Consider the following 57,671-nt stretch of genomic DNA (forward strand, 5'->3'; position numbering starts at 1 on the left):
CTTAGAAAAAAGTTCTTATGAAGCTCAAGTTGGCTTAATGTGTGAAGCTTTTTATGATAAAAATCTTGATTTTTCTTATAAGCTTTTTGTAGAAAAAGGGCAGGTTAATTTTAAAAATTTAATCCTAGGGGCTTTGCAAGATGAAAAAACTAAGGCGATTACAGGTATGTTTAATGCCTTGGCAAATTTTATCATAGATTTTAGCAAAGATTATGATTTAAAAGTGCTTTTAAGCGGAGGGGTTTTTCAAAACAAAACCTTGCTTGAAATTTTAAAAGCTAAAAATTTTGATTTTTTTATACCTTTAAAGTACCCTTGTAATGATAGCTCCATAGCCTTAGGACAAATGGTGCATTTTTTAAATTTAGAAAAATAAAGCAAATATTCTAAAAACTCATAATTTTTTAATGCTTTTAAGGTTAAAATGAAACAAAAAATATATAAGGAAAGAAAATGTGTAAAGATTGCGGCTGCTCTATAAATTCAAGCCATACGCATGGTCATCATCACGATCACCATCATGAAAATCCAAGCTTAAAAGAGGGTAAAACCATAGAAGTGATTTCTAAAATTTTAAGCAAAAATGATGAAGAAGCTAAGCATAATAGAGCGCATTTTAATGAAGCTAACACGCTTTGTATCAATTTAATGAGTTCTCCAGGTAGTGGAAAAACCACGCTTTTAGAAAGCACGATTAAGGCTTTGAAAAATGAACTTAAAATTGCTGTGATTGAAGGGGATTTAGAAACCAATAATGACGCTCTAAGGGTAAAAAATGCCGGAGCTTTGGCGTATCAAATCACTACAGGGCAAAGCTGTCATTTGGATGCTTTTATGGTGCATGAGGCTTTGCATCATTTAGCCATTGATGATGTGGATTTGCTTTTTATAGAAAATGTTGGAAATTTGGTTTGTCCTGCAAGTTATGATTTAGGAGAGCATTTAAATGTGGTTTTGCTTTCGGTAACTGAAGGAAGTGATAAACCGCAAAAATACCCTGTGATGTTTAAAAAGGCTGATATAGTTTTAATCACAAAGGTAGATTTGGCTCATCATTTTGATTTTGATCTTAAAGAGGCAACTAAGTTGATTAAAGAATTAAATCCTAGAGCAGATATTATCACTCTTGATGCAAAAAATGGCACTAATATGGAGCTTTGGTATAAGGTGCTTAAACTTAAAAAGGAGCTTTTTTAATGTGTTTATCTATACCTTCTGAAATTTTAGAAATCGATGAGTTAAATAATGCTTTAGTACAAACTTTAGGTGTGAAAAGAAAAGTTAATTTGGATTTGATTGATGAGCCTTTAAAACAAGGCGATTATGTCTTAATCCATGTAGGCGTTGCTATGGAAAAAATCGACAAAGAAGCTGCACTAGAAAGCATTAAAACCTATCAAGAAATAGTAGAAAAAATGAATAGTGGAGAGATAAAAAGTGATGAAGGAGATTTGGGTTTAAATGAATTTCATCGATGAATTTAGAGATAAAGAAAGCATTTTAGCTTTAAAAAAACTCATAGAACAAGAACTTAAAAATCCTATCAATATCATGGAAATTTGCGGTGGGCATACGCATAGTATCATGAAATATGCCCTACCTTCTATTTTGCCAAAGGAAATTAACTTTATCCATGGGCCAGGATGTCCTGTTTGTGTTATGCCAAGAGTTCGCATTGATACAGCTATCAAGTTAGCCTCCATGAAAGATACGATTTTTTGTACTTTAGGAGATCTTTTAAGGGTGCCTGGAAGTGAAATTTCTCTGCTTGATTTAAGAGCTAAAGGGGCTGATGTTAGAGCGCTTTATTCTCCGCTTGAGGTTTTAGAAATCGCTAAGCAAAATTTAAACAAAAATATCATCTTTTTTGCTATAGGTTTTGAAACTACTACGCCTATGAGTGCTTTGCTTCTTCAAAAGGTTATAGAAGAGAAAATAAATAATGTCTTTTTTCATATCAATCATATCACAGTTCCAGCACCTGTGGAAGCGATCATGAATGATGAAAATGTAAAAATCAATGCTTTTTTAGGCCCTTCCCATGTGAGTGTGATAACAGGTTATGGTATTTATGAGCCTTTGGCAGCAAAGTTTAAAACCCCTATAGCGGTGAGTGGTTTTGAACCAGTTGATATTTTAGAAAGTGTGTTAAATATCATAAAACAAAGCAATGAAGGCACTTTTAAAGTGTATAATCAATACAAAAGAGCCGTAAGCAAAGAAGGTAATGTTAAAGCACAAAATTTAGTAAAAAAATACTTTAGGGTGTGTGATTTTGAATTTCGTGGCTTAGGACTTATTAAAGATGGAGGCTTGGAGTTAAAAGAAGAATTTAGCGCTTACGATGCGAGTAAAAAATTTGATTGTACGGTGCAAAGTAAAAATGAAAGCAAAGCCTGTATTTGTGGGCAAATTTTAAGAGGTTTGGCCAAGCCTTATGATTGTAAAGTTTTTGGTAAGGCTTGTACGCCAAGAAGTCCTATAGGAAGTTGTATGGTTTCTGGCGAGGGTGCTTGTGCGGCGTATTATAAATACTCAAAGGTGAATGTATGAAAAATATTTCCTTAGCCCACGGAGGTGGCGGAGAAGAGATGAACGAGCTTTTAACTAAGCTTTTTAAGATCTTTGATAATGAAATTTTAAATGCAAATAATGATGCAGCGATTTTAGGAAATTTGGCTTTAAGCACGGATTCTTTTGTTTTAAGTCCGATTTTTTTAGATGAAGAGGTCAATATAGGCAAACTTTGTGTTTGTGGTTCTATTAACGATGTTTTGATGGTAGGCGCTAAGCCAAAATATCTAAGTTTAGGGCTTATCTTAGAAGAAGGTTTTGAGCTAGAAAAACTAGAACGCATTTTAAAAAGCATTAAAGAAGAATGTGAAAAATGCGGAGTTATGTTAGTTTGTGGCGATACTAAAGTTGTTCCTAAGGGCAAAGCAGATGAAATTTATATCAACACTACGGCCTTAGGTGAAATTATTTCTAAAAAAGAAAGTAAAAATATCAAAGCAGGGCTTAGCATACTTCTTTCAGGTGATATAGGAAGGCATGGAGCTAGTGTTTTAATCAAAAGAAATGAGTTAGAAGCTGATGTTAAAAGTGATTGTAAGGCTTTGGATAAAGAGGTTTTAGAGCTTTTAGAAAAAGATATAAAGGTTGTAGCAATGAGAGATGCTACTCGTGGGGGGCTTAGTGCGGTTTTAAATGAGTGGGCAAAGCAAAGCGGAAATGATCTTTTGATCTTTGAAGAAAAAATCATCGTTCAAGATGAGGTTTTAGGACTTTGCGAGCTTTTTGGTTATGAAGCTTATGAGCTTGCAAATGAAGGCACTTTCATACTTTGCGTGGAAAAAGAAGATGAGTTAAAAGCCTTAGAAATTCTAAAAAAATACAATGTAAATGCGAGTATTATAGGAGAAGTTTTAGAAGAGAAAAAAGCACGTGTGATCTTACAAAACGCTTATGGGGCAAAACGCTTTTTAGAAAGTCCTAAAGGCGAACTTTTACCAAGAATTTGCTAATGCACGAATTAAGTATAGTAGAATCTTTAATCGAACTTTGTGAAGAAAATGCCTTAAACAATAAGGCTTACAATGTGCAAGAAATTTATGTAAAAATCGGGCGTTTGAGTGGTATAGAAGTGGATCTTTTTAAGCGTTGTTTTGAAACTTTTAAAGAAAACTCAAATATTTGTAAAAATGCTAAACTTTTTATAGAACTTGCTCCACTTGAAATTTTATGCTTAAAATGTGATCAAGTAAGCATTTTAGAAGAAAATGTTTTTAAGTGTCCTAAATGTCAAAGTATAGAATATAAAATCACACAAGGTGAGGACTTACACCTTATGCGACTTGTGATGGAGTGAAAGTAAAATCAATAAATGATTTTACTTTCTGCTTTCAAATGCTTTGATAATATCTGCTTTATATTGATAAATATCTTCTAATTTTTCTATATTATAACTTGCTCCATCCGGAAAACTAATAGATTTTTTGCTTGTATTAAAATATAATCTACATATCCACTTAGTAACTTTGCCTTGATATAAAATACTAAAATAGCTTAAAGTATCTTTGTAACTTACATCTTCAAGATTGGCACTGACACTAGCAAGAATTGATTTTACTATATAGAAACCTTGTAATTCTTCTTCTGTTGTGACAATATCTTTACTTTCATCAATTTGCTCATCATTTTCATCATCGTTTATGTTTTGAAGATTGTTTTTAATACTTGTGATTTTTTCATAAGCTAAATCATTAATAATTTCTTTAAAAGATTTTTTAATGTAATTTTTGAATTCTTCTAAAACAGCACTAGTCATTCTTTTTTCTGTCATTTGTTTAGCAAAAAAACTTGTAAATTCATCGCTTGGATTTTCTATTTCGCTTTTAAAAATTTCTTGTATACTTCGGTAATATTTTTTCTCCATAGCAATGCTTAGAATTTCATCTAAGTTTAAGTCAGTGCAAATAAAACGTTTTAGATCTTTAATATCTCTAGGTTTAAGTTTTTCAAGATTAACAACTAAAAATGGTATTTTATCCATAAGATTTTGTTGTTCAATATCTGTAAAAAATCTATATTCAATACCATTGGTAAGAATGGCAAATTTAATACTAGGATTAGTGTTAAAATATCTTACAAGCTGATTGTTATGATTATCTAAATTTTCAGTATGATTTTTAGCTTCAATTAAAATAAAAGGTTTTGAATCTTTGAAAATAGCATAATCCACTTTTTCGCCTTTTTTAGTTCCTATATCTGCTGTATATTCTGGCACAACAATACTAGGATTAAAAACATCATAACCCAATGTTTTTAAAAAGGGCATTATAAAAGTCATTTTTGTAGCTTCTTCAGTATTGACAAGTGTTTTGCGTTCAGCTATTGTTTCAACGATAGCATTTAATTGATTTTCAAAATCTATTTTCATTCCTTTTGTTTTTATTAAAAGTATTATAGCAACATTTTTTAGTTTTATAATAAAAAAAGTGATTTTAATTTTTATAATTTTACTATTTAGCTTTTCAAAATCCTTGCAAGTTTAAGCAAATTTGAAATCAAAAATTCTTTTTTTACGAGCTTAGAATTGGTTTTAAGCTCGTATTCGCTTTTAAGCAAAAGAGTGAAAATTTCTTTATATTGTTCGATTTTTAAACTAAAGGCTTGAGAGCTTAAATTTTGTCCCACTTGAGGAGGTGGAGTATAGCCTAAAAGATCTTTAAAGTCAATTTTACCATTGACTTTAGCATAAAGTGCGATTTTAAACAAACGATAAAAAGAATTATACAAAGAGTTGGTTAAAGCAATTTCATTAAAATTATCTAAAATTTTTTCAAGTTCGCTTTTAAAGTCTTGTTTTTTTAAAATTTTCTCAAAAAAGCTTTCAAAACTTCCTGTATTCAAACTATAGCAGTATTGTTCTATGGTTTTTTCATCTACTCTTAAACCACTAAATTTATTAAGCTCACTCGCAGCAAGATATAAGTTTTCATCAAAACTTGTAAAAAGAGTAAATAAAGCATTTTGAGTGATTTCAACCCCTAGTTGTTTTGCTTTTATGCTTAAAAGTTCCACGCCTTCTTTAGCTCCGTTAGCTTTGAAAAATCTTACAAAATGAGGAGAGAAAATTTTTTCTATATCGCTTTGTTTAGAACTTTCATCATAAAGCTCTAAAAGAAAGAAATTGTCCGCATTGTTTTTACAAAGATCTACTAAAACTTTAAGATCTTTTGTTGGAATTTTTTTAGAAGTTTTGATTTCTAGTAATTTTTTTTCGCTAAAAAGCGATCCTGCGCTTAAAAAATCACTCGCACGAGTGAAGTTGTATTCTTCAAAAAAAAGTTTCAAAGTTTCATCGGGCTTATATTTTTCTTTTATAAATTCAGCATAAAGTTCGCTTTGAAAATTATCTGCTCCATAAAGAAAGAAAAAATTAGGTATTGAATCTTTAGAAAGTAAGATTTGAAGCTCTTTTCTATACATTTTCTTCCTTTATGAGTCTTTGGGTGATTTTAGCATAAATTTTTGCCATAACTATATCCGCTTCCATGATTTGCACTTCAACACTTTCTAGCAAATTTACACGCGTATCATAAAGGATTATATCCGCTCCTTTGATTTCATCATCTAGTTTAGCTATGCAAACTCCATCATTTTGCACAACTAAAGCTTTAAATTTTTTGCCTATATTTTTAGCCGCCCATCTAGCAAATTTTCTATCCATAAAATCAAAAGCAACCTTATCCGCCTCTCTTTCAAGTGTACTAAGATTCTCGCAAGTGCTTTCTATGTTTAAAAGTAGATAATTAAAAAGTTTTTCATCGTTTTTTTGTTTGGCTTTTAAAAGTCTGTGTAAAATAAGATCAGAATACCTTCTTATAGGGCTTGTAAAATGTGAGTATTTATCAAAACCTAAGCCAAAATGTCCCGCATTTACACTAGAATATTCCGCTTTTTTTTGTGCTTTGATGATGAGTTTATCTACTTCTGCTCTTAAATTTAACTCATCGGCTAAAGCTTGTATGTCGCGTATGAGTTCAGGAAGATTGGGTTTAAAATTTACATCGATGCCTAGTTCGCGTAATTCATTTAAAAGCTTATCGATTTTTCTTGCATCAGCACTTAAGTGATTCCTAAAAACACCTATATCTATGAGTTTTGCCGCGGCTTTATTGGCTAAAAGCATACAATCTTCGATTAAATTATGCGAAGGCGTGTCTTTTTCAAAAACTGTGCTTTTTAGACTTAAATTTTCATCTAAATTCATTCTTAATTCTTCAGTGCGAAATTCAAAGGCATTTTTAAGACGCATTTTGCGTAATTTTTTTGTGATTTCAAAAAGCTCATAAAGCCATGAAAGCTCTTTTAAATCAGGTTTTTGTATCAAAATTTCATCAACTTCATCGTAATTAAAACGGCGTTTTGAGTTGATAATACCTTCAAAAAGTTCTTCTTTTATGACCTTATTTTCATGATCGAGTGCGATTTTAAAACAATACGCTAAGCGATCTAAATGAGGTTTTAAAGAACAGATATTTTCACTTAAAGGACGCGGTAGCATAGGTATAGCAATATGTGGAAAATAAATAGAAAATCCACGATTTCTTGCTTCTTTATCTATAGCACTATAAGCATAAACATATTCGCTAACATCAGCAATAGCTACATAAATTTCTCGTTTTTGGATGTCAAAATAAATCGCATCATCAAAATCTTTTGCATGTATAGGATCTATGGTGCAAAAAGGCAAGGCTCTTAAATCCATGCGATTTTCATACATACTCGCATCAACGCTATCACCATTTGCTAGAGCTTCTTTGATACAAGCGTCGCTAAATTCGTTATTTTTATTAAAAAGAGCTAAGGAGATTTTTTCATCTACGCTTTCATCATCGATATGTCCTAAAACTTCTATGATATTGTTATTTTCATTTTCTATTTTTAAAATTGTCCCTAAAGGTAGTGCTTTTAAGGATTTTTGAGAAGCTTTTAAGGTGGTACTTAATCCTGTTTTGATATTCATTCCAAGCACGGCTTCGCCATACCTTTTGGTGATCACTAAAGAGGTTTCATTGGCTCTTTTTAGAACCAAAATCACCTTTGCACTGGGGCGTTTTTTCTTTAAAGGTAGAAGTTTTACTGCAACTATATCTTTATAGTTTGCGCCTTTTAGGTTTTTGTTTTCTATCAAAAGATCTTTTTTGAAACTTTCATCAAAGCATTGTAAAAAACCTGTGCCTTTACTCGAAATATCAAGTACTCCAAAGGCAAAACCATTGTTAAGATAGTATTTGTTTTTATGTTCTTTAATGATATGATTGGTTAAAAGTTCTCTTAAAATTTGTTTAAATTCATTGTTTACTTCGTGAGAGCTAATGCCATAACTAAGACTGTTTAAAAATTCTTTCACTTTTGATACTTTATGATTTTTTGTAAAATTCTTACATAAAGTTTATAAAAAAAATATGAATTTTATACTTTAATTGCTATAATAATACCTTTAATTTTTGAATTTTTAAGGAGTGAATATGGCTATTACAGTATATTATGATAAAGATTGTGATTTAAATTTAATCAAATCAAAAAAAGTAGCAATTATAGGCTTTGGCTCTCAAGGGCACGCTCATGCGATGAATTTAAGAGATAATGGCGTAAATGTAACTATCGGACTTCGTGAAGGTAGTGTAAGTGCTGTTAAAGCAAAAAATGCTGGTTTTGAAGTAATGAGTGTAAGCGAGGCTTCTAAGACAGCAGATGTGGTTATGATTTTAGCTCCTGATGAAATTCAAGCAGATATTTTCAATATCGAAATAAAACCAAATTTAAGTGAAGGCAAGGCTATAGCTTTTGCGCACGGTTTTAATATCCACTATGGTCAAATTGTTGCTCCAAAAGGTATAGATGTTATCATGATAGCACCTAAAGCACCAGGACACACAGTAAGAAATGAATTTACTTTAGGAGGTGGAACTCCTTGTTTAATAGCCATCCATCAAGATGAAAGTAAAAATGCTAAAAATTTAGCCTTAAGTTATGCAAGTGCGATTGGGGGCGGACGCACAGGTATTATAGAAACAACCTTTAAAGCCGAAACAGAAACAGATCTTTTTGGTGAACAAGCCGTGCTTTGTGGTGGGCTTAGTGCTTTGATTCAAGCAGGTTTTGAGACTTTGGTTGAAGCAGGTTATGAACCTGAAATGGCTTATTTTGAGTGTTTGCATGAAATGAAACTCATTGTGGATTTGATTTATCAAGGTGGTATTGCAGATATGCGTTATTCTATCTCAAATACTGCAGAATACGGCGATTATATTACAGGGCCAAAGATTATTACTGAAGAGACTAAAAAAGCGATGAAAGGTGTTTTAAAAGATATACAAAATGGTGTTTTTGCAAAAGATTTTATCTTAGAACGCCGTGCAGGTTTTGCTAGAATGCATGCAGAACGCAAAAATATGAATGATTCTTTGATAGAAAAAACAGGGCGCAATTTGCGTGCGATGATGCCTTGGATCAGTGCTAAAAAATTAGTAGATAAAGATAAGAACTAAACATTGTCAAAGAAAAAATTAGTTCAAATTCAGCGTTATTTAATCATAGCTATACTTTTTTTACTTTGTATAGCTTTAGCTTTGGGAATTTTAGTAAAATATCAAAATTCCCAAGATGTTTCTTCTGTTAAGCCGGATTATTTTATTGATAAACAAGAAGATTTAATTTCATCAAATAAAGATCATTATGAAATTGGTATTTTTCAAGAGAATGAGTTTGATAATAATAAATTTGTAAGTATTTTAGAGCAAAAAATTCAAGAAATCGATGATTTAAATACAAGTTTAAATGAGCAAAATTTAAGCAGTGTGGAGCAGAATTTAAGTTTAGAGCAAAATCAGAGTTTGGAACAAAATTTTATTCCAAAAGATACAAATTTAACCCAAGATCAAAATTTAACTTTTAATGAAGATATTCATTTAAATAAAATTTCTAAAAAACCAAAACTTGCTATTATTATCGATGATATGGCAAATGCAAGTCAGGTTAGAGGTTTAAAAGCTTTAAATTTAAAGTTAAATCCTTCTTTTTTTCCGCCAGATAAAAACCATAGCGAAACGCCAAAACTTGCTTTAAAATTTGATTTTTATATGGTGCATTTACCTTTAGCAGCGATTAATTACAATAAACCTGAGCTTGATACTTTAAATCCAAATGATAGCAAAGAAAGAATTTTTAAAAAAATCAAGCAAATTAAAAAAGATTTTAAGGATTTAAGATACATCAATAATCACACGGGAAGTTTATTTACAAGCAATGAAGAAGCTATGAGAAAGCTTTATGAGGTTTTAAAAAATCAAAATATATTTTTTGTAGATTCTAAAACTATAGGAAATTCTAAAGCAAATAAAATAGCCAAAGAGTTAAATGTTCCTTATATACAAAGAGATGTGTTTTTGGATAATGAAGATGATGTTAATTATGTTAAAAAACAAATTCAAAATGCAGTAAAACTTGCACAAAAAAAAGGTTTTGTTATAGCCATAGGACATCCTAGGAAAAATACTTTTAAAGCTTTAGAGCAAAGTAAAGATTTGTTAAAAAGCGTTGATCTTGTGTATTTGAGTGAAATTTATGGCAAGTGAAATTTTGCCTGATGAATTTTTAGAACTTTTTAAAGATTTAAAAAAGCCTCCTAAAAAATTACACTATAAAGGAAATTTATCTTTATTAAAACAAGATAAAATTGCTATTATAGGTTCAAGGCGTATGAGTGTTTATACGAAAAATTGTGTTTTTTCCTTAGCGAGTATGCTTAAAAATGCTCATCTTTGTGTGGTAAGTGGCGGTGCTTTGGGTGTGGATATCACCGCAAGTATGGCGGCTATGCCAAATACTATAGGTATTTTTGCTAATGGTTTGGATCAAATTTATCCAAGAACTAATGAAAAAATCATTAAACAAATTTATGAAAATGCTTTGGCTTTAAGCGAATACGAAGATGATTATTTGCCAAAAAATTATGACTTTTTACTAAGAAATCGTTTGGTTATTGCTTTAAGTAAGGCCGTTGTAGTTGCACAAGCAGATATAAAAAGTGGTTCTATGCAAAGTGCAAAACTTGCTTTAGAACTCAATAAACCTTTATATGTTTTACCGCAAAGACTAGGAGAAAGTACAGGGACTAATTTGCTTTTAAAGGAAAATAAAGCAAAATTGATTTGTGATTTCAAAGAATTTGTAAGTGAGTTTGCAAGTATAGATATAAATCAAGATGAGTTTTTAGAGTTTTGTAAAAAAGGTGTGAGTGTTGATGAGGCTTTAAAAATTTATGGACAAAAAGTTTATGAATATGAACTTGAGGGAAAAATTTCCATAGAAGGGCTTTTTATAAGGGTTTTAGCATGAGAGCTTTGGCTTTAGATGTAGGTTTAAAACGCATAGGTGTAGCGCTTTGCATAGATAAAAAGATCGCTTTGCCTTTAGATGCAGTTTTAAGAAAAAATCGCAATCAAGCCGCTAATGAAATTAAAAATTTACTTAAAATACATGAGATTTCTTTACTCATTGTTGGCATTCCTAAGGGTGGATCAAGTGAAGAAGAAATGACAAGACGCATTAAGCATTTTGTTTCTTTGCTTGAATTTGATAAAGAAATTTGCTTTGTAGATGAAAGCGGAACAAGCAAAGAAGCTTTAGGATACGGCGTAGCCAATACACGCAAAAAAGATGGTAAATTAGACTCTTTATCCGCTTTTATCATGATAAAGGATTATTTTGCTCTCTAGAATAGAAAAACTTTATACCAAAGATGAAATGCAAAATATTTTATCTTCTTTTACTCAAGAAAAAAATGTTTGTGTATTTGCAAATACTTTAAAAATTAGCATTGAAGAATTAGAAAAAGAATTTTTAAAACAAAAATTAAAATTTAAAAAGATCAATGCTTATTGTTATTTGTTTGATGCCAAAGATAAGGCTATCTTAAGTTCTATGAAAGCTTTTAATGAGGCGCACTTTTATATACAAAATTATTCTTCTTATTTGTGTGCTTTAAATTTAGAAGTCAAAGCAGGGCAAAGGGTTCTTGATATGTGTGCAGCTCCGGGTGGTAAAAGTATCAATCTTGCAAATTTTATGCAAAATACAGGTTATTTAGCTTGCAATGAGATGAGTAGGGATAGATTTTTTATTTTGCAAAAAAATCTTAAAAATTACGGCGTGAATGCTAAAGTTTTTATGAAAGATGGTAAAAATATAGGCAATTTATGTCCTTTAAAATTTGATAAAATCTTACTTGATGCACCTTGTTCGACTTTTGCTAAAATAGGTTTTGATTTGGAAAAAAGTTATAAAGAAATCAAAAATATTGCAAAAACTCAAAAAAAACTTCTACATTCTGCTTTAAAGGCATTAAAAATAGGTGGAGAGCTTGTATATAGTACTTGCACCTTTACCAAAGAAGAAAATGAAGAAGTGATAGAGAATGCTTTAAAAAGTGAGTTTAAATTAGAGCTTTTAGATATTGATTTGGAAAATGTTGAGGCTAAAGCAGGGCAAAGTGAAGAATTTGCTGAAATTTCAAAATGCAGACGGATTTTACCAAGCTTAGACTATGATGGATTTTTCATAGCTAAACTTAGGAAATTATGTTAATTGATAAAATTATTCACATTTAAATACAAATTCATAAAAAAACTTAAAAAACAATAAATAATTTTTTCTTTATTTTAAAGCTTAAAGTTCTATTTTTAAGTACTTTGAAAAGAAAATCACAGCGTGAAAAGGCTGTGAATAAAGTTGAATTTTTTTTAACCTTAAAAAGATGAAATTAGCCTGATTGTATTTTTTGCAGTTTTGGAGCTATTACAGCTTGACAATATCCTTGATTGGGATTATTTATAAAATAATGTTGATGATAGTTTTCAGCTTTGTAGTAAGTTTGCAATCTTGAAATTTTAGTAACTATTTTTTTGCTAAATATTTTTTGCTGTTCTTCGATGAAATTTTGAGCTAAAATTTTATCTTCTTCATTTTCGTAAAAGATTATTGAGCGATATTGTATACCAATATCTCCACCTTGTTTATCTATACTTGTTGGATCATGAATTTTAAAAAAGAGTGTTAAGATTTCAAGAAGAGAGATTTGTTTTTCATCGTAATTTATTTTGACAACTTCTATGTTACCATCACCATTACACACGCTTTCATAGCTAGGATTTGGATTTCCTCCGCTATATCCAACTTCAGTATCGATTACACCTTTTAGGCGTTCAAATACGGCTTCAACACACCAAAAACAACCACCACCTAAAACGATATTTTTCATTGCGAGTTTTCCTTGAGTTTAGCCCTTTGAAGGGCTAAGATTATTTGTAGTTTTTGATTGCTTTTTCTAAAATTTCAATTGCAGCTTTTTCATCTTTAAAATCTTGTACTTTAACCCATTTGTTTGGCTCTAAAATTTTATAAGTTTCAAAGAAATTTTTGATTTTATTTAAAGTTGCTTGTGGTAAATCCGTGTAAGTTTTTATATTGTCATATCTTGCATCTATTTTTGAATTTGGAACTGCAAGAAGTTTTTCATCCATTCCGCTTTCATCTTCCATGATTAAAACACCAATTAAGCGACAAGGAATCACGGCTCCAGCTTGGATAGGATATTCATTAAGCACTAAAATATCCACAGGATCACCATCATCAGCCAAAGTATTGGCAATAAAACCATAGTTTGCTGGGTAAAACATCGCACTAGCCATAACGCGATCTACCATGATAGCACCACTATCTTTATCGATTTCGTATTTGATGCTTGAGCCGTATGGAATTTCGATTACGGCATTGATTTTATTTGGAATATCTCCGATTTTGATTTTGCTTAAATCCATTTTTTCTCCTTATATACTTTGAATTTTTTTAATCAGTTCTTTCATGTCTGCAACGATAGGTTCGATAGTGCGTTCCCCATCGATAATAAAATGAAGTTTTTTCTTTTGATAAAAATCTAAAATTTCATTTAAAGGTTCTGTATAAACTTTCATTCTATTATAAAACACTTCTTCATTATCATCTGCACCACGATTTCTGCCTAAAACTCTTTCTTTGGCAACTTCTTCGCTTACTCTTACTTCTATGACACCTTTAAGACAAATTTCATTTTGCTCACTTAAAACCTTATCAAATTCCATCATTTGCTCTACACTTCTTGGATAACCATCGATGATAATAGTTTTAGTTGGAGCAGCTTTTAGAGCACAAACTATAGTATTTACAACAACATCTAAAGGAACAAGATTGCCTTTGGATATAAAACTATCTATAGTTTTTCCAAGCTCACTCCCGCTTGCTACTTCAGCTCTTAAAAGATCTCCTGTTGAATAGTGTGTGATATTTGTCGCATCTGCTTGTGCGATTAAACTAGCATCGGTAGTTTTTCCACTACCTGGTGCACCTATGATTAAAAACAATTCTTTCATTTTATATTCTCCCTTAATTTGATTCCTAATTCTCTCATTGCTTCATTGCTAGCAGGCGATGGTGCATCTGTCATTAAGCATTGCGCTCTTTGGGTTTTTGGAAAGGCTATAACCTCTCTTATACTGTTTGCTCCTGTAACTAGCATGATGAGTCTATCAAGTCCTATAGCGATACCTCCATGTGGTGGAGCACCAAAACTTAAAGCATCAAGCAAGAAGCCAAATTTTTCTTTTTGTTGTTCTTCATCGATATTTAAAAGTTTAAATACTTTTTGTTGAATATCGTTTTTATGGATTCTTATACTACCTCCACCTAGCTCAACGCCATTTAAAACTACATCATAAGCAATAGATGAAATTTCTTCTAAATCAGTCTCATCGATATTTTTTGGCATGGTAAAAGGATGGTGCATCGCAGAATAACTTCCATCATCATTTTGTTCAAACATAGGAAAATCAACAACCCATAAGAATTCTAAGGCATTTGGATCTATAAGATTTAACTCGTTGGCTAAGAAAATTCTAAATCTTCCCATATAATCAAGCACGGTTTTTTTAGCTCCTGCACCGAAAAATACCACATCTCCTACTTCAAGCTCACAGCGTTTGCTTAGCTCATTTAAATCTTCTTCGCTAAAGAATTTGCAAAGCGGACCTTTAAGCCCATCTTCTTTAACTTGTATAAAAGCTAAGCCTTGGGCACCAAATTTACGCACAAATTCTTCAAATCTTTGCATTTGTCTTTTTGAAAAAATAGTATCGCCTTTTGGAACGCGTATGGCTTTGATGCGATTTTTCTTTGTATCTTTGGCAATATTTGCAAAAATTTCATTATTTGACTTAGCAAAAATATCAATCACATCAATAAATTTAAGATCAAATCTTAAATCCGGCTTATCAGAGCCATAATTCTCCATAGCGTCTTTGTATTGCATTTGTCTAAAAGGGGTTTGAATTTCTTTGCCGCAAGCTTTGAAAATATCTTTTAAAAAAGTTTCAGCTACATTGATTACATCTTTTTGTTCGCAAAAACTCATTTCAACATCAATTTGTGTGAATTCAGGTTGGCGATCAGCTCTTAAATCTTCATCTCTAAAACATTTTGCGATTTGAAAATAACGATCAAAACCGCTACACATTAAAAGTTGTTTGAAAAGCTGAGGGCTTTGTGGAAGAGCATAAAATTCACCCTGATGCACACGAGAAGGCACGAGATAATCTCTTGCACCTTCGGGAGTAGCTTTAGTAAGAATAGGGGTTTCAACTTCTAAAAATCCCATATTTGCCAAAGAATTTCTAGCTGCTATACAAGCTTTAGAACGCAAGGCAAAATTTTCATAAAGTTTAGGATTTCTTAAATCTAAAAAGCGATATTTTAAGCGTAATTCTTCATTTACACTTTCATCAGCGATAGCAAAAGGAGGTACGGCACTTTCATTTTCTATGGTAAGTTTAGAAACAACTACTTCGATTTCTCCTGTTTTTAATTTAGGATTTACAAGTCCTTCGCCACGCGGACGAATAGTACCTTCTGCAATAAGTACAAATTCATTTCTTGCATTGGAAGCGATTTCATGAGCTTCTTTGCTATCATTTGGATCGCAAACAAGTTGGATAATACCACTTCTATCTCTTAAATCTATAAAAATAACTCCACCATGATCGCGGTAGCTATTTACCCAACCGCAAAGTTTAACGCTTTGACCAACATGGGAAATTCCCAAGTCTGTATTATAATGACTTCGCAAATTTATTCCTTGAAAAAGATTTTTTAAGATAATGAGCAAAATTATAGTATTTTTATTCTTTTGCTTTGCTAAGATTTGATATAATTTTTTATGCAAAATAAAATAGATTATAAAAATATTAAAAAAATCGGACTTGTTACACGACCCAATGTGAGTTTAGATAAGGAAATTTTAAAACTTCAATCGATTTTATCTATATATAAAGTTGAGCTTGTATTGTTTAAAGAAAGTTCTGAAATTTTAGATTTGCCAAAGTATGGATTGGATGATTTGTTTAAAATATCTGATTTTGTTATTTCTTTAGGTGGAGATGGAACTTTGATTTCTTTATGTCGTAAAGCTTGTGAATATGATAAAGCAGTTTTAGGAATTCATGCTGGACATTTAGGTTTTTTAACAGATTTTAAAGTTGATGAAGCTGAAAATTTTTTTCAAGCTTTTTTTCAAGGAGAATTTAGAATAGAAAAGCCTTATTTGTTAAGTGTTTTTTTAGAAGATAAGCAAGGAAAAATCTTAGAAAAATTGGCTTTTAATGATGTGGTTATCAGTAAAAACAATCAAGCTTCTATGGCTCATATAGAAGTTTTTAGAAAAGAAAAGAAATTTAATGAATATTTTGGAGATGGGCTTATTGTTGCAACTCCTGCGGGTTCAACAGCTTATAATTTAAGTGCAAATGGGCCCATAGTTTATACTTTAGCTCAAGCTTTTATCTTAACTCCTGTTTGTTCTCATTCTTTAACACAACGCCCTATTGTTTTGCCAAAAGGTTTTGAAATAGAGATTATGGCAAAGGATTGTATACTTTGTATTGATGGGCAAGAAAATTATAAAATGAATGATTTTAAAAGTATAAAAGTGGGTTTAAGTGATAAAAATGTGGCTTTAATTCACCCAAAAAATAGGGATTATTTTCAAATTTTAAAAGAAAAATTACACTGGGGAAATTGATGATAAATAGAATTTTTATGAAAGAAAATCTTGGTTTTAAAAAGGCTGAGCTTGAAATTTCTAAAGGGCTTACCGTTTTTACAGGCCTAAGTGGAGCTGGAAAATCGGTCTTGTTTAAAGGAATTTTATCCGCATTTTCTTTGAGTGAAAGTGAGGCTAAAATTGTCGAAATAGAACTAGATGATAAGTTGGATTTAGAAAGTTTTGGTATAGAAAGTGAAGAGGAGAATGTTTTTAAGCTTTTAAAAGAAAAAAACACAAAATATTTTATTAACAATCAAAGCATAGCGAAAAAAAGTTTGCAAAATTTAAGTAAAACTTTTATTAAGTATTTAAGTGCAAAGGAAAATAACGAATTTGGAAATGAAAAATTTTTAAATCTCTTAGATGCCTTGGAGATGCAAGAAAATACAAATTTTGTTTCCTTTTTAGAAGATTTTAAAAAAGATTTTAATGCTTATAGTCAAATTTCTAATGAGTTTAATGTAATTTTAGAAGAAGAAAAAAAAGTAGAAGAATTAAAAGAATTAGCTAGAGTACAAATTGAAAAAATTTCAAGCATTAATCCTAAAATAGGTGAGTATGAAGAGCTTTTAATACTTAAAAAAAAGCTTTCTAAAAAAGATAAATTAGAAGAAGCTTGGAGTAAGACAGAGCATATTTTTGAGCTTGAAAAAGTTGTTATTGAAGCTTTAAATTTAAGCGAAGTTGATCCGAGTTTTTTTAGTGAATGTTTAAATGAATTGCGTGTGATTTGCGAAAATCAAAAAATGGAAGATTTGGATTTTGATGTGGAGACACTTTTAGATCGCATTGAAAATTTATCCTATCTCATCAAGCGTTATGAAAGCATAGAAAATGCTTTAGAAGTTTTAAAACAAAAAAAACATGAACTAGAACATTATGAAAATTTAAGTTTTGAAAAAAAAGAACTTGAAAAAAAATTTCAAGAATTAAAACAAAAATTAGAAGAAAAAGCACAAATTTTAACTCAAGCAAGAAAGAAAAACCTTAAAAAATTAGAAAAATGTTTAAATAATTATCTTAAAGATCTTTATATGAAAGACGCAAGTTTGACACTTAAAGAAAATGAAAAAATTTCAATTTTAGGTAAAGATGAGATAATACTAGATATTAATTTAGCTCATTTAAAAAATTTAAGTTCGGGTGAATTAAATCGCTTAAGACTTGCTTTTATAGCCACAGAATGTAAAATTTTAAATGCAGGTAAAGGGATATTATTTTTAGATGAAATTGATGCAAATTTAAGCGGAAAAGAGGCTATGAGTATAGCCAAGGTTTTAGAGGAGCTTTCTAAGTTTTATCAAATTTTTGCTATTTCTCATTTGCCTCAACTTTCCTCTAAGGCGCATAATCATTTTTTAGTTGAAAAAAATGGCGAAGAAAGTAAGGTAAAAAAGCTTGATCAAGAAGAAAGAATTAAAGAGCTTGCTAGGATGGTAAGTGGAGAGCTTGTTAGTTATGAAGCAATCGAATTTGCTAAGACCTTGTTTAAGAATTAAGCGGATTTTTTATTTTGCTATGTTAAAATATACAACTATAAAATTTCCTTTCTTTTGAAACAAATATATTAAAAATTTTAGATATAAAGGTATTTTACACACTATGAATAAGAAAATTTTAATTATTGATGACAATAAAATGCTCGGCAAACTTTTAGCTAAAAAAATTCAAATGACTTTAGATTATGAGGTAGATATTGCTTTTGGTTTTGCCGAAGCTAAGGAATTAATGAATAATGATTATTTTTTAGCTTTTGTGGATTTATGTTTGCCAGATGCCCCAAATGGTGAAGTTGTGGATTATGTTATTGAAAAGAAAATTCCTGCTATTGTTCTTACAGCTAGTGGTGATAAGGCTACTAAAGAAAAATTTATGGATAAAGATATATTAGATTATATTTTTAAAGAAAGTGAAACTTGCATTGATGAGATTATTAGTTCTATTGTAAAACTTAATCAATATGCAAAAACTAAAGTGATTTTAGCTATGAGCAAGCTACCTGAACGTAATGAAATTAAAAAAATACTTACTCAAAGACAATTTAATGTTTTAGCTGCAGCTCATGGTGAAGAAGCAATGAGTTATTTAAATGATAATAATGATGTTAAGCTTATTATAGCAGATGTCAATATGCCAGTAATTAGCGGTTTTGAGCTTTTGATTCAAGTAAGAGAACGTTTTAGTGATGATGAATTAGGTGTGATTCTTTTGGGGGATCATAATGATTCATTTGAAGCGAATTCTTTTAAAAATGGAGTTAATGAGTATTTGTTTAAGCCTTTAAGCAAAGAAAGTTTTAATTGTCGCTTAGATCATTGTTTATCTTACATGGATGATAAAAAATTTTTAAGCACTTATAATGTTTTAGATCCTGTATCTGGGGTTAAAAATTATAATGCTTTAATCGATGGAATAGATGATTATTTTAACGAAATAGCAACAAAAGACGAGGAATTTGCTTTTGCTTTCTTAGATATAGATAATCTTCAAATGATTAACGATGAATACGGTCGTGAAGTTGGTGATGAAGTAATTAAAATCTGTGCTAATGAAATAGTCAATGAAACTAAAGGAAGAGATCTTGTAGGTAGATATAGTGCAGAAAAAATTTGTATTTTACTTAAAAATATATCCCAAGAAAGAGCGATTAAAATCTTTTCTCGTATACGAGTAAATATAAAAAAGGCTGGTGTTTTAGTTAATTTAGATGAAGTCTTTTTTACAGCTTCTATAGGCGTGGTTTTTGGAAAAAGTGGAGATAAGATTGATTCTTTGGTTGATAAAGCAAGTAAAATATTGTCTCAAGCAAAAGATAATGGCAAGGATAGAGTTGAAGTATGTTCTTAAATCTTGATTTTCAAGATGGTTTAAGGATTGTTGATACACATTGCCATCTAGACAGTGAAGCATTTAAAGATGATTTAGATGAAACTTTAAATCGTGCTTTTAAAAATGGTATAGAGAAAATCATCATACCTGGTGCTGATATAAAAGATTTGCCCTATGCAGCTACAATTGCTCATAAATATAAAAATATTTTTTTTGCAGTAGGGGTGCATCCTTATGAAATTGATAATTATGATGAGAAAATTTTAAGGCAGTATTTATACGATGAAAAGTGTGTAGCTGTAGGTGAATGTGGGCTTGATTATTTCCGTTTTAAAAGTGATCTTGCTGAAGAAATTCAAAAAGAAAAAGAAAATCAAAAAAAGATTTTTATCGCACAGCTTGAACTTGCTATTGAATTTAAAAAACCTGTTATCATTCACTCAAGAGAAGCAAATCATGATACTTATGAGATTTTACATGGGTATTCTAAGGATCTTGTAGGAGGAGTTTTACACTGCTTTAATGCAAGCGAACATTTGCTAACTCTTTTTGAAGATGGATTTTATTTTGGTATTGGGGGAGTTTTAACTTTTAAAAATGCTAAGAAATTAGTTGAAATTTTACCTAAAATTCCAAAAGATAGACTACTACTTGAAACTGATGCTCCATATCTTACTCCAGAGCCTTATCGCGGTAAAAGAAATGAACCTTTGTTAACTCAATTTGTAGCAAACAAAATGTGTGAAGTATTGAATTTATCAAGAAAAGAGCTTCTAGAAATTTGTTTTGACAATTCTGAAAAATTATTTTTTAAAGGTTATTAATGAAAAAAAATTTATTGTGTTTTTTAATATGTTTTAATTTTCTTTTTGCACAAATTAATACTCCTGAATTTTATGAAAGACAAATGAATGTTTTAAGAAATTTAGATATTAATCCAAGTTTTATTAGTGATTTGATTTTTGTGCAAACTCAACAAGATATAAAATCAAAACATGCTCAAACTTTAATAGATAGTATGCAAAATTTTTCAAAAGTTACTCCTATGATAAGAAAAATTTTATCCCAGCAGGAAGTTCCTGATGAGATTTTGTATCTAGCTATGGTTGAATCAGGCTTGAAAACTCATAGTGTTTCTAATGCCAAGGCTGTAGGGGTTTGGCAATTTATGCAACCAACAGCTAGAAATTTGGGTTTAAGAATCGATGCTTATGTTGATGAAAGGCGTGATCCGGTCAAGTCAACTTATGCCGCTACAAATTATTTAAAAGAGTTAAAAGAAGAATTTGGCAAATGGTATTTGGCACTTTTAGCTTATAATTGCGGAAATGGCAAGCTAAGACAAGCTATCAAGCAAGCAGGAAGTGATGATTTAAGTGTTTTATTGAACCCTGATAAGAAATATCTTTCTTTAGAAACTAGAAATTTTATAAGAAAGATTTTAACGCTTGCTTTTCTAGCTAATGATAGGGATTTTTTACTAGATAAAGATGCGTCTTTAATGAATTATGCTTTAAGCAATGAATTTGCAAAAGTTGATGTGCCTTCTTCTGCATCTTTAAAAGAAATAGCTAAAAATTTAAATATGGATCTTGCAACTTTTAAGAAATATAATCCACAATTTAAACATAATTTTACGCCTCCTGGTAAAGGGTATTATATGTATATACCACTTAATAAAGTAGCATTTTTTGATAAAAATTTTAAAGCAGAAAAACTTGCAAAGGTTGATACAACTATACCTATGACAAGAACTTATACCGTTAAGTCTGGTGACTCTTTATATAAAATAGCAAAAAATTATAATATAAGTGTTGATGAAATTCGAGAATTCAATAAAATAGCAAAAAATCATCTTAGCATTAATCAAAAATTAATTATACCAATCAAGGAGAATAAAAATGCAAATAAAAACAATTACACTAAAGTTGTCAGCCGTTAGTCTAGGGGCTTTATTTTTTAGTGGTTGTTTAGGCACTAGTTTTTTTTCTAGCTTGGATAATGCTCAAGTGTATTATCCTTCAAATGATTTTAAAAGCAGTCCTAGTTCTTCAGGGACTAAAGGAACAATGAAGCCTTATACTATCAACGGTAAAACTTATTATCCTACTGTTGTAGCAGTAGGCGAAACTGCTGATGGTATTGCGAGTTGGTATGGGCCAGGCTTTCACGGCAAGAAAACCTCTAATGGCGAAACCTATAATCAAAATGCTTTAACCGCGGCTCATAAAACTTTACCTATGAATACCATCTTAAAAGTAACCAATCTAAATAACAATCGTCAAGTTACCGTTCGTGTGAATGATAGAGGTCCTTTTGTAAATAATCGTATTATAGATTTATCAAAAGGAGCTGCTAGTCAAATTGATATGATTGCTTCAGGAACAGCTCCAGTAAGGCTTGAGGTTATAGGGTTTGGATCAAGTAATTCGGGTAATAATATTGTACATTCTAATGTAAACTATGGAAATAGTGGAGAGATTGCAAATAATGGACAAATTTATGAAGGTGGAAATTTCATGGTTCAAATTGGAGCCTTTAAAAACCCAGCTGGAGCACAAACGATAGCAGCAAGATATAAAACTTATAGAACTTATAGCTCTACTATACGCACAAGCTCAGTGGATGGGTTAAATCGCGTTTTCTTAACAGGCTTTAGAAGTGAAGATGAAGCAAGAGATTTTGCTGCAAGTGGTGCATTTGCAGGTGCATTTGTTGTAAGAGAGTAGAAATTATGACAGAATTGATTTTTTTGGATGTAGATGGCTGTTTAACTGATGGGAAGATTATTTATACTTCTAATGGAGAATTTATTAAAGAATTTGATGTAAAAGATGGAGCGGCTATCGAGGCTTGGCTAAAGCTTGGTAAAAAAATTGCTATTATTACAGGTAGAAATTGTCCTTGTGTTGAAAAAAGAGCTAAAGATTTAAAAATAGAAATTTTATATCAAGGCATCAAGGATAAGTTAGCTTGTGCAAAAGAAATTTTACAAAAACTTAATTTAGATTTTTCTCAGTGTGCGGCTATTGGGGATTATTTTAACGATAAGGCTTTGCTTGAAAGTGTAGGACTTAGTTTTAAGCCAAAAGATGGTCATAAAGATTTAAATGTAGACATAGTGCTTAGCAAAAAAGGTGGTAAGGCTGCTGTAGCACAGATGATAGAAATTTTAGTAGAAAAAAATCATCTAGAAGAAGAATGGAATAAGCTTTGGCTATAAAAATTTTTGGAATTTTAATTGCTCTTTTTACAATTACTTTTACGATTTTAAGTTTGCAAGATCCATATTCTTTGAATTTGCAAACTAATGCTTTAAATTTTAAAAATATTGAGGCTAAAAATTTGAAAGCTTATGAGAGTAATACTAGTACAATTAAGGCATATTATAAGGCAAATTCTTGGGTGAGATATGCAGATAGAGATGAATTTAATGATTTTATTACTTTAAATTTAGATTTTAATCTTAGTGCAAATCGTTTAGAATTTTTTAATAAAGATATGAGCAAGGTTTTATTTGAAGGAAATGTTACTTATATAGGTGCTAATAATGTCAAAATTATTTCCCAAGAGGTAGAATACGAACCTAAGAATAAAGTTCTATATACAAATACTGATTTTAAAGCTCTAATTAATGGAAGTATTATTAACGGAAATACTTTAAACTATGATGTAAAAAACAAAATTTTAAATATCCAAGGAGTAAACGCGTGGTTGCAAGACAAATAATTTTATTGTTAGTTTGTGTAAGTGTAACTTGGGCAACTCAAATTGAAGTAAAAGCTTTAAATTTTTATTCAGATGAAAATAAGGGTGAAAGTATTCTTAGTGGAAATGTAGAAGTAATTAGGGGTGATGATATTTTAAATTCTGAAAAATTGATTATTTATACGGATAAAAATCGCAAACCTATTCGTTATGAAGCAATGCAAAACGCTAGGTTTAAGATTGTTTTAAAAGGTAAAACTTATAAAGGTAGTGGAGATAAATTTATTTATAATGTTATTAAAGATACTTACGAGATTAATGGCCATGCTTATATAAATGAGCTTGGAAGCAATCAAAAACTTTTTGGTGATAAAATAATAGTCGATAGAAAAGCTAATATTTATCGAGTAGAGAGCAAGGATCAAAAACCTGCTCGTTTTGTATTTGATCTTAAAGACAAATGATAATTAGTGCTAAATTTATCACTTCTTTAGTGAAATTTGATGAGAATTTGAGCTCAAATTTTAGTGAAGTAGCATTTTTGGGGCGTTCCAATGTCGGAAAAAGTTCTTTAATCAATTCTTTGTGTAAACAAAAAAATTTAGCCAAAAGTTCGGCAACTCCTGGAAAAACTCAGCTTATAAATTTTTTCGAAGTAACTTGTAAAAGAAATGAAGAAAAATTTAATATCAATTTTATCGATTTGCCAGGGTTTGGTTATGCAAAGGTTTCTAAAAATTTAAAAGAAATATGGAATCAAAACTTAGATGAATTTTTAAAATTAAGAACCTCGATAAAGTTATTTATACATTTAATCGACTCAAGACATACTCATTTAGAGATCGATGTAAATTTAAATGACTATTTGAAAAGATTTTTACGACCTGATCAAAAAATTTTAAAAGTTTTTACCAAATGCGATAAATTAAATCAAAGTGAAAAAGCTAAGTTAAAAAATGAATTTAAAGACTCTATTTTAGTTTCAAATTTGAATAAATTTGGCCTTGATTCTTTAGAAGATATTATTATCGATCAAACTTTAGGTCTTGGTAAATGAGAAGAAATTTAAGTGCTTATAAAGCAAAATTTAATGGAGCTTATGTCTTTTTAGGATTTTTTTTTCTAATCTATCAGATTCTTGGTTCGACTTTTGTATATGCTCCGTTACTTTATGGGATTTTTTTCTGTTATATGTTTTGCTTACTAGAAGAGAGAGAAAGAACTTTTTCAAAGCTTGATTTTAGATGGTATTTTTCTTTATTTTTTTTATTTTTTACTGATATAACTTATAATTTTTTTATTTTTTCATCTTGGTTGGCATTTTTTATTTTTTATTATCTTTGTGCAGATTGGATTAAGACAAATTTAAAAATTGGTAAATTTATCCCTGTTGTTTTTGTGCTTTGTGCTTACGGCATTATTTTGTTTTTGGATATGATATTGTCTTATATTGGAGATGAAAAAATTAAAATTTTAGGATGGGCGTATATTGTTTCAGTTTTTATAGAATGTTGTTTAGCTTATGTGTTTTTTAAAGGTAAAATTTAAATGAGAATGCGTTTAGTTGTTGGATTTATACTATTGTTTTTTATATTTTTATTAAGTCGTGTGTATTATTTGAGTATAAAATCAAATGTATATTATGAAGAGCTTGCTAAACAAAATGCCATAAAAACTGAATTTTTACCACCTGTTAGGGGTCAAATTACAGATAGAAATGGAACTTTATTGGCTATTAATGATTTGGGTTTTAGTATTTCTATTAAACCTTATTTGAGTATTAAAAAGTCAAATAAAGGAATTTTAGATAAAGAATTATCTGAACTTACAAATTTATTTCCCGATTTAAATGCTAGTAAATTAGCAGAAATTTATAAGAGAAATGATTCTTACTATAATCAAGATTTTATTAAAGTAGTAGATTTTATACCCTATGATGAGATTATTCCGCATTATTCAGAGTTAAATCTTAATAAAACAATAAAAATAGATCCTGTTGTAAAAAGAAAATATCCTTTTGGAAAATTGGCTTCGCATATTATTGGGTATGTAGGTAAGGCAAATTTGCAAGATGTTCAAGAAAATGAAATAGCAAAACTTTCTAACTATACGGGAAAAAGCGGTATAGAACGCTATTATAATGATATTTTACAAGGAGAAAAAGGAACTAGGGTTTATAAGGTTAATGCCTTAAATCAAGAAGTAGAACAGCTTTCTTACACTCCTGCTATGTCTAATGATATAGAACTTACGATAGATATAGAGCTTCAGTCTTATTTAACTTCATTGTTTGAAGGGAATGCTGGAGCTGCTATAATTATGAATGTAAATGATGGATCTATTTTAGCTGCAGGGAGTTTCCCTGAATATGATCTTAATCCTTTTGTAACAGGGATTTCTTTTAAGGATTGGGATGAGCTTTCAAATAGTCTTGATCATCCTTTTACAAATAAACTTATAAATGGATATTATCCTCCAGGTTCTGTTGTAAAAATGGGAGTAGGGCTTTCTTTTTTAAAATCTAAAAATATTAGCCCGTCGACTCAATATGTTTGCAATGGAAGCATTGAGCTTGGAGGCAGGTTTTTTAGATGTTGGAATCGATCGGGCCATGGACCTGTGGATTTAAAACATGCGATAAAATATAGTTGTGATGTTTATTTTTATAATGGCAGTTTGCAAGTTGGAATCGATCAAATAAGTGAAACTTTATCTCGCATTGGCTTTGGAGCGAAAACAGGGGTAGATTTACCTAGTGAATTTGTAGGAACTTTACCAAGCAAAGAATGGAAGATGCAAAGATATAGACAATCTTGGTTTCAAGGTGATACTTTAAATACAGCTATAGGTCAAGGTAATTTTCTTGCAACACCTATGCAAATTGCTAGATATACGGCTCAAATCGCAAAAGGTGGAGAGGTTATACCTCATTTTTTAAAAAGCATAGAAAATAATAATAATACAACTATAGAAAATCAAATGGATGAAAATAAAAAAGAAATTTTTACTTTATTTGAAAAGAGTCAATTGCCTTATATAAGAGATGCAATGTATGCTGTTGCTAATGAGCAAGGAGGAACTTCTTATCGTTATTTGCATAATCTTGATGTGAAAGTTGCAGCAAAAACAGGAACTGCTCAGGTTGTGGGATTTTCACAAACAGATAAAAATAGGGTCGATGAAAAACAATTTGAGTATTATACTAGATCTCATGCGTGGCTTACTTCTTATGCTCCTTATTCTAAGCCAAAATATGTAGTTACCGTTCTTTTGGAACATGGTGGGAGAAATATTACTTCAGGGGCAACTGTAGCTAAAATTTATCAAAAAATGATTGAACTTGGATATTTTAAATAATTTTTAGTTGTAAATTGAGTTTTTCAAAAAAAACTTTTTTAGCAATTGGTTTAAAAACCTTGTATTAAACAAATTATAAGTTTAATACAAGGAAAATTTATCTATGTTAACAAAAGTATCTTAAAAGATGGCTTTTGTTCTTTTTTCAAGCCAAACTAGAGCTTTTGGATAATCACCTAGCTTAGGAGAAAGTTTTTCAAATACTTCTTTGTGATAATTGTTTAACCATTCTTTTTCTTTTTCATCTAACATTTTTGTATCAATACAAGATATTTCAAAAGGACAAAGAGTAACAGGTTTAAAGTATAAAAACTCTCCAAAATCTTTATTTTTAGGATTTTCTACTTTGGTATGAATAACTAAATTTTCAAGTCTTATACCCCATTTACCTACTTTATAAATACCTGGTTCTATGGAGGTTAGCATACCTTCTTTGGCTTTTGTTTTTTCAAGCACAGGGGATAGATAAGATAAAACTTGTGGACCTTCATGGACATTTAAAAAATATCCCACGCCATGTCCTGTGCCGTGTATATAGTCAATTTGTTCTTTCCATAAAGGTGCGCGTGTGATTGCATCAAGTAAGGGCATAGCTATATCTTTTGGAAAAATTGCACTGGAAATGGCAATATGTGCTTTTAAAACCAAGGTATAGTCATGAATTTGTTCTGCATTAGCCTTTCCTATTGGTACAACGCGTGTAATATCTGTTGTGCCGTTTTTATATTGTCCACCAGAATCAATAAGTAAAAGCCCATCTTTTTTAAGATAAGCAAAACTCTCTTTTGTGGCTTTATAATGTGGATATGCTGCGTTTTCGTTAAAGCCTGCTATAGTGGCAAAACTATCACTTATGTAGTGCTTGCTTTGTGCTCTAAATTCGCTTGCTTTAGCATCTATGTCTAATTCGCTTATTAATTCTTTATTTTCTATCGCTTCTTCAAGCCATGCAAAAAATTTACATAAAGCCACTCCATCTTCTATCATAGCATCTTGTATATGCGCTATTTCTTTTGTATTTTTAACTGCTTTTAAGTGAGTGCTTGGATTAATTTCTTGAATGATTTTTACGCTTTTGTCTAAAGAATTTATGAGTAAAGCGGTCATTTTTGAAGGTTCAATAAGCAAATTTGTATTTGCAAGTTTTTCAAGCTCCATGATGATTTCATCATAATTTTTAAGCCAAAACCCATCTAAATTTAATTTTTTTTCAAGTTCTGAATTTACTTTTTTCTGATCAACAAAAAGCAAAGCTTTGTCTTCCAAGATTAGCAAATGACTTAAAAATACAGGATTATAATTTACATCATTCCCTCTTAAATTTGTAAGCCAAGCTATATCATCAAGGCTGGAGATTAAATGAGAGGTAACATTTAAATTTTTCATTTTTTGACGCACTAATGCTAATTTTTCTTTTCTTGAGTAAGAGCAGTATTCTAGTTCGTGTTCATAAATTTTTTCTTGTGGTAAAGTGGGACGATCTTTCCAAAGTGGACTTATCAAATCTATATGTTTTAAATTTGCCTTGCAATTAATCTGTAAATCTTTTTGCAAAGATAAAGGTAAAAGTGCAAAATCGATGCCTAAAATTTGATCTTCGCTTAAATTTTTTTCCAACCATTTGGTAAAAGTATTTTTAACATCTTGCTTTTGTAAAAGTATGCCACTACCTTCTAATTCCTTTTGTGCTTGAAGCCAATATCTTCCATCTACCCACAAAAAGCCCTCTTCTTGTGTGATAAGAACTGTTCCAACAGAACCCTTAAAGCCACTGATAAAGACTCTGTTTTTGTAATATTCTGGTAAATATTCGCTCAAATGAGGATCCGCGCTTAAGATGAGATAGGCGTCAATATTATTTTCTTTCATTAATCTTCTAAGTTCTAATACTCTTTGTTTGTAAATACTCATATTTTCTCCTTAATATTAATTTTTTAGTATTTTATTGATAGGTTTTTTGAGTATAAGTAAAATTATAACAGCACCAAGTAATATCCACATACATTGGTAAAATAAATTTGGCAAATAAGCTATATTTTCTTCACTTGCTTTACCACCTATGAATCCAGCTAAAGCATTGCCTAATGCACTTGCTACAAACCAAAGTCCCATGACTTGAGATTTAATTAAATTAGGTGCAATTTTTGTCATTATAGAAAGTCCCACAGGGGAAAGGCAAAGCTCTCCTAAAACCATAAGCAAAAAGCTACTGACAAGCCACCAAGGTGAAACTAAAATAATTTGTGATGAATTTTCTAAATTTTCTCTTAATGTATTAGCATCGCCATTTAAACTAATTGCATGATTTGAAGCTAAAGCCATTATTAAAAATGCCAAAGCTGCACCCAAAAGTCCTAATGCAAATTTAATAATAGATGAAATTTCTTTATTATTTTTGGCACATATAGTCCATATAAAAGCACTAAAAGGTGCAAAAAGTATAACAAATAAACCTCCAAGAGATTGAAACCATATTGTAGGAATTTCATAATTTAATATGGTTTTATCCGTTAATTTTTCTGCAAAAAAATTAAAAGAAGTGTATTGTTGCTCATATACTGACCAAAATAACGCAGCCGCTAAAAATAAAACAATAAAAATAATTAAATTTCTTTTTTCTTCTATTTTTAAAGAAGTAAAAGCGAAAAGATATAAAAAATAAATTCCAGCACAAGCTAAGATAGTTAGAATAATATTTTTATTAATAACTTGTGCATCTAATTTTATAAAACCACCAAGGATTAAAAATATTGCTCCAAGCAAAACAATACCTGATACAATGATGATGTAAAATGCGTTTTTGCTTTTTTTGCTTGGTCTATCCCAAGTAGAGTCTATGCCAACTTTTTCATCAAATTCTTTTAAATCAGGCATAGTTTTTAGGTAGAAAATAATTACCGCTAAAAGCATACCAATCCCACCTGCACCAAAACCAAAATGCCATCCGTATTCTTTTTGTAAAAAGCCGCAAATTAAAGGAGCTACAAAAGCACCAAAATTAAAGCACATATAAAAAAGAGTAAAACCAGAGTCACGCCTTGCATCATTTTTTTTATAAAGCATTCCAACCATTACAGAAGCACAAGTTTTAAAAAGTCCTGTACCTATAACCAAAAAAACCATACCAACAAAAATTATTTTATTGTTAAAATAAGAAAAGGCTATGCACAAATGTCCAAATGCTATAGTTAAAGCACCTAGTAAAATTGCTCTTTTTTGTCCTAAGTAATTATCCGCAAGCCATCCACCTGGCAAAGCAGCAAGATATAAACAACTTGCAAAAATTCCCATAATTGCACTTGCTTCTTCAGGTTTTAAGTTCATTCCACTTTTTTCAAAACTTGCTATCATAAAAAGGTAAAGCAAGGGACGAATTCCGTAAAAAGAAAATCTTTCCCAAAGCTCAGTGAGTGAAAGAGATAAAAGTGGTTTTGGATGTCCAAAAAATGAAGTATCTAAATTTTTTACATTTTTACTCAATTTATATCCTTTGTGTATTTTTATTTATAAATTATAGACAAGAAATTAAAAAATATGTATAACTTTGTAATATTTTTAAATGATTTATATCATAATGTTACTTTTTTGCAAATATAAAAAAAGAAATATTAAGATCAATTTTCAACTTTGGTGTATTTTGTATTTTAAGTTTAGTTAGATAATTGCTTATTTTTTTCGTTAAGAATTTTATAAATTGGTTTTTTAGCAATAAAAAGTAAAAGCGCTACAACAAAAAGCATCCACATGCATTGTCCAAAAATATTAGGAAGTTGATCGATGTTTTTAATATTGACATTTCCTCCTATAAGTCCTGCAACAAAATTTCCAAGTGCACTTGCTACAAACCAAAGTCCCATGATTTGATTTTTGATTAAATCAGGGGCAACCTTAGCCATTATAGAGAGTCCAACAGGAGACACGCATAATTCCCCAAGTGTTAAAAAGAATATACTTATGATAATCCAAACCATGGATATTGGCAAACCATTGTTGTTTATTAGATTTTGTGAAGCAAAGGTCATCATCATAAAACCAATGCCGGCAAATAATATTCCTAAAGTAAATTTTCCAATGGAAGAAAAATATATATTTTTTTTCTCTAAAAATATCCAAATATAACTTGCTATAGGAGCAAGTATGATGATAAAAATTGGATTAAAAGATTGAAACCAGTTTGTTGGAATTTTCCAATCAAAAATATTTCTATTTGTAAAATCTTGCGCAAAAAGATTATAAGCGGTAGGTTTTTGTTCAAAAGTGCTCCAAAAAAAAGTGGCTACAAAGAATAAAACAATTAAAATTGTTAATTGCTGTTTTTCTCTTTTATTTAAGGTTTTAAAAACAAAAAGATATATGAAATAAATTACCAAACATAGTAAAATTACAATTAGAAGTTTTTTTGATAGTATTATGGGATTAATATCTGCAAGATTAATAAAAATTAGAAAAAATCCAATAATACTTAACAAGCTTATACTTAGTATAAGAGTTAAATTTTTACTTTTTTTAAATGGTTGTTCCCAGTTTTGCTTTAAAGTACAATTTTTATGAAATTCTTCAAGTTCAGGGGTAGCTTTAAAATATAAAATAAGCAAAGAGATTAGCATACCTAAACCTCCTATGCCAAATCCTAAATGATAATTCCATTTTGCTTGAACAAAACCACATATAAGAGGAGCAATGAATGCTCCAATATTAATTCCTATATAAAAAATCGTATAGCCAGTATCGCATCTTGTATCATTTTGTTTATACAACATTCCAACTGTTACAGAAGCGCTAGTTTTAAAAAATCCAGTACCAATAACGATAAAAGTAAGTCCTAGGAAAAATATAGGTGTGCTTAAAATAGATAAGGCTATGCTAATATGTCCTAAAGCTATAATAAAAGAACCTAGAAATAAAGCCTTTTTTTGCCCTAAATAATTATCAGTAATCCAGCCTCCAGGAAGTGCTGCTAAATACAAGCATCCTGCAAAAATGCCATAAATTGCCGAGGCGTATTCAGTGCTTATTCCAAGTCCACCTTTGCTTATGGTTGTTGCCATGAAAAGCACAAGTAAAGATCGTATACCATAAAAAGCAAATCTTTCCCAAAGTTCTACCATTGATAGAGAGAATAAAGGCTTGGGATGACCTAGGAAATTTGTATCGAGTTTTTGTATTTCTTGTTTAGTCACTTCCCAATACCTTTCTTTTTTATGCTTAAAATATTTTAACTAATAGTAATAGAAAAATAATTAAATTACAATATTTTTAAATATTTTTTTTATAAAAATATTTAAAAATATAACATTTTAATATTATTATAAATTAACAAATTTAAACATTAAATCAAGCTTTAATTTTAAACCCTGTGTATTGTATAGTTTTATTTTATCAATTTTTAAAGCTATAGGAAGATTTTCTAAATTTTGTATAAAATTGAGCAAGTCTTTAAAGTCGCCATTTAAACTTAGAGAAACGTAATTATAGTGGATAAAATTTTTGTTTTCTTGGGAAAATTTTATTTCATTAATGGTTAAATTTTTGGATAAATTATTGATTTTTTTATTGAAAAAATCTTTATCATAAGAAAATAAATGCAATTTTTCTTTATAGTATTTTAATTTTTCTTCCTCTGTTTTTATCTGTTTTGTTAGTTTTATCCCTATTTCTTTAAGATGTGAATTTTCTATTTTTGCTTCATTTAATGCAAGGTAATTATGTTCTACTAATGTTTTTTGAAAAATATTTTCCAAAAAGTGATCGTGAATTTTAAAAGCTAAAAACAAAGCACAAAGGCAGATAAAAGAAATAAAAAGAAATTTTTCCCTAGGATTGAGATTTTGCAAAAATACTTCTATTTTATTCATGTATGACTTCTAATATGATATTAAATGTTTCTTCATTTTTATCAAGAATTTTAAAAGTTAAATTTAGATTTTCTAATGCTTTTTTAAAGTGGTTTTCATCGATAAAAGAAAGAATGATTTTTGTTTGTTTAAATTCAAGATTTGTAATTTTAAGTTCATTGGAATTAAGCCATGATATGATTTGATTTAGAATGATTGCTTTATTTTTGTCTAAATTGATTTCTTTTGTTATGGTGGATAAAATATGAAATTGTTGTTGTGTAGATGATATTTTATTAGAAAGAGTAAAGTTTAAATCTTGTATGTTTGTTAATAATTTTTGCTTATCTTGTTTTAGTTTAGAAATTTCTTCTTGTATGATAAAATTTTTATTTTGAATTTCCTTATTTTGTTTGTATTCTATAAAATCTTTAAATAATAAAATCATCATACTAAGACTAAAGCTAAAAATAAATATTAATATAATTTTAAAAGAAATAGATATTTTTATTTTATTATGCTTGATAAAATTACAATTTTGATCTAGATTTTTTATACTATATGAACTTAATTTCAATAAACTATTTTTATCAAGAATATCATTTAGATTTAAACATTTTATTTGAGATGAGAAGTAATGTTTGATTGTATCCAAATCCTGATAAAGTAGCAATTTGCTTTCATAGTGTTTTAAAAGTTCTATAAATCGATTTTGTTTAAAAAATAAATCCATATTACTTGGGTTGAAATTTTCGATTTTTTTAAGATTGATAAATTTTCCCTCTTGGTAAAAATATAAATATAAAGTTTGATCATATAAATTTAAAACACAATAATCACTTTCCTCAATAAATCTTTCATCAAACAAAGCTTGAAAAATTAAAGGCTCAGGAAAGCAAAAACGACTTTTTTTCAATTTGTAAACAGGCGCTAAAAAACAATGATAAATTTCATTATGTTTAAAAAAAGCTATTTGGTAGTCAAAGGGTTTGCTTAGCTTAAAATCTGCAGTTAAATTGTTAAAAAGTTCATCTTCTTTGGATATTCCTGTTCTTTGAGCATAAAGCAAATCTGTAGATTTTATAAAATTTATTTTATTTAATGAATTAATTTTCATCATTTAAAAGTTTTTTTAAAAATTCTTCATCTTTTTGCCAGTTTTTTTTCACTGTTACGAAAAGCTTTAAAAGTACCTTTTTTTGTGCAAGTTTTGAAATTTTAAAGCGTGCATCTTTGCCTATTCTTTTTAAAGTTGCCCCTTCTTTTCCTATAAGCATACCCTTGTGAGAGTTTGTATCGGTGATGATATTGGCTTCTAGGATTAAAAGATTAGGTGTGTCTTTGGTGCGATGGATAAGCACTTCGCTACTATAAGGAAGCTCATCACTTAAATTTTCATAAATACTTTCAAGTATGAAATCTCTATAAAGTTCTTTTTCGCTACTCGCACTTAAAAATTCAGGATCATAAAAATACTCATGTTTATCAAGGTATTTTACTATTTCATCTAATAAGCCTTTTTTATAGCTTTTTTTCTTAGAAGAATAAGGAATGATAGCTTTAAAATGTTGGCTAAATTTTGCATATTCGCTAAGTTTTTTTAAAAGTGTAGCATTGTCGGTTAAATCTACTTTATTTAAAGCGATGATATGTGGTACTTGTGGGTTTAGACTAAGAAAATTTTCATAGTCTTTTGTACTATCAAAAACACTCGCCACAAATAAAATCACATCACAATCCCCCATGGATTTAATAGCACTTTGGACAAGCAGTTGATTAAGCGTAGCACCGCTTTCGTGAAGTCCTGGGGTATCGATGAAAATGATTTGATTTTTTTCATGCATCACTATGGCTTTAATTTTACGTCTTGTGGCGTTTTGTTTGTGAGAAACTAGGGCGATTTTTTCTTCTAATAAGGAATTGATTAAAGTACTTTTTCCTGCATTAGTACGCCCTATGATGCTAACAAAGCCACTTTTCACAAAATATACCTTGCAAGATCTTTATTTTCTATGATATCTCCGAGTTTTTCTTCTACCATTTTTTTATCCACTACGAATTTTTTACCCGCATACTCATCAGCTTCAAAGCTTAGATCTTCAAGTAATTTTTCTATCACAGTATGTAAGCGTCTAGCACCTATATCTTGCATTTCTTCATTGGCTCTTGAAGCTATTTTCGCTATTTCTTTAATAGCTTCATCATCAAATTCAAGTTCTAAATTTTCAGTTTTTAAAAGCTGAGAGTATTGTTTTAAAAGTGAATTTTTAGGGCGTGTTAAAATTTCATAAAGAGCTTTATCATCAAGACTATCTAATTCCACTCTTAAAGGAAAGCGTCCTTGAAGTTCAGGGATAAGATCACTTGGTTTGCTAAGATGAAAAGCCCCTGCAGCGATAAAAAGAATATGATCGGTTTTTAAAGTACCTATTTTTGTTTGTATATTTGATCCCTCGACTATAGGAAGTAAGTCTCTTTGCACCCCTTCTTTACTTGGATCTTGGCGATTTGAATTTCCGCTTGAAACAGCGATTTTATCGATTTCATCAATAAAAATAATCCCTTCATTTTCCGCTCTTTTTAAGGCTTCGCTTTTGATACTTTCTTGATCTAGGATTTTTTCTCCTGCTTCGTTTTTTAAAGCATTTTTAGCGTCTTTGATTTTCATTTCTTTTTTGACTTTTTTACTGCCAACACCTATAACCTTAACTATATCTTGCATTGCACCCATTTCAGGAGGTAGGTTAGGATTGGTATCGAACATATTTTGCGAAATTTCTATCTCTATAGTGCTTTCATCAAGATCGCCATTTCTTAGTTTAGTTCTCATTTTTTCAAGACTGTTTTTATATTCTTCTTGTTTTTCATCGCTGATACCCTTTGGTAAAGGTGGCAAAAGTTTTTCTAAAATTTTATTTTCTATAAATTCATCGATTTTATCTTTGTTTTTTTCTCTTTGCTCATTTTTTACTAAATTTAAAGCCGCATTGGCAAGATCTCTTACCATACTTTCTACATCACGACCTACAAAACCTACTTCAGTATATTTGCTCGCTTCGATTTTGATAAAAGGAAAGCCCATCATTTTAGCTAAACGCCTAGCGATTTCTGTTTTTCCTACGCCTGTAGAACCTATCATCAAGATATTTTTTGGCACTATATCATCTTGCAACTCAGGGCTAAGTTGCATTCTGCGGTAGCGATTTCTTAAAGCTATAGCTATGATTTTTTTAGCTTTTTTTTGTCCTATGACATAATCATCTAAAAATTTAACAATTTCTTTTGGAGTTAGATTCATTTCTCATCCTCGATCACATAAGTTTTGATATTAGTATTGGTATAAATGCAAATTTCACCCGCGATTTGAAGGCTTGATTTTACAAGCTCTTCTTCATCTAAACTTGCATGTTTTGCTAAGGCTCTAGCAGCTGAAAGTGCATAGTTTCCACCACTTCCTATGGCTGCGATTTGTCCATCTTCGGGTTCGACCACATCGCCTGTACCAGAAAGTAAAAAAATGTGATTTCTATCAAGTACAAGCATCATGGCTTCAAGTTTTCTTAGGTATTTGTCCTTTCTCCATTCTTTAGAAAAGTCAATCGCTGCTTTTAAAAGATCGCCTTTAGAACTTTGAAGGAGATTTTCAAACATATCAAAAAGATTAAAAGCATCAGCTGTTGAGCCTGCAAAACCGGCTAAAACTTTACCATTATTAAGTTTTCTTATTTTTACGGCATTGCCTTTTAATACTGTGTTTCCAAAGCTTACTTGTCCATCTCCACCGATTACGGATTTGTTTTTGCCTTTGTAAGCTAAAATCGTTGTTGCGTGAAACATTATTCCGCCTTTATATTTATATTAAATTTAGCGTGGATTGCGTGTCCGAGCTTTACGCTTACTTCATGAAGTCCAAGACTTTTAAAAGTGTCACATTCTAAACTTTTTTTATCGATTTCTATGTGACTTTGCTCTTTTAGGGCGTGAGCGATTTCATCTTTGGTTACTCCACCAAACAAACTTCCATTTGCACCTACGGGTTTTGAAATTTCAAGAGTGATTTTGCTAAGTTCTTCTTTGAGTTTTTCTAAATTTGCGATTTCAAAGCGTAAATTTTCAGCCTCTTTTTTCTTGTCGCTTTCGTATTTTCTTAAAACTTCATTAGTAGCTGCTTTAGCAAAGCCTTTAGCGATTAAGAAATTTTGTCCGTAGCCGTCTTTTACTTCTTTTATTTCTCCTGCTTTTCCAAGTGCTTTTACATCTTTGATTAATAATACTTTCATTTTATTCCTTTATTAAAATTTTCTTCCATTTTTTCCTGCGATGATAAAACGCAAAGCATTAAGCTTGATAAAGCCTGCTGCGTCTTTTTGATTATACACTTCATCTTCTTCAAAAGTACAATAAGCTGCGTTAAACAAGCTATCATTTGCACTTTCGCGTCCTATAATCATCACATTGCCTTTGTAAAGCTCGAGTTTTACTCTGCCATTGGCATGAATTTGTGACTCGTCGATTAAGGCTTGAAGCATCATTCTTTCAGGCGAGAACCAATAGCCATTATAAATTAAACTTGCGTATTTTGGCATGAGTTCATCTTTTAAGTGCGCTGCTTCTCTATCAAGCGTGATGCTTTCAAGTGCTCTGTGTGCTTTTAAAAGTATAGTACCGCCTGGAGTTTCGTAACAACCACGGCTTTTCATGCCTACATAGCGATTTTCTACTATATCAAGGCGTCCTATACCGTGTTTGCAGCCTAGTTCGTTAAGTTTGGTTAAAAGTCCTGCGGGACTTAGTTTTTCTCCATTTATCGCTACTAAATCTCCTTTTTGGAAATCAAGTTCTATAATTTCACTTTCATTTGGAGCGTCTTTTGGGCTTTTACTCCATCTCCACATATCTTCTTCAGGTGCGTGTGCAGGATCTTCTAAAACAAGTCCTTCGTAAGAAATATGAAGTAAATTTGCGTCCATAGAATAAGGGGATTTTCCTTTTTTCTTAGAAATATCAATACCGTGTTTTTGCGCATAAGCAAGAAGTTTTTCACGACTGTTTAAATCCCACTCACGCCATGGAGCGATGATTTTTAAATCGGGATTAAAAGCAAGATAACCAAGTTCAAAACGCACTTGATCATTTCCTTTACCTGTGGCGCCATGGCTTACCGCATCAGCACCTGTTTGCAGGGCGATTTGTGCTTGAGTTTTTGCTATAAGTGGTCTTGCTATACTTGTTCCTAAAAGATATTCTCCTTCATAAATCGCATTGGCTCTAAACATAGGAAATACATAATCTTTAACAAATTCATCTCTTAAATCTTTAATGAAAATATTTTCTTCTTTTATGCCTAAAGAAAGGGCTTTTTTTCTTGCAGGTTCGAGTTCTTCACCTTGACCAATATCTGCTGTAAAAGTTACAACTTCACAATTATACTCATCTTGAAGCCATTTTAAAATGATGCTCGTATCAAGCCCTCCAGAATACGCTAAAACTACTTTTTTTACTTCATTTTTCATAAGATATCCTTTGTTAAAATAGATTTGAAAATTGTAAAATTGTATCCAAATTTCATTAAAGAAAAGTTTTTACTTGCTATTTTCTTAAAAAATAAAGCAAAGGCGTAAGCAAATTTTGTTCTAAAAATTGATTTTTTTTGCTAAAATTGCTTTTATGAGAGTAGATAAATTTTTAAATGTAGTTAATATCACGAAAAGAAGAGCTATTTCTGAGGATATGTGTAAAAGTGGTGTAGTGGGGATTAATGGCGTTATTGTTAAGGCGAGTAAAGAGGTTAAGGTGGGTGATATCATCACTTTGCATTTTACTGAATACACTCAAAAATATAAAGTCCTAGCTATACCTAGCACGAAAAGCATTCCTAAAAACGCACAAAATGAATATGTGGTAAAATTATGAAAGAATTTATTTTAGCAAAAGATGAGATCAAAACGATGCTTCAAATAATGCCTAAAGAAGGTGTTGTTTTGCTTCAAGGAGATTTGGCTAGCGGAAAAACAAGCTTAGTACAAGCTTGGGTTAAATTTCTTGGTCTTGATGCAAGGGTAGATTCTCCAACTTTTTCCACTATGCAAAAATATGAAAATCATGATATTTGCATTTATCATTATGATATTTATCAAGAAGGTTTAGAAGGACTTTTAGCGAATGGTTTATTTGAAAATTTTTTTGAAAAAGGTTTGCATTTGGTTGAATGGGGCGGTGAAAATTTGAAAAAAACTTTAATGAAATTTGGAATTTCTACTATCCAGATTAAAATTAGCATTAAAGACGACAAAAGAAAGTATGAAATTTATGAGTAAATTAGAAATTGTAAATTTAGAAAAAATTATTAAAAAAACTAAGATTATACATGGAATTTCTTTAGAGGTTAATAGCGGAGAAGTTGTAGGACTTTTAGGGCCAAATGGTGCAGGAAAAACGACAACTTTTTATATGATATGTGGACTTATTTCCCCAAGTAGTGGAAAAGTTCTTTTAGATGGTTTAGATGTGACAAAAGATCCTTTAAATAAAAGAGCTAGATCAGGGATAGGTTATTTACCTCAAGAAAGTAGTATTTTTAAGGATTTAAGCGTAGAAGATAACCTGCTTTTAGCGGCTCAGATTTTTTATAAAGATAAAAAAATTTTACATGATAAAGTTGAGCAAATGCTTGAACTCTTAAGTATAGAGCCTATTCGTTTAAGGAAAGGTTTAAGTTTAAGTGGAGGTGAAAGAAGGCGTTGCGAGATCGCTAGAAGCTTGATGTGCGAACCTAAGTTTTTACTTCTTGATGAGCCTTTTGCAGGTGTTGATCCTATAGCAGTGGCTGAAATTCAAACTTTAATTAAAGAGCTTAAAAGATTGGGGATTGGGGTTTTAATTACCGATCATAATGTGCGTGAGACTTTGGCTATTTGTGATAGAGCTTATGTTATAAGATCAGGTTCTTTGCTTGCTAGTGGGAATGCTGATGAAATTGCAACCAATAAAGACGTGAAAAAGTATTATTTAGGAGCGGAGTTTAAACTCCTTGATTGATGTTAAAGCAAAAAATCACCCAAGCGCCCAAGACTAAAATTTCTCAAACTTTACGCTCTTGGTTGCCGATTTTACAAGCAAATATAGAGGATTTAAAAGAAAATTTAGATAAATTTGCTGAGGATAATCCTTTCTTAAATGTTCAAGATTCGATACAAACTCATGATAAGGGTAAGAATTATTTTGATTCATTTTATAAACATAATATAAATTCGGCTTTTGTGGATAGTAAAGGACTTGCCAAAAAAAGTGTTTATGAGCTTTTAAATGAACAGATTCTTCCTCCTTTATTTCCTACAAACAAATCTCAAGAACTTGCAAAAAAAATTATAGAATGCTTAAATGAGGAAGGATATTTTGAATACGATGAAGAATTTTTAAAAGAGTATTCCTTAGAAGAAATTGAGCGAGTAAGAGCAAGATTTAAATTTTTAGATCCTGTAGGAGTGGGAGCTAAAGATTATAAAGAAGCATTTTTATTTGCTCTTGAAAATATGGAATTAGATGAAGATATTGATGAGTTTTGTAGAATGTTAATTATGGATTTTGAAAATATACAAAACTATACCAAAGAGCCTTTATATAAAGAAGCATTAGCTGTACTTAAGCGCTTTAGCACTCCCCCTTTTTTGGAATATTTTGAAGATTCTCGTATAATTGTTCCTGATATTTTTGTTTATAAAGAAAATGGTGAAATTAAAGTAAAAATCAATGATGATTATTATCCTGAAATTTCAATCCAAACTGATGGTTTAGAGCATGATTTTTTAAGTCATTACATCAAAGAAGCAAAAAATTTAGTTGATGCTTTAGCGATGAGAAAAGCTACTCTTTATAAAATAGGGCTTATGATAGTAGAATATCAATATGATTTTTTCATGGGAAAAGAGATAAAACCTATGACTTTTAAGGATTTAGCACTTGATTTAGAACGCAATGCTTCGACTATATCAAGAGCTGTGGCAAATAAATATTTAAGTTGTGAAAGAGGACTTATCCCCTTGCGTGATTTTTTTGCTTTTGCTCTTGATGAAGAGGGAGAGACTTCAAATGTAGGTGTTAAAGAATTTGTGGCAAATTTAGTAAAGAATGAAGATCGCAATAAACCTTTAAGCGATAGTAAAATTTTAGAATTAATCAAAGAAGAATTTAAAGTCGATATAGGGCGAAGAACTATTACAAAATATCGCAAACATCTTAATATAGCAAGCTCTACAGATAGAAAAAAATTATATGAACTTGAAGGATAAAATTCTATCAATCTATCAAACCCATTACACTTTTGTTTTATATTTAAATTTAATTTAAATAATATAAAAAATTATTGTTTTATTTTTAGAAATATTATTCTTTAATTTAAAAATGTGATACAATAATAACTGTTTTTAAATATCAATTTTCAAAGGAGTTAAAATGGACTTTTTAACAAGCCTTAGTGAGGGAGGGCAATTTGCAATCCAAATCATTATCGTTTTAATTTGTCTTTTTTACGGTGCAAAAAAAGGCGGCATAGCGCTTGGTTTACTTGGTGGTATAGGTATTTTAATGCTTGTATTTGCTTTTCATATAAAGCCTGGAAAACCAGCCATAGATGTTATGCTTACGATTTTAGCGGTAGTGGTTGCGAGTGCAACTTTGCAAGCAAGTGGTGGTTTGGATGTTATGCTTCAAATAGCAGAAAGAATTTTAAGACGCAATCCTAAGTTTTTGACAATATTAGCGCCTTTTGTAACCTGCTTTTTGACCATACTTTGCGGAACAGGACATGTGGTTTATACTATTATGCCTATTATTTATGATATAGCGATTAAAAACGGTATTCGTCCTGAGCGTCCAATGGCGGCAGCTTCTATATCATCACAAATGGGTATTATTGCATCTCCTGTATCTGTGGCTGTTGTGAGTTTGACTGCTTTGCTTTTAAATGCTAATCATAAATTAGCAGGTTTTGATGGTTATATTAATCTTCTTCAAATTACCATACCTAGTACATTATTTGGTGTATTGTGTATAGGAATTTTTTCTTGGTTTAGAGGAAAAGATTTGGATAAAGATGAAGTATTTCAAGAAAAACTTAAAGATCCTGAATTTAAAAAATATGTTTATGGGGATTCTAAAACACTTTTAGGTGTTAAACTTCCAAAAAGCAATTGGGTTGCAATGTGGATTTTCTTAGGAGCTATTGCTTTAGTGGCTTTATTAGGTGTATTTGATTTCTTGCGTCCAAACTGGGGGCAAGTTGTAAAAAATGGCATTCCTCAAGTAGATGCTTTAGGCAATCCTAAAATGGATGTTTTATCCATGGTTTCAGTTATTCAGATGTTTATGCTTTTAGCAGGTTCTTTGATTATCATCTTTACTAAAACAGATGCAAAGAAAATCGGCTCTAATGAAATTTTTAAATCAGGTATGATAGCACTTGTTGCGGTTTTTGGAATTTCTTGGATGGCTGATACTATGTTTGCAGTTCACACTCCTATGATGAAAGCAGCGCTTGGAGATATAGTAAAAGAGCATCCTTGGACTTATGCTGTAATGCTTCTTTTAATTTCAAAATTTGTAAACTCTCAAGCAGCGGCTATTTCAGCTTTTGTTCCTTTGGCTTTAGGAATTGGTGTTGAACCTGGTGTAATTGTTGCCTTTGCGGCTGCTTGTTATGGGTATTATATTTTACCAACTTATCCAAGCGATTTAGCTACTATACAATTTGATAGATCAGGTACTACTCACATCGGTAAATTTGTTATCAATCATAGTTTTATTTTACCAGGTCTTATAGGTGTAATCACTTCTTGTATAGCAGGATATTTTATTGCTATGGCAGCGGGTTATCTTTAACAATTTTTAGCAGGATTTTTCCTGCTAAATTTTTCATTTGTCTTTTTATTTAATATAGATAAAAATTATAAATAAATCATAAAATTAGTATTAATCAAAATATAAGCTTAACAAGGATAGAATAAATCCTATTTTGAATCAATGAGAAAGGGCTATCCTATGGATGTTATCTTTGCTTTGCTTCTGCTTTTAGCTTTTGGTAGTTTATGGTTTTTTATCCGTTTTTGTGAAGTTCAAACTAGGACACGCGGATGATATTTTTACTAGTTTTAAGCTTAATACTTGCTCTTTATTTATTTTATGCTCTATTATATCCTGAAAAATTTTAAAGGAAAAATATGCTAGAAATTTTAATAACACTGATTATAGCTTTTATATTGGCTTTAATTTTTGGAAATTATCTTTATAAAATTGCAAGCTGTAAAAAAACTATTTTTGATTTTATTTTTAATCCAATTGATAACTTAATTTATAAAATTTGTGCAATTGATAGAAAAAATATGACTTGGCAAAAATATTCTTTGCATTTAATTGCTTTTAATGCCTTAGTGGCTATTTTTTCTTTCGTGATTTTTTATTTGCAAGATAAACTTTTTTTAAATCCCAATTTGATAAATTCTATGAAAGGGGATTTGAATTTAAATACTGTAATTAGTTTTATTACAAATACAAACCTTCAGCATTATAGTGGAGAGAGTGCTTTAAGTTTGCTTTCCCAAAATACAGGCATTTTACTTGCTATGTTTGTTTCAAGTGCAAGTGGATATTCTGCTTGTATGGCTTTTTGTCGTGCTTTATGTGGTATGCAAATGGGAAATTTTTATGAAGATTTTACGCGTATTATTACGCGTTTGATGTTGCCTTTAAGTTTTATTTTGGCTGTAATTTTTATCTCTGAAGGCGTGGTGCAAAACTATCACGCAAATTTTAGCGTGCTTACTTTAGAAAATAAATTTCAAAGCATTGCCACAGGTCCTGTTGCAGCTCTTGAGTCTATAAAACATTTAGGGACAAATGGGGGTGGTTTTTTTGGTGCTAATTCAAGCATGCCTTTTGAAAATCCTACTTCACTTACAAATTTTTTACAAATTTTATCCATGATGCTTATTCCTAGTGCCTGTGTTGTAGCTTTTGGATTGATGGTTTATCATAGAAAAGAAAGACAAGGTTTTGCTCTTATGGGAAAAGAAGGGGGAGTTATTTTTGGTGCAATGGGGATTATTTTTATCATTTCTTTGCTTTTAATTTATTTTAGCGAAAAAATGTCAAATCCAAATTTGGATTCTTTGGGTTTAAATGCAAATTTGGGAAATTTAGAAGGTAAAGAAATAAGATTTGGCACAGATGGTTCGAGTTTATTTAGTGCTGTAACTACTGCTTTTACTACAGGAAGCGTCAATAATATGCACGATAGTTTAAATCCTTTAAGCATCAGTGCTACTTTGCTAAATATGATGTTAAATGTGGCTTTTGGTGGCGAAGGAGTAGGGCTTATGAATATGATTATTTATGTGCTTTTAACCGTGTTTATTTGTGCATTAATGATAGGCAGAACTCCAGAATTCTTGGGTAAAAAAATAGAAAGCGCACAAATGAAGCTTATAGCTTTGGTAATTCTTATCCATCCTTTATTAATCCTTGTTTTAAGTGCATTAGCTGTTGTTTTTGCAAAAGATAGTATAAGCAATCCTAGCTTTCATGGCTTGGCTCAAATTTTATATGAATTTAGTTCTTCGGCAGCAAATAATGGTTCAGGACTTGAAGGTTTAAAAGATGATAATTTATTTTGGAATTTAAGTACAGCTTTTGCTATGTTTTGTGGGCGTTATTTGGTTTTAATAGCTCAGCTTGCTATAGCTGGATCGCTTTTGGCTAAAAATACACAAGAAAATACTGCAAATTCTTTAAAAACGGATAATTTAACTTTTATGTTTGTGCTTGTTTGTATTATATATATTTTTACTGCACTTACTTTTTTTCCAGTGCTTACTTTATCAAGCGTTGCAGAATATTTATCTTTATGGCATTAAGGAGAGTCAATGTCTAAAAAACAAAATAAACTCATTACAAAAGAAATTTTAAATAATGCCATAAAAGGAGCATTTTTAAAATTTGATCCACGCTTTATGGTAAAAAATCCTGTTATGTTTATGGTGGAAGTTGGATTGATTCTTACTTTGATTTTAAGTATTTTTCCTACTTTGTTTAATGGAAATTCTGATGAAAGAATTTATAACATCTTAATCACTTTTATTTTATTTATAACCTTGCTTTTTGCAAATTTTGCAGAAAGTATTGCAGAAGGAAGGGGTAAAGCCCAAGCAGCTACCTTAAGACAAAGCAAAAAGGATTCTAAAGCTAGACGCATAAAAAGTGATGGCAGTGAAGAAATGCTTAATTCTAGCGAGTTAAAAATAGGTGATATAGTTTTAGTTAAAGCAGGTGAACTTATACCTAATGATGGAGAAATTATAGAAGGTGCTGCAAGTGTTGATGAATCAGCTATTACAGGTGAAAGTGCTCCTGTTATGCGTGAAGCGGGCGGTGATTTTTCTTCTGTTACAGGTGGGACTACGGTTTTAACTGATTTTTTAAAGATTAAAATTTTAGTTGGAGCTGGGGAAAGTTTTTTAGATAAAATGATCAATCTTGTAGAAGGTGCTGCGCGTCAAAAAACTCCAAATGAAATTGCTCTTAATACTCTTTTAATTGTTCTTAGTTTGAGTTTTTTGGTGGTGGTTGTAAGTTTATATCCTTTTATGCAATTTTTAGGCGTGAGTTTGCCTATTTCGTGGTTAGTAGCATTGCTTGTATGTCTTATTCCTACAACTATAGGGGGGCTTTTATCAGCTATAGGAATAGCAGGTATGGATAGGGTAACGCGTTTTAATGTGATCGCACTTTCAGGCAAGGCTGTTGAAAGTTGTGGTGATGTTGATACTATGATTTTGGATAAAACAGGAACGATTACTTTTGGAAACCGTTTGGCAAATGAATTTTATGAAGTCCAAGGTATAAGTAAAGAAGAAATGATTAAAGCTTGTGTTTTATCCTCTTTAAAAGATGAAACTCCAGAAGGTAAAAGCATAGTTGCATTGGCTCAAAAAATGGGTTATGAATTAGAAGGTAATGATATTAAAGAATTTATCGAATTTAGCGCTCAAAATAGAATGAGTGGTGTGGATTTACAAGATAATACAAAAATTCGCAAAGGTGCTTTTGATGCTATAAGAGCTTATATAAGCGAAATGAATGGAAAAATTCCTAGCGATTTAGAAACTAAGGTAATGGAAATTTCAAATCTTGGTGGCACTCCTTTGGTAGTGTGTAAAAATGAAAAAATTTTAGGAGTGATTTATCTAAAGGATACAGTAAAACCAGGACTTAAAGAGCGCTTTGATGAGCTTAGAAAAATGGGCATAAAAACTTTAATGTGTACTGGAGACAATCCTTTAACAGCAGCTACTATAGCTAAAGAAGCAGGGCTTGATGGATTTATAGCAGAATGCAAGCCTGAAGATAAAATAGAAGCCATTAAAAAAGAACAAGCTCAAGGTAAGATAGTAGCCATGACAGGAGATGGAACCAATGATGCTCCGGCTCTTGCACAAGCTGATGTAGGTATAGCTATGAACTCAGGAACTCAGGCGGCCAAAGAAGCAGCCAATATGATAGATCTTGATTCTAATCCTACTAAAATTTTAGAAGTGGTTGAAATAGGAAAAGGTTTGCTTATTACTAGAGGCAGTCTTACAACTTTTAGTATGGCAAATGATATTGCTAAGTATTTTACTATTTTACCTGCTATGTTTAGTGTGGTTTTACCTCAAATGCAAATTTTAAATATTATGCATTTGGCTACCCCGCAAAGCGCTATTTTATCAGCACTTATTTTTAATGCTATTATTATACCTTTGCTCATACCTATTGCTATGCGTGGAGTTAAATTTAAGCCTATGAAAAGTGAGCATTTGCTTTTAAGAAATTTGAGTATTTATGGTTTAGGTGGTATGATAGCACCTTTTATAGGGATAAAAATAATTGATATTCCTACAGCTTGGATACTTAGAATTTTAGGAGTGTGATATGCTTAGAACTTTGCTTAGTTTTTTTGTGGTAATGCTAATATTGTGTACTCTTATTTATCCTTTTGCTTTAAATACGGTTGCAAAATTTATTTTTCCTTATCAATCAAGTGGAAGTTTAGTGGATAAAGAAGGTCGTCCGACTTTGGATATAAGCAAAGCGGTAGGTTCAAAGCTTTTGGGTCAAGATTTTAATAAGCCTTATTTTCTACATTCAAGAGCATCTGTATCAAATTACAATACAAGTGATACAAATGAAAGCAGTGTAAGTTCAGGTGGATTTAATTATGCTATGTCAAATCCTGCTTTAAAAGAGCGTGTGCAAAAAGATTTGCAAAAATTTTTAGATGAGAATCCGCAAATTACAAAAGAACAAATTCCTTTGGATTTGTTAAGTGCTTCGGGATCAGGACTTGATCCTCATATCAGTCTTCAAGCAGCCCTAGTGCAAATTCCTAGGATAAGTCAATCTTCAAAAATTACCAAAGAAGAACTAGAAAAAATCATTCAAGAAAATACCGAGTCTAAATTTTTAGGGATTTTTGGGGAAGAAAAGGTTAATGTTTTAGCTGTTAATATAGCTATTGCTAAAGCCATGAAAAAAGAATAAACATGCAAAGACAAAGTCCTGAACAAATTCTTAAAAAACTTGAGGTTAAAGCCAAGGAAGAAGAAAAAAACAAACTTGCAAAATTAAAAATCTTCTTAGGTTATGCTGCAGGTTCTGGAAAAACTTATGCTATGTTAAGTGAAGCTAGAACTTTAAGGGATAATGGAGTTGATGTTGTTTTAGGCTATATAGAGCCTCACGATAGACCTGAAACAATGGCTTTAACACAAGGTTTTGAAAGTATAGCTAATCTTGAAATTCCTTATAAAAATATAGTATTAAAAGAATTTGATTTAGACGCTACCCTTAAGAGAAAACCTGCTTTGGTTTTAGTAGATGAGCTTGCACACACTAATGCTAAAGGGTTGCGTAATGAAAAGCGTTTTCAAGATATAGAAGAACTTCTAAAAGCAGGGATTGATGTTTATACTACTTTAAATATACAACATTTAGAAAGTTTAAATGATTTAGTCGCTAATATCAGTAAGATAGAAGTTAAAGAGCGTATTCCTGATCGTATTTTTGATGAGGCTGATCAGGTTGAACTTGTTGATATTGAACCTAATAAGCTTTTAAAAAGAATGCAAGATGGTAAAATTTATAAGGAAAAACAAGCTAAACTAGCACTTGAAAATTTCTTTCGTCAAGAAAGACTTATAGCTTTGCGTGAGATTGCCTTAAGAAGACTTGCTTCAAGAGTGAATTTAAGAGCAAGTGAACAAAGGCTTATTAATGATGATTTAGCTTATCATACTGGAGAGCATATTTTAGTTTGTATTAATGCTTCAAATGCAAAGGTTATTCGTGCAGCTGCAAGACTTGCTTTAGCTTTTCATGCTAAATTGAGTGCGCTTTATATAAAAAATCCCAATATTAAAGAAGAAAAAGCCTTAGAAGAAAATATAGAACTAGCTAAAAGTTTTGATGCTGAAATCATTAGCGTATATGATGATGATATAGCAAGACAAATTGCAGAGTATTCAAGCCTTAGCAATGTTTCTAAAATTGTTTTAGGTAAAAATAAAGATAAAAAAAAGTTTAAAGAAGAGATTTTTGAAGCTGTTGCTAAAAAAGCACCTAATATTGATTTATATCTTGTTAATGAAAATCAAATTTCTACTCCTAAAATACGAAGTAAAAAAGGTTTTGATTTTTTAGGTTTTTTAAAAATCACAGGAGTTTTGCTTTTAGCAACTTTTATAGCTTTTGTATTTCATAAATTTAATACTCAGCCAAGTAATATAGTTATGATTTTTATTTTAGCAGTTTTTGCTTCTTCTTTTATTTCTGATAATAAAATTTTCGCCTTTTATTCTTCTTTGGTAAGTGTTTTGATTTATAATTTTTTCTTTTTAGAACCTATTTTTAGTCTTAAAGTTCATGATAGTGGAAATATTATTACTTTTACAACTATGTTTATAGTTGGATTTTTAACAGCTGTTTTTACTAGAAGATTAAAATTGCAATCTAAAGAACTCACTAAAAGAGCTTATAGAACGGCTATTTTGCTTGAAAATAGTGAAAAGTTAGCAAGAGTGAAAAGCAAACAAGAGCTTTGGGAACAACTTGGAAATCAAGCTTTAAAATTATTAAATTTACCTATTATTATTTATCCTATAAATAAAAACAATATTTTATCGAAACCTTTGTTGTTTTTTAACGATGATAAGCAAATGTTAAAAAATTGTTTTAGTGCTGATGAGATTGCTATTGCTCAATGGGTTGCAACAAATAAAGAAAGAGCAGGTGTTTGTACAAATACCCTGCCTAATGCTAATGCTATGTATTTACCTATAGAAGATGGGGAAAAAACTAAAGGGGTCATAGGTATAGTTTTAAAAGAAAAACGTCCCTTGCAAGACTTTCAGTATGAAATTTTAAGTGCTTTACTTAATGAGGCAGGAGTTAGAACAAGGGATATATTTTTATTATAAATCCCTTAATTTATTAATCTCATCTCTAATTGCGGCAGCTTTTTCAAACTCAAGTGCTTTTGCTGCTTCAAGCATTTGCTTTCTTAATTCTTTGACAAGTTTTGCTCTTTCGCTAGCAGGCATTTTTTCTAGTTTTTTACCTTTGCGATAAATTTCGCCTAAATCCTCTTCATTTTTCAAACTCTCTTCAATATGGCGTTTGACTGAAGTTGGGGTAATATTGTATTTTTTATTATAAGCCATTTGAAGTTTGCGGCGTTCATTGGTGGTATCCATAGCTTCTTGCATGGATTTTGTGATTTTTTTGCAAAAAAGCAAAACCTTGCCATTGACATTTCTAGCTGCTCTTCCCATGGTTTGGATTAAACTTGTAGTGCTTCTTAAAAAGCCTTCCTTATCTGCATCCATAATGGCAATGAGTGAAACTTCAGGCAAATCAAGTCCTTCTCTAAGTAAGTTAATGCCAATTAGCATATCAAAAGCACCGCTTCTTAAACCTCTTATGATTTCATTGCGTTCTATAGCATCGATGTCTGAGTGCATGTATTTGACTTTTATACCAAGCTCTAAATAATACCTTGTAAGTTCTTCAGCGAGTTTTTTAGTTAGCACGGTTACTAAAACCCGTTCGTTTCTTTGTATGACTTTTTTAGCCTCATCAAATAAAATTTCAACCTGATTATCACTATCTTTTAATTCTATTAAAGGATCAAGCAGTCCTGTAGGACGCATGATTTGATGAAAGATGTTTTCTTTGCTAAGTTCAAGTTCTAAAGGTGCAGGTGTAGCTGAAACAAAAAGAAATTGACAATTTTTATGGATAAATTCATCAAACATTAAAGGACGATTATCCAAGGCTGAAGGCAAACGAAAACCATAATCCACTAAGGTTTGCTTTCTGCTTCTATCTCCTGCAAACATACCTCTAAATTGCGGTAAAGATACATGGCTTTCATCGACTATAACAAGAAATTTTCTATCTTTAATCGCAAAATAATCAAAAAGCGTATAAGGAGTATCACCTTCTTTAAGCCCTGTTAAATGCCTTGCATAATTTTCAACGCCTTTACACATTCCTGTGCTTGTAAGCATCTCAAGATCAAATTCAACCCTTTGTTTAAGGCGTTGATATTCTACGAGTTTATTTTCATGCTCAAAATAAGCAAGGCGTTCGTTAAGTTCTGCTTTTATGTCTTTTATCGCTTGTTTTAATCTTGTTTCGCCCACGCTAAACTGGCTTGTAGGATAGAGTATGAAGCGTTTTAAATCTTTACCTTTTTTATTTTCTAAAACATTGTAATGATACATAGCATCAAGCTCATCGCCAAAAAATTCAAGTCTTACTACTTCATCTTCATAATAAGCTGGATAAATGTCTATAATATCTCCTTGAACTCTAAAATCTGCACGATCAAAAAAATTATCATTTCTTTTATAACCCATATCTACAAGTTTTTTTAAAAGTTCTTTTTGTGAAATTTGCATACCTAGTTCAAAGATTAAAACCATGCCTATGTATTCATTTGGATTACCAAGTCCATAATTTGCTGAAACACTAGCTATGCAAACTACATCTTCATAACTTAAAAGAGAAGCAGTAGTACTCAGTCTTAAACGCTCTAAGTCTTCATTGGTCGAGCTGTCTTTTTCTATGAAAACATCAGTGCGTGGGATATAGGCTTCAGGTTGATAATAATCATAATAAGATATAAAATATTCTACATGATTTTTAGAAAAAAAGCCTTTAAATTCACTATAAAGTTGTGCACAAAGGCTTTTGTTGTGACTCATGATAAGAGTGGGTATATTAAGTTCTTTAATGACATTTGCCATGGTAAAGGTTTTTCCACTTCCTGTAACGCCTAGTAAGGTTTGATATTTGTTGCCTTTTTTTATACTTTTTACTATGCCTTTTATGGCTTCTTGTTGATCGGGACTGGGTTTAAATTCGCTGGTAAGTTCTAACATTTTTCTACTTTATTTTTATTTTTGAAAAAATTTTAAAAGAAAATGCTTTAATTAAAAATTAATTGACAATAAAAACCTAAATTTAAATTTTTTTCTGCTACAATATCAAATAATATTTTCCATAAATTACAAATTTCTTAAGAAGGCAAAAATATGTTTGATGAAAAAATAATCAATACTATGACAGATAAAGTAAATGAATTAATTGAAAAGTATAACGAAGTTTGCGAAGCCAATGAGGCTTTAAGAAATGAGCTTGTAAGCGTTAAAGCACAAAATGAAGCGAAAAGTAATCAAATCATGCGTTTAGAAGAAGAACTTAAATCTCGCAATATAGAAAGCGAAGATATTTACAAGAAAATAGAGGCTGTTCTTGGCAGATAATCTAAAACAAGTCATTGTTAATGTCAATGCAAAAGATTTCATTGTTAAGTGCAGTGAAGAATTTGCAAATTTTTTAGAAGATGATATCGCTTTGATTTCTGGCGGTACTAAAAAAATAGAACTTAAACGCTTTGTAGATGCGTTTGTTAAAAAAAGTTATGAAAATTATATTTTAGAAAGAGAACTTAAGAAACTAATAAAAGCAATCAATGAAGAACTCCCGACAAAATGAATAAAGCTTTTACTCTGCTTGAGCTTGTTTTTGTGATTTTGATTTTGGGAATTTTATCAAGCTTATCTTTATCTTTTATCAATACTACAAAAGATGAGGTTAAAATTTTAAAATTAAAAATGGACTATGAAATGCTAAGCTCAGCTCTTGCTTTAATGCGTAGTCAAATGAGACTTAAAAATTTAAATTTTCCAGAAATTTTAGATAATGCGCAAAACAATCAAGCCAAAGAAAAACTCTTTTATTGTTTAAATGATTGTGATTATTCTTTGCTTGATACACCTATTTATTCTGATTTTAAATCTTGGATAAAAATAGGTAAAAATCACTATAGATTTGCATTAAACGCCAAAGAGATGGTTGAATTTATTTATGATTCTAAAGAAGGCTTGTTAAAGTGTATAGGAAGTTCTAGATGCAAAGATCTGATATAAGATATTATGAACTTGCAATTTGTGGTTTGTATTTGGATAATTTAACTTTTCATAGTTTTGATGAAATCAAACCTTTAACACAAGTATTAGTGGATTTAAAAACTAAAAAAAACCTTAAAGCTATCGTGCTTAAAGAATGTCAAAAACCTGATTTTAAAACCGTAGAAATTAAAGAAATTACAAAGTATTTTTTAACTCCTTTGCAATTTGAATTGGCAAATTTTATTGTTTATTATTATGCTTCAAAACTTGGTTTTGTTTTGGGCTTTTTTGAAACCAGTCCTAAATATGAATGTCAAAAAATGTTTTTTAAAGATACCCCTAAGCTAAGCAATCAACAACAAAATGCCTTAAGTTTTCTTCAAAAAGAAAATAATTCCTTACTTTTTGCTGATACAGGTAGTGGCAAGACTGAAATTTATATTTCTTTGATAAAAGAGTGTTTAGAACAGGGTAAGCAAGCTTTACTTTTAATGCCAGAAATCGCACTTACTCCACAAATGAAAAAGCGTTTAGAAGTGTATTTTAAGGATAATTTTTTCCTGTGGCATTCTAAAATTTCAAAGAAAAAAAAGCAAGAATATTTAGAGCGTTTTTGCAAGGGAGAAGTACTTTTAGTAGCGGGTGCAAGATCGGCTTTGTTTTTGCCTTTTAGAAATTTAGGACTTATTGTAGTAGATGAAGAACATGATAATTCTTATAAGGCTTCTAATCAGCCTTTTATCAATGCAAGAGATTTAGCGCTTTTTTTGGGTCAAAAAAATAATATTAAAGTGGTTTTAGGTTCTGCAACCCCATCTTTGACGAGTTTTTACAAACAAAAAAGTTTTAGACTAAAAGGAACTTTTTTTGAGAGCAAAAAACATTTTTTATATGATGAAAATGAGCTTGGTATAACGCCTATGCTTTTAAGCGAATTAGAAAAAAGTTTAAAACATCAAAAACAAGCTATAGTGTTTTTACCTACAAGGGCTAATTTTAGGCAAATCATTTGCAAGGATTGCGGAGAAACGATAAAATGTCCTTTTTGTTCTATCGCCATGAGTATGCATAAAAAGAAAAATGTTTTAAAATGTCATTATTGTAATTATACTTCTTTAATAGAGCAAAATTGTCCAAGTTGCAAAGGAGAAATGTTAGAAGCTAGAAAAATGGGGACTGCTGAACTTTTAGAGCTTTTGCAAAATGCTTTGCCTTTAGCAAAAATAGCAAAATTTGATAGCGATGAAATCACAAGCGTTAAAAAGCTTAATACTATTTTAAAAGACTTTAATGAAAATAAGATCGATATACTTATTGGCACCTCTATGCTTGCTAAAGGGCATGATTATCATAGCGTGGATTTGAGTGTGATTTTAGGGCTTGATGAGTATTTGTTGCGTCCTAGTTTTAGAGCGAGTGAAGAAACTTTAGCTTTAGCTATGCAAGTTGCTGGTAGGGCAGGGCGTAAAGGCGAAGCAAGAGTGCTTTTACAAACAAAAAATAGAGCTTTTTTTGAAAGGTATATAGAGGATTATGATGCTTTTTTAAAAGATGAGTTAGAAAATAGAAAAGATCTTTATCCTCCATTTAAACGCCTTTTAAGAGTTCTTATAGAAGATAAAGATCAAAAAAATGCACAAAAACTTTGTGAAAAACTTGCCTATCAATTTAAAAATATCAAACAAGTAGAATTAGTAGGCTATGGAATTTGTGGAGTTGAAATGCTGCATGGAAAATATCGTTTTTATTTATTACTTAGAAGTGAAAATTATAAAGCTTTAGTGGCAATTGAAAATTATATTTTGCAATTTAAAAATGTAAGTGCGGATATTGATCCTATTGATTTTATATGAAATTAATTTTTAAATCACTCATAAAATCAATTTCACACCAATTGCCATCAATTTCCACTGCTTTTGCGTTGTTGTATTTTTCAATCAAAGCCTGCAAAAAACTTGTCATATACATATTTTCAAAATTTTTATTATCATATAAAATATCTCGGTCAAGCATTTCATAAAAAGCAATAACTTCAGAAAGAAATTGATAAGAAAATTTAAAAAGTCCTATATATTGAGCTTCTATCTCATCATAGGCATTAGCTTTTTTTCCAAGTTCTATAATATAACCATTTGTCATCTTTAATGTTTCAGCATCTTCTAAAGGATTTGCAAAGCGTTTGTTCCAAAGCTTACGCCAAGACTTATCAACTACTATAGCAAGTTCTTCTTTGGCATTTATAAGCTTTTGCACGCAATCTTGAAAATAAACAATATCCGCATAAGAAATAATCAAATCTTGTTTTTCTTCGATGCATTTTAATATAAAATCTTTAGCGCAAAAAAAAGTATGAACCATATTGGTTTTATCATATTTTGAATTAATAAAAAAATGCTCAATATCATATTTATTAAGATAATTTTTTAGCACATCGTTTAAATATCCACCCACAACAGCTATTTCATTTATACCTGCTGATTTTAAAGCTTCGATTTCATAATCTATTATTTTTTTATTCTTATACTCAACCATACACTTTGGTTGATCTTTTGTTAAAGGCATCAGCCTTGATCCAAAACCTGCTGCTAAGATAATTGCATTCATATTATTCCTTGATTAAACTAAACCACTCTTTTAAAATTTGAATATTATTAAGCCCATTTTCTCTTTCAATATGCCACATTATACCAAAAATATTTTCATACTTATGTTTAAAAGCTTCTATGGTATTATCTTTTGCTAAGCAAAGTTCTACAAGATCTTCGCCTAATTTTTCAATAGCAAAATTATGAAAAGAATTACTTATAAATTTTTCTTTTGAGAAAAATACTTCATGTTTGCCTATATGATTTTCACAAGGACTTATATGGCTGTTAAAATAATGAGCTATCATCTGAGCTCCTCTGCAAATTCCTAAAAGTGGTATTTTTTCTTTTAAACAAATTTCTATAACTTGCTTTTCATATAAATCTCTCTTTTTAGATAAGACATTAGGACTATAAAAACTTAAATCATTACCACCGCTTAATATCACAGCTTTTATTAGATGTTTATAATGAGAAAAATCTATTTCATAGCTAAGAGGAAGAGGAGTAAAATTTTCAAATAAATCTTTATTAAATAATTTTCCCCAATCCAAAGCCAAACATTCTCTTTCTTCATGATAACTTTCGTTGTAAATAAGCCTTTGAGTAATACCTATAAACAAAATATTTGCTCACTTTCACATTCTATATTTATTTTTTTAGCTTTTAAATATTTTTCAAAATTTTCTTCTCCAACTCCTATAACAGCAGGCATTCCAAGTTCTGAGGCACGAATGGCCATATGTGAATTAGCACCCCCATAACATGTAATAAGTCCTGCTATATTTTTTGTAAATAAATAATCATATCCAGGATCTGCTGCATAAATTAAAACAATCTTTCCTTCTAAATCTTTATCATTTTCCTTCGCCGTAAATGCAGTAATGCTCTTTTGTGTAATAAAATTTGGAATAATACTATGATTATAAAAAGAAAAAATTTCATCGGCATTGCAAAGCAAAGAAGGAAGTTTTATAGCTTGTGTAAGTTCATATTCTTTTTTATTGCGATTAATTTCTTCTACAAACTGCTCTTTTGGATTTATAGAATAAAGACTAGAATAAAGATTTAAAATGCTTTTTATATCAAGATGAGCCAAATCTTCTTTTTCAATACCATAATATTTGCCTAATTCTTCTATATAAACTATAGCCTTAGAAAGCAATCTAGTGAATTCAAATTTAACGAGCTCTCTACCCTCGATAGCCTGCTTTAAAAAATCAAAAAATTCACAAGCATTAATCTCTAGTCCATGTTCTCTAAGTAAAGCATTTAAAGCTTTTGTCTTTTCTTCTGAAAAAACAAAAGCTTTATCTTGCAAATAAACTTTACTATCTTTTTGATCCACATCAAAATAAAGTTCAAAATCTTCATCATATCTTGGAGATAAAATATTATAAGTTCCTGCTCTTAAGTGTCCAAAATCTTTCAAAAATTGATCTTTGTTGTGAAAATTAAGATGGTTTGTTTGTTTACTTAAATTTTTACTCACTGTATTGAGTGAATTTAAAAAATCATCTTTTTCCTCTTTGGTTATAAAATCAATCTCAACTAAAGAATTTAAAAGTTGCATTGCTACAAATGCAGCCCTAGCCACCCCCGCAAAAGGCAGAGTTCCATAACGTTTACATTCTTCAATAAGCCAATAAATTTTATCAATTAAAGAAAAATTAGAATTAATAATGCCATCATATCTTTCTTTTAGCTTATAAGCTTTTTGTATGTCTTTTAAATAAAGCCCTGATCTAGGATTAATAATCTTGTTTGTAAGTTCTAATAATGAAAATTCTAATCTTTTGATTTCATTTTCATTAAAACCATGATTTAAAAGTTCTTCTAATTTTTTAGAACTATTAAAGTCATAACAAGAATAAACAATATTAAATTCAATCTTATCGTGCAATTCATGATTTTTATTAAGCTTATCTAAGTAAAAATTGACAAGTTTTTGCGCGATATTTTCATCTAATTTTTTTGGTATAAAAGAATTAAAAGATAATCTTACATCCACATAAGGAATGCCTAAAAAAGAATGGATTAAAGGATGGGATCTTAAATCTCTATAACCATAATTATCTCTTTGATACGCCCAGATATTATCCGTAATGATTTCTTTATATAAACTAAAAGCTAAACGCTTAGGTCTTAACCCTATGATTTCAGCTGGATTCCAATCAGGCATTACCCCAAAAATGGCTTTATCTCCCAAAACTCTAGATCTTGATTCTTTTAAAGACTCAAAACGTTTATAAAATCTATATAAAGCTTCTTTTGGTAAAGAGTGAAATAAATTATTTTTTTCATGCATAACCAAAGGACGCACTTGCAAGCAAAAAAGTTCTTCCTCATCATCTTGAATAGCAAATGCAAATTCAACATCTAAAAAACAACAGTTATATAAAACTTCTAATTCTTTTATAAGTTCTATAATTTTTTGAAGTCTAATATCTTTAAATTCTAAATAATCTCTGTAATGATAGTAAGTTTTTGCACTCTTACTACTTCCATCTGTAATAGAGCTATTTGAACCATTTTCATCATATTGAAGACAAAAATAAGGGGAAAAATTATCCTTATCAACACTAAAACCAACGCCACAAAGAGTAATATTTTCAAGCATAGGTTGAACTAAAATTTCATCGCTTTTTGATGGCATAGAATTGGCAACTTCATATAAAGCTTTTAATAATTCATCTTTAGAATCAGCTTTAATATTTGCCAAAGAAAGAAAAGCACCTGCATTGGAGTTTTTCATACTATCTTCACTTAAAGAAGAACTTCTTATAATGAGTCTATTAGCCTTTAAAGTTTGAATGTCCTGTAAAACTTTATCTTCATTTGATATTAATTCTTCAAGCGAAGTTAAAACCAAAGATAGAACTTTTGCTTTTTTTAATTTTGTTTGTAAATTTTTTAAATTTTGTGCTTTGGTTTTAAATTTTAACTCCGCCATATTTTTCCTTAGTTTTATATTTTTTTAGCACTCCAACAACGAGTGGTATATTTTATGCTAAATTCCTTAGGAAGTCTTTGAGAAATTTTATCACTAATTTTATTAAAAAGTTCATTTCCTTCATCAGCCTCCAAATCCCAGTAAGGATTTTTAACGCTTTTCCATGCATTAATATAATTTTCAATGCTTTGATGAAAATAA

Annotated in this window: 58 protein-coding genes and 1 pseudogene (2 of these 59 cut by a window edge); 37 read left to right on the forward strand and 22 right to left on the reverse strand. The window is 30.3% G+C overall.

All coding sequences use genetic code 11. From position 1 onward, the window contains the following. The 6 genes from hypF to hypA form a co-directional block, all read left to right on the forward strand. Window positions 1-376 carry the final stretch of a carbamoyltransferase HypF gene (gene hypF, locus SR63_RS01435; protein WP_002876677.1) on the forward strand. The gene continues 1,814 nt to the left of window position 1, outside the view, so 376 of the gene's 2,190 nt are visible here — the last part of the coding sequence; its start codon lies off the left edge, out of view; its stop codon occupies window positions 374-376. Between the two features lie 77 nt (window positions 377-453). Further along, window positions 454-1,197, forward strand: coding sequence for a hydrogenase nickel incorporation protein HypB (hypB, locus tag SR63_RS01440; RefSeq protein ID WP_002876679.1), 744 nt, complete (start codon window positions 454-456; stop codon window positions 1,195-1,197). After that, a complete protein-coding gene (locus SR63_RS01445) occupies window positions 1,197-1,478 on the forward strand; it encodes a HypC/HybG/HupF family hydrogenase formation chaperone (protein ID WP_002776342.1) in 282 nt (93 codons plus the stop codon). The genes hypB and SR63_RS01445 overlap by 1 nt, the downstream gene beginning before the upstream one ends. Then, window positions 1,462-2,553 carry a hydrogenase formation protein HypD gene (gene hypD / locus SR63_RS01450; protein WP_002785902.1) on the forward strand — a complete coding sequence of 364 codons (1,092 nt, stop codon included), beginning with the start codon at window positions 1,462-1,464 and terminating at the stop codon, window positions 2,551-2,553. The genes SR63_RS01445 and hypD overlap by 17 nt, the downstream gene beginning before the upstream one ends. Beyond that, a complete protein-coding gene (gene hypE, locus SR63_RS01455) occupies window positions 2,550-3,524 on the forward strand; it encodes a hydrogenase expression/formation protein HypE (protein WP_002787379.1) in 975 nt (324 codons plus the stop codon). Before hypD ends, hypE begins: the two co-directional genes overlap by 4 nt. Next, complete coding sequence (gene hypA, locus SR63_RS01460; protein ID WP_002876687.1) at window positions 3,524-3,868, forward strand: hydrogenase maturation nickel metallochaperone HypA; 345 nt, start codon at window positions 3,524-3,526, stop codon at window positions 3,866-3,868. Before hypE ends, hypA begins: the two co-directional genes overlap by 1 nt. A gap of 21 nt (window positions 3,869-3,889) precedes the next feature. Here the strand turns inward: hypA and SR63_RS01465 are convergent, their stop codons facing one another. The 3 genes from SR63_RS01465 to SR63_RS01475 all read right to left on the reverse strand — a co-directional run bounded on the left by SR63_RS01465 (window position 3,890) and on the right by SR63_RS01475 (window position 7,918). Further along, a complete protein-coding gene (locus tag SR63_RS01465; RefSeq protein WP_002799865.1) occupies window positions 3,890-4,933 on the reverse strand; it encodes a type I restriction endonuclease in 1,044 nt (347 codons plus the stop codon). 92 nt (window positions 4,934-5,025) lie between these two features. Beyond that, entirely contained in the window at window positions 5,026-5,991 is a 966-nt protein-coding gene (gene holA, locus SR63_RS01470) for a DNA polymerase III subunit delta (RefSeq protein WP_002919844.1), read from the reverse strand. Then, complete coding sequence (locus SR63_RS01475; protein WP_147498334.1) at window positions 5,984-7,918, reverse strand: RNB domain-containing ribonuclease; 1,935 nt, start codon at window positions 7,916-7,918, stop codon at window positions 5,984-5,986. Before SR63_RS01475 ends, holA begins: the two co-directional genes overlap by 8 nt. Before the next feature lie 118 nt (window positions 7,919-8,036). Here SR63_RS01475 and ilvC point away from each other — a divergent pair, with 118 nt between their 5' ends. From ilvC to SR63_RS01500, 5 genes are read left to right on the forward strand one after another with little or no spacing between them, the layout of a single operon-like run. Further along, window positions 8,037-9,059, forward strand: coding sequence for a ketol-acid reductoisomerase (gene ilvC / locus SR63_RS01480; RefSeq protein WP_002866493.1), 1,023 nt, complete (start codon window positions 8,037-8,039; stop codon window positions 9,057-9,059). A 3-nt stretch (window positions 9,060-9,062) separates the two neighbouring features. Further along, entirely contained in the window at window positions 9,063-10,145 is a 1,083-nt protein-coding gene (locus SR63_RS01485; protein WP_002876692.1) for a divergent polysaccharide deacetylase family protein, read from the forward strand. Continuing rightward, window positions 10,135-10,908: a DNA-processing protein DprA gene (locus tag SR63_RS01490; protein ID WP_002866495.1), complete on the forward strand. Its 774-nt coding sequence runs from the start codon at window positions 10,135-10,137 to the stop codon at window positions 10,906-10,908. Before SR63_RS01485 ends, SR63_RS01490 begins: the two co-directional genes overlap by 11 nt. Beyond that, window positions 10,905-11,288: a Holliday junction resolvase RuvX gene (gene ruvX, locus SR63_RS01495; protein ID WP_002852281.1), complete on the forward strand. Its 384-nt coding sequence runs from the start codon at window positions 10,905-10,907 to the stop codon at window positions 11,286-11,288. Before SR63_RS01490 ends, ruvX begins: the two co-directional genes overlap by 4 nt. 28 nt (window positions 11,289-11,316) lie before the next feature. After that, window positions 11,317-12,156, forward strand: a complete 840-nt coding sequence (locus SR63_RS01500; protein ID WP_002866496.1) for an RsmB/NOP family class I SAM-dependent RNA methyltransferase — start codon at window positions 11,317-11,319, stop codon at window positions 12,154-12,156. Between the two features lie 175 nt (window positions 12,157-12,331). Here SR63_RS01500 and msrA read toward each other — a convergent pair whose 3' ends face one another. Genes msrA through aspS form a run of 4 tightly spaced genes read right to left on the reverse strand, consistent with a single transcriptional unit; the run spans window position 12,332 to window position 15,724 of the window. Continuing rightward, the gene (msrA, locus tag SR63_RS01505) at window positions 12,332-12,829 is read right to left on the reverse strand and encodes a peptide-methionine (S)-S-oxide reductase MsrA (protein WP_002866497.1); all 498 of its coding nucleotides are present in this window, start codon (window positions 12,827-12,829) and stop codon (window positions 12,332-12,334) included. Window positions 12,830-12,869: 40 nt separating this feature from the next. Then, the gene (ppa, locus tag SR63_RS01510; RefSeq protein WP_002855031.1) at window positions 12,870-13,388 is read right to left on the reverse strand and encodes an inorganic diphosphatase; all 519 of its coding nucleotides are present in this window, start codon (window positions 13,386-13,388) and stop codon (window positions 12,870-12,872) included. A 9-nt stretch (window positions 13,389-13,397) separates the two neighbouring features. After that, window positions 13,398-13,976: an adenylate kinase gene (locus SR63_RS01515; RefSeq protein ID WP_002855137.1), complete on the reverse strand. Its 579-nt coding sequence runs from the start codon at window positions 13,974-13,976 to the stop codon at window positions 13,398-13,400. Beyond that, the gene (gene aspS, locus SR63_RS01520) at window positions 13,973-15,724 is read right to left on the reverse strand and encodes an aspartate--tRNA ligase (RefSeq protein ID WP_012006668.1); all 1,752 of its coding nucleotides are present in this window, start codon (window positions 15,722-15,724) and stop codon (window positions 13,973-13,975) included. The genes SR63_RS01515 and aspS overlap by 4 nt, the downstream gene beginning before the upstream one ends. A gap of 90 nt (window positions 15,725-15,814) precedes the next feature. Here aspS and SR63_RS01525 point away from each other — a divergent pair, with 90 nt between their 5' ends. The 12 genes from SR63_RS01525 to mrdA all read left to right on the forward strand — a co-directional run bounded on the left by SR63_RS01525 (window position 15,815) and on the right by mrdA (window position 26,593). Beyond that, window positions 15,815-16,675: an NAD(+) kinase gene (locus tag SR63_RS01525; RefSeq protein ID WP_002866499.1), complete on the forward strand. Its 861-nt coding sequence runs from the start codon at window positions 15,815-15,817 to the stop codon at window positions 16,673-16,675. Continuing rightward, the gene (locus tag SR63_RS01530; protein WP_002882560.1) at window positions 16,675-18,198 is read left to right on the forward strand and encodes a hypothetical protein; all 1,524 of its coding nucleotides are present in this window, start codon (window positions 16,675-16,677) and stop codon (window positions 18,196-18,198) included. Before SR63_RS01525 ends, SR63_RS01530 begins: the two co-directional genes overlap by 1 nt. Before the next feature lie 103 nt (window positions 18,199-18,301). Beyond that, window positions 18,302-19,546: a bile resistance response regulator CbrR gene (gene cbrR / locus SR63_RS01535; protein WP_002866501.1), complete on the forward strand. Its 1,245-nt coding sequence runs from the start codon at window positions 18,302-18,304 to the stop codon at window positions 19,544-19,546. Beyond that, on the forward strand, window positions 19,537-20,352 hold the full coding sequence (locus SR63_RS01540) for a TatD family hydrolase (RefSeq protein ID WP_147498335.1): 816 nt from the start codon (window positions 19,537-19,539) through the stop codon (window positions 20,350-20,352). Before cbrR ends, SR63_RS01540 begins: the two co-directional genes overlap by 10 nt. Continuing rightward, window positions 20,352-21,470 (forward strand): lytic transglycosylase domain-containing protein, encoded by a 1,119-nt coding sequence (locus tag SR63_RS01545; RefSeq protein ID WP_002866503.1) that lies wholly within the window; start codon window positions 20,352-20,354, stop codon window positions 21,468-21,470. The genes SR63_RS01540 and SR63_RS01545 overlap by 1 nt, the downstream gene beginning before the upstream one ends. Then, window positions 21,430-22,257 carry a septal ring lytic transglycosylase RlpA family protein gene (locus SR63_RS01550; protein WP_002852227.1) on the forward strand — a complete coding sequence of 276 codons (828 nt, stop codon included), beginning with the start codon at window positions 21,430-21,432 and terminating at the stop codon, window positions 22,255-22,257. Before SR63_RS01545 ends, SR63_RS01550 begins: the two co-directional genes overlap by 41 nt. Window positions 22,258-22,262: 5 nt before the next feature. After that, the gene (locus SR63_RS01555; protein ID WP_002866504.1) at window positions 22,263-22,751 is read left to right on the forward strand and encodes an HAD-IIIA family hydrolase; all 489 of its coding nucleotides are present in this window, start codon (window positions 22,263-22,265) and stop codon (window positions 22,749-22,751) included. Next, window positions 22,742-23,257: a hypothetical protein gene (locus SR63_RS01560; RefSeq protein ID WP_002866505.1), complete on the forward strand. Its 516-nt coding sequence runs from the start codon at window positions 22,742-22,744 to the stop codon at window positions 23,255-23,257. Before SR63_RS01555 ends, SR63_RS01560 begins: the two co-directional genes overlap by 10 nt. Further along, window positions 23,239-23,700, forward strand: coding sequence for an LptA/OstA family protein (locus SR63_RS01565; RefSeq protein ID WP_002852252.1), 462 nt, complete (start codon window positions 23,239-23,241; stop codon window positions 23,698-23,700). Before SR63_RS01560 ends, SR63_RS01565 begins: the two co-directional genes overlap by 19 nt. After that, window positions 23,697-24,293: a ribosome biogenesis GTP-binding protein YihA/YsxC gene (gene yihA / locus SR63_RS01570; protein WP_002866506.1), complete on the forward strand. Its 597-nt coding sequence runs from the start codon at window positions 23,697-23,699 to the stop codon at window positions 24,291-24,293. Before SR63_RS01565 ends, yihA begins: the two co-directional genes overlap by 4 nt. Next, on the forward strand, window positions 24,290-24,784 hold the full coding sequence (locus SR63_RS01575) for a membrane protein (protein WP_002857018.1): 495 nt from the start codon (window positions 24,290-24,292) through the stop codon (window positions 24,782-24,784). The genes yihA and SR63_RS01575 overlap by 4 nt, the downstream gene beginning before the upstream one ends. Then, entirely contained in the window at window positions 24,785-26,593 is a 1,809-nt protein-coding gene (gene mrdA / locus SR63_RS01580; protein WP_147498336.1) for a penicillin-binding protein 2, read from the forward strand. Window positions 26,594-26,713: 120 nt separating this feature from the next. Here the strand turns inward: mrdA and SR63_RS01585 are convergent, their stop codons facing one another. From SR63_RS01585 to SR63_RS01630, 10 genes are all read right to left on the reverse strand, one after another. Further along, complete coding sequence (locus SR63_RS01585; RefSeq protein WP_002866510.1) at window positions 26,714-28,504, reverse strand: aminopeptidase P family protein; 1,791 nt, start codon at window positions 28,502-28,504, stop codon at window positions 26,714-26,716. Between the two features lie 15 nt (window positions 28,505-28,519). Beyond that, the gene (locus SR63_RS01590; RefSeq protein WP_012006670.1) at window positions 28,520-30,073 is read right to left on the reverse strand and encodes a peptide MFS transporter; all 1,554 of its coding nucleotides are present in this window, start codon (window positions 30,071-30,073) and stop codon (window positions 28,520-28,522) included. Window positions 30,074-30,243: 170 nt separating this feature from the next. Beyond that, window positions 30,244-31,773: a peptide MFS transporter gene (locus tag SR63_RS01595; RefSeq protein ID WP_002866513.1), complete on the reverse strand. Its 1,530-nt coding sequence runs from the start codon at window positions 31,771-31,773 to the stop codon at window positions 30,244-30,246. 126 nt (window positions 31,774-31,899) lie between these two features. Further along, entirely contained in the window at window positions 31,900-32,448 is a 549-nt protein-coding gene (locus tag SR63_RS01600) for a hypothetical protein (protein ID WP_002866514.1), read from the reverse strand. Further along, complete coding sequence (locus SR63_RS01605) at window positions 32,441-33,547, reverse strand: hypothetical protein (RefSeq protein ID WP_072238628.1); 1,107 nt, start codon at window positions 33,545-33,547, stop codon at window positions 32,441-32,443. The genes SR63_RS01600 and SR63_RS01605 overlap by 8 nt, the downstream gene beginning before the upstream one ends. Then, entirely contained in the window at window positions 33,534-34,409 is an 876-nt protein-coding gene (gene era, locus SR63_RS01610) for a GTPase Era (RefSeq protein WP_002866516.1), read from the reverse strand. Before era ends, SR63_RS01605 begins: the two co-directional genes overlap by 14 nt. Continuing rightward, window positions 34,406-35,725 (reverse strand): ATP-dependent protease ATPase subunit HslU, encoded by a 1,320-nt coding sequence (hslU, locus tag SR63_RS01615; RefSeq protein ID WP_002866517.1) that lies wholly within the window; start codon window positions 35,723-35,725, stop codon window positions 34,406-34,408. Before hslU ends, era begins: the two co-directional genes overlap by 4 nt. Beyond that, complete coding sequence (hslV, locus tag SR63_RS01620; protein WP_002855129.1) at window positions 35,722-36,264, reverse strand: ATP-dependent protease subunit HslV; 543 nt, start codon at window positions 36,262-36,264, stop codon at window positions 35,722-35,724. Before hslV ends, hslU begins: the two co-directional genes overlap by 4 nt. Further along, window positions 36,264-36,707, reverse strand: a complete 444-nt coding sequence (gene rplI, locus SR63_RS01625; protein ID WP_002866518.1) for a 50S ribosomal protein L9 — start codon at window positions 36,705-36,707, stop codon at window positions 36,264-36,266. Before rplI ends, hslV begins: the two co-directional genes overlap by 1 nt. 12 nt (window positions 36,708-36,719) lie before the next feature. Next, entirely contained in the window at window positions 36,720-37,940 is a 1,221-nt protein-coding gene (locus tag SR63_RS01630; protein ID WP_002866519.1) for an argininosuccinate synthase, read from the reverse strand. 154 nt (window positions 37,941-38,094) lie between these two features. Between SR63_RS01630 and SR63_RS01635 the strand changes: the two genes are divergently transcribed. The 10 genes and pseudogenes from SR63_RS01635 to SR63_RS01680 all read left to right on the forward strand — a co-directional run bounded on the left by SR63_RS01635 (window position 38,095) and on the right by SR63_RS01680 (window position 48,932). Then, on the forward strand, window positions 38,095-38,340 hold the full coding sequence (locus SR63_RS01635) for an RNA-binding S4 domain-containing protein (protein WP_002860004.1): 246 nt from the start codon (window positions 38,095-38,097) through the stop codon (window positions 38,338-38,340). Next, on the forward strand, window positions 38,337-38,744 hold the full coding sequence (gene tsaE, locus SR63_RS01640; protein ID WP_002854905.1) for a tRNA (adenosine(37)-N6)-threonylcarbamoyltransferase complex ATPase subunit type 1 TsaE: 408 nt from the start codon (window positions 38,337-38,339) through the stop codon (window positions 38,742-38,744). The genes SR63_RS01635 and tsaE overlap by 4 nt, the downstream gene beginning before the upstream one ends. Beyond that, window positions 38,737-39,465, forward strand: coding sequence for an LPS export ABC transporter ATP-binding protein (gene lptB / locus SR63_RS01645; protein WP_002855252.1), 729 nt, complete (start codon window positions 38,737-38,739; stop codon window positions 39,463-39,465). The genes tsaE and lptB overlap by 8 nt, the downstream gene beginning before the upstream one ends. Further along, on the forward strand, window positions 39,465-40,715 hold the full coding sequence (locus SR63_RS01650) for an RNA polymerase factor sigma-54 (protein ID WP_002866521.1): 1,251 nt from the start codon (window positions 39,465-39,467) through the stop codon (window positions 40,713-40,715). The genes lptB and SR63_RS01650 overlap by 1 nt, the downstream gene beginning before the upstream one ends. 163 nt (window positions 40,716-40,878) lie before the next feature. After that, a complete protein-coding gene (locus tag SR63_RS01655) occupies window positions 40,879-42,303 on the forward strand; it encodes an anaerobic C4-dicarboxylate transporter (protein WP_002856715.1) in 1,425 nt (474 codons plus the stop codon). A gap of 141 nt (window positions 42,304-42,444) precedes the next feature. Next, window positions 42,445-42,632 (forward strand): annotated as a pseudogene (gene kdpF, locus SR63_RS01660) (K(+)-transporting ATPase subunit F). 9 nt (window positions 42,633-42,641) lie between these two features. Further along, window positions 42,642-44,333, forward strand: a complete 1,692-nt coding sequence (gene kdpA / locus SR63_RS01665) for a potassium-transporting ATPase subunit KdpA (protein ID WP_002877685.1) — start codon at window positions 42,642-42,644, stop codon at window positions 44,331-44,333. 9 nt (window positions 44,334-44,342) lie between these two features. Next, entirely contained in the window at window positions 44,343-46,388 is a 2,046-nt protein-coding gene (gene kdpB, locus SR63_RS01670) for a potassium-transporting ATPase subunit KdpB (RefSeq protein WP_002856841.1), read from the forward strand. A gap of 1 nt (window position 46,389) precedes the next feature. Next, window positions 46,390-46,998, forward strand: a complete 609-nt coding sequence (kdpC, locus tag SR63_RS01675) for a potassium-transporting ATPase subunit KdpC (RefSeq protein WP_002856979.1) — start codon at window positions 46,390-46,392, stop codon at window positions 46,996-46,998. Window positions 46,999-47,000: 2 nt separating this feature from the next. Then, the gene (locus SR63_RS01680) at window positions 47,001-48,932 is read left to right on the forward strand and encodes a sensor histidine kinase (RefSeq protein ID WP_002877682.1); all 1,932 of its coding nucleotides are present in this window, start codon (window positions 47,001-47,003) and stop codon (window positions 48,930-48,932) included. Here SR63_RS01680 and uvrB read toward each other — a convergent pair. Next, window positions 48,927-50,900, reverse strand: coding sequence for an excinuclease ABC subunit UvrB (gene uvrB, locus SR63_RS01685; RefSeq protein ID WP_014516973.1), 1,974 nt, complete (start codon window positions 50,898-50,900; stop codon window positions 48,927-48,929). The genes SR63_RS01680 and uvrB overlap by 6 nt on opposite strands. 153 nt (window positions 50,901-51,053) lie before the next feature. On the opposite strand from uvrB, the gene SR63_RS01690 reads away from it, so the two are divergent. From SR63_RS01690 to SR63_RS01705, 4 genes are read left to right on the forward strand one after another with little or no spacing between them, the layout of a single operon-like run. Beyond that, window positions 51,054-51,284, forward strand: coding sequence for a hypothetical protein (locus SR63_RS01690; protein WP_002852327.1), 231 nt, complete (start codon window positions 51,054-51,056; stop codon window positions 51,282-51,284). Next, entirely contained in the window at window positions 51,274-51,516 is a 243-nt protein-coding gene (locus SR63_RS01695) for a hypothetical protein (protein ID WP_002854947.1), read from the forward strand. The genes SR63_RS01690 and SR63_RS01695 overlap by 11 nt, the downstream gene beginning before the upstream one ends. After that, window positions 51,513-51,950, forward strand: a complete 438-nt coding sequence (locus tag SR63_RS01700; protein WP_002852324.1) for a prepilin-type N-terminal cleavage/methylation domain-containing protein — start codon at window positions 51,513-51,515, stop codon at window positions 51,948-51,950. The genes SR63_RS01695 and SR63_RS01700 overlap by 4 nt, the downstream gene beginning before the upstream one ends. Beyond that, window positions 51,932-53,785, forward strand: a complete 1,854-nt coding sequence (locus SR63_RS01705) for a primosomal protein N' (protein ID WP_002877679.1) — start codon at window positions 51,932-51,934, stop codon at window positions 53,783-53,785. Before SR63_RS01700 ends, SR63_RS01705 begins: the two co-directional genes overlap by 19 nt. On the opposite strand, the gene SR63_RS01710 is transcribed toward SR63_RS01705, so the two are convergent. The 4 genes in view from SR63_RS01710 to SR63_RS01725 are tightly spaced (at most 14 nt apart) and all read right to left on the reverse strand, a layout consistent with a single transcriptional unit that may run on beyond the window. Continuing rightward, window positions 53,778-54,536 carry a CTP:phosphoglutamine cytidylyltransferase gene (locus tag SR63_RS01710; RefSeq protein WP_002877674.1) on the reverse strand — a complete coding sequence of 253 codons (759 nt, stop codon included), beginning with the start codon at window positions 54,534-54,536 and terminating at the stop codon, window positions 53,778-53,780. The two genes, SR63_RS01705 and SR63_RS01710, sit on opposite strands and share 8 nt — an antisense overlap. A gap of 1 nt (window position 54,537) precedes the next feature. Continuing rightward, window positions 54,538-55,140 carry a gamma-glutamyl-CDP-amidate hydrolase gene (locus SR63_RS01715; protein WP_147498337.1) on the reverse strand — a complete coding sequence of 201 codons (603 nt, stop codon included), beginning with the start codon at window positions 55,138-55,140 and terminating at the stop codon, window positions 54,538-54,540. Beyond that, complete coding sequence (locus SR63_RS01720; protein WP_002877672.1) at window positions 55,131-57,470, reverse strand: PEP-utilizing enzyme; 2,340 nt, start codon at window positions 57,468-57,470, stop codon at window positions 55,131-55,133. Before SR63_RS01720 ends, SR63_RS01715 begins: the two co-directional genes overlap by 10 nt. A 14-nt stretch (window positions 57,471-57,484) precedes the next feature. Continuing rightward, on the reverse strand, window positions 57,485-57,671 hold the final stretch of the coding sequence (locus SR63_RS01725) for a class I SAM-dependent methyltransferase (protein ID WP_147498338.1). It continues 575 nt past the right edge of the window; 187 of the gene's 762 nt are visible here — the last part of the coding sequence; its start codon lies off the right edge, out of view — the gene reads right to left on this strand; the stop codon is at window positions 57,485-57,487.

The organism is Campylobacter sp. 2014D-0259, from assembly GCF_008000505.1.
Classification (GTDB): domain Bacteria; phylum Campylobacterota; class Campylobacteria; order Campylobacterales; family Campylobacteraceae; genus Campylobacter_D; species Campylobacter_D jejuni.

Excerpts from the sequence above, each read along its gene's own strand:
- hypB (WP_002876679.1), top strand. The coding sequence starts at position 454 with ATGTGTAAAGATTGCGGCTGCTCTATAAATTCAAGCCATACGCATGGT.
- SR63_RS01445 (WP_002776342.1), top strand. The coding sequence starts at position 1,197 with ATGTGTTTATCTATACCTTCTGAAATTTTAGAAATCGATGAGTTAAAT.
- hypD (WP_002785902.1), top strand. The coding sequence starts at position 1,462 with ATGAATTTCATCGATGAATTTAGAGATAAAGAAAGCATTTTAGCTTTA.
- hypE (WP_002787379.1), top strand. The coding sequence starts at position 2,550 with ATGAAAAATATTTCCTTAGCCCACGGAGGTGGCGGAGAAGAGATGAAC.
- hypA (WP_002876687.1), top strand. The coding sequence starts at position 3,524 with ATGCACGAATTAAGTATAGTAGAATCTTTAATCGAACTTTGTGAAGAA.
- holA (WP_002919844.1), bottom strand. The coding sequence starts at position 5,991 with ATGTATAGAAAAGAGCTTCAAATCTTACTTTCTAAAGATTCAATACCT.
- ilvC (WP_002866493.1), top strand. The coding sequence starts at position 8,037 with ATGGCTATTACAGTATATTATGATAAAGATTGTGATTTAAATTTAATC.
- SR63_RS01490 (WP_002866495.1), top strand. The coding sequence starts at position 10,135 with ATGGCAAGTGAAATTTTGCCTGATGAATTTTTAGAACTTTTTAAAGAT.
- ruvX (WP_002852281.1), top strand. The coding sequence starts at position 10,905 with ATGAGAGCTTTGGCTTTAGATGTAGGTTTAAAACGCATAGGTGTAGCG.
- SR63_RS01500 (WP_002866496.1), top strand. The coding sequence starts at position 11,317 with ATGCAAAATATTTTATCTTCTTTTACTCAAGAAAAAAATGTTTGTGTA.
- msrA (WP_002866497.1), bottom strand. The coding sequence starts at position 12,829 with ATGAAAAATATCGTTTTAGGTGGTGGTTGTTTTTGGTGTGTTGAAGCC.
- ppa (WP_002855031.1), bottom strand. The coding sequence starts at position 13,388 with ATGGATTTAAGCAAAATCAAAATCGGAGATATTCCAAATAAAATCAAT.
- SR63_RS01515 (WP_002855137.1), bottom strand. The coding sequence starts at position 13,976 with ATGAAAGAATTGTTTTTAATCATAGGTGCACCAGGTAGTGGAAAAACT.
- SR63_RS01525 (WP_002866499.1), top strand. The coding sequence starts at position 15,815 with ATGCAAAATAAAATAGATTATAAAAATATTAAAAAAATCGGACTTGTT.
- SR63_RS01530 (WP_002882560.1), top strand. The coding sequence starts at position 16,675 with ATGATAAATAGAATTTTTATGAAAGAAAATCTTGGTTTTAAAAAGGCT.
- cbrR (WP_002866501.1), top strand. The coding sequence starts at position 18,302 with ATGAATAAGAAAATTTTAATTATTGATGACAATAAAATGCTCGGCAAA.
- SR63_RS01540 (WP_147498335.1), top strand. The coding sequence starts at position 19,537 with ATGTTCTTAAATCTTGATTTTCAAGATGGTTTAAGGATTGTTGATACA.
- SR63_RS01545 (WP_002866503.1), top strand. The coding sequence starts at position 20,352 with ATGAAAAAAAATTTATTGTGTTTTTTAATATGTTTTAATTTTCTTTTT.
- SR63_RS01550 (WP_002852227.1), top strand. The coding sequence starts at position 21,430 with ATGCAAATAAAAACAATTACACTAAAGTTGTCAGCCGTTAGTCTAGGG.
- SR63_RS01555 (WP_002866504.1), top strand. The coding sequence starts at position 22,263 with ATGACAGAATTGATTTTTTTGGATGTAGATGGCTGTTTAACTGATGGG.
- yihA (WP_002866506.1), top strand. The coding sequence starts at position 23,697 with ATGATAATTAGTGCTAAATTTATCACTTCTTTAGTGAAATTTGATGAG.
- SR63_RS01575 (WP_002857018.1), top strand. The coding sequence starts at position 24,290 with ATGAGAAGAAATTTAAGTGCTTATAAAGCAAAATTTAATGGAGCTTAT.
- mrdA (WP_147498336.1), top strand. The coding sequence starts at position 24,785 with ATGAGAATGCGTTTAGTTGTTGGATTTATACTATTGTTTTTTATATTT.
- SR63_RS01585 (WP_002866510.1), bottom strand. The coding sequence starts at position 28,504 with ATGAGTATTTACAAACAAAGAGTATTAGAACTTAGAAGATTAATGAAA.
- SR63_RS01600 (WP_002866514.1), bottom strand. The coding sequence starts at position 32,448 with ATGAATAAAATAGAAGTATTTTTGCAAAATCTCAATCCTAGGGAAAAA.
- SR63_RS01605 (WP_072238628.1), bottom strand. The coding sequence starts at position 33,547 with ATGATGAAAATTAATTCATTAAATAAAATAAATTTTATAAAATCTACA.
- hslU (WP_002866517.1), bottom strand. The coding sequence starts at position 35,725 with ATGAATCTAACTCCAAAAGAAATTGTTAAATTTTTAGATGATTATGTC.
- hslV (WP_002855129.1), bottom strand. The coding sequence starts at position 36,264 with ATGTTTCACGCAACAACGATTTTAGCTTACAAAGGCAAAAACAAATCC.
- rplI (WP_002866518.1), bottom strand. The coding sequence starts at position 36,707 with ATGAAAGTATTATTAATCAAAGATGTAAAAGCACTTGGAAAAGCAGGA.
- SR63_RS01630 (WP_002866519.1), bottom strand. The coding sequence starts at position 37,940 with ATGAAAAATGAAGTAAAAAAAGTAGTTTTAGCGTATTCTGGAGGGCTT.
- SR63_RS01635 (WP_002860004.1), top strand. The coding sequence starts at position 38,095 with ATGAGAGTAGATAAATTTTTAAATGTAGTTAATATCACGAAAAGAAGA.
- tsaE (WP_002854905.1), top strand. The coding sequence starts at position 38,337 with ATGAAAGAATTTATTTTAGCAAAAGATGAGATCAAAACGATGCTTCAA.
- lptB (WP_002855252.1), top strand. The coding sequence starts at position 38,737 with ATGAGTAAATTAGAAATTGTAAATTTAGAAAAAATTATTAAAAAAACT.
- SR63_RS01650 (WP_002866521.1), top strand. The coding sequence starts at position 39,465 with ATGTTAAAGCAAAAAATCACCCAAGCGCCCAAGACTAAAATTTCTCAA.
- SR63_RS01655 (WP_002856715.1), top strand. The coding sequence starts at position 40,879 with ATGGACTTTTTAACAAGCCTTAGTGAGGGAGGGCAATTTGCAATCCAA.
- kdpA (WP_002877685.1), top strand. The coding sequence starts at position 42,642 with ATGCTAGAAATTTTAATAACACTGATTATAGCTTTTATATTGGCTTTA.
- kdpB (WP_002856841.1), top strand. The coding sequence starts at position 44,343 with ATGTCTAAAAAACAAAATAAACTCATTACAAAAGAAATTTTAAATAAT.
- kdpC (WP_002856979.1), top strand. The coding sequence starts at position 46,390 with ATGCTTAGAACTTTGCTTAGTTTTTTTGTGGTAATGCTAATATTGTGT.
- SR63_RS01680 (WP_002877682.1), top strand. The coding sequence starts at position 47,001 with ATGCAAAGACAAAGTCCTGAACAAATTCTTAAAAAACTTGAGGTTAAA.
- uvrB (WP_014516973.1), bottom strand. The coding sequence starts at position 50,900 with ATGTTAGAACTTACCAGCGAATTTAAACCCAGTCCCGATCAACAAGAA.
- SR63_RS01690 (WP_002852327.1), top strand. The coding sequence starts at position 51,054 with ATGTTTGATGAAAAAATAATCAATACTATGACAGATAAAGTAAATGAA.
- SR63_RS01700 (WP_002852324.1), top strand. The coding sequence starts at position 51,513 with ATGAATAAAGCTTTTACTCTGCTTGAGCTTGTTTTTGTGATTTTGATT.
- SR63_RS01705 (WP_002877679.1), top strand. The coding sequence starts at position 51,932 with ATGCAAAGATCTGATATAAGATATTATGAACTTGCAATTTGTGGTTTG.
- SR63_RS01710 (WP_002877674.1), bottom strand. The coding sequence starts at position 54,536 with ATGAATGCAATTATCTTAGCAGCAGGTTTTGGATCAAGGCTGATGCCT.
- SR63_RS01720 (WP_002877672.1), bottom strand. The coding sequence starts at position 57,470 with ATGGCGGAGTTAAAATTTAAAACCAAAGCACAAAATTTAAAAAATTTA.